Source organism: Qipengyuania algicola, from assembly GCF_042492175.1.
Classification (GTDB): domain Bacteria; phylum Pseudomonadota; class Alphaproteobacteria; order Sphingomonadales; family Sphingomonadaceae; genus CAJXSN01.
The window spans coordinates 2158267-2212359 of the sequence record NZ_CP170453.1 but is presented as its reverse complement, the minus strand read 5'-3'; the positions used below and the strand labels follow the sequence as shown (position 1 = coordinate 2212359).

Genomic DNA, 54093 nt, shown 5'->3' with positions numbered 1-54093 from the left:
AGGCCCGGAATCAGGCCCTTGTTACCGAGGTTCCGCAGTTCGATACGGTTGACGCCGAACTTGCGATAATAGCCGCGCGGGCGGCCGGTGGTGGAGCAGCGGTTGCGCACGCGCGTGGGATTCGCATTGCGCGGCAATTCCGCCATTTTGAGACGTGCGATCAAACGCTCGCCCTCGTCGAGGGATTTGTCGTTCGCGATCGCTTTCAGCTTCTCGTACTTCGCAGCGTACTGCTTGACGAGCTTCTTGCGCTTCTCGTTCTTGTTAATGGAACTCAGTTTCGCCATTGGACTTAAGCTCTCTTCCTTGAAGTCTGGGTCCGAAGACGGCTCACGCCGCCTCCTTCTCTTCCGACTGTTCAGCCGGGAACGGGAAACCGAAAAGACGCAGCAATTCGCGCGCTTCTTCGTCGGTCTTCGCCGTAGTGGTTACGATGATGTCCATCCCGCGGACGACGTCGATCTGGTCGTACGAAATCTCGGGAAAGACGATCTGCTCCTTCAGGCCCATGGCGTAGTTGCCACGGCCATCGAAACTGGCGGGGTTCAGGCCACGAAAGTCACGGATACGCGGCATCGCGATCGTGATCAGGCGGTCCAGAAATTCATACATACGTTCACGGCGCAGGGTGACCTTGCAACCGATCGGCATGCCTTCGCGCAGCTTGAACTGGGCGATGGATTTCTTGGCCTTGGTGATAACCGGCTTCTGACCAGCAATCAGGGCCATTTCTTCTGCAGCCGTCTGGACTTTCTTCTTGTCCTGGCTCGCCTCGCCCACACCCATGTTGAGCGTGATCTTGGCAATCCGGGGAACTTCCAGAGCGTTCTTGTAGCCGAACTTCTCGGTCATCGCTTTCGTGATGTCACCTTCGAAGCGCTGCTTCATGCGGGGCGTATAATCAGCCATCGATCGTTTCTCCCGATTTCACGGCGATACGGACCTTCTTGCCGTCCTTTTCCTCGAAACGGACGCGGGTCGGCTTGCCATCCTTGGGATCGGCCACGGCCACCTTGGCCATGTGCAGCGGAGCTTCGACACGGTCGATGCCGCCCTGCGGATTGGCCTGGGTCGGCTTGCGGTGACGGGTCATCATATTGACGCCCTCGACCACAACCTTGCCTTCCTTCGGCATGACTTTCGATACGGTGCCGGTCTGGCCCTTGTCCTTGCCGGACAGGATCACGACGCTGTCACCCTTCTTGATACGAGCGGAGCCCATTACAGCACCTCCGGAGCAAGCGAGATAATCTTCATGAACCCGCGACCGCGCAGCTCGCGAACCACGGGGCCAAAGATACGGGTTCCGATCGGCTCCTCGGTCTTGTTGACCAGCACGGCAGCGTTGCTGTCGAAACGGATGACGCTGCCGTCTGCGCGGCGAACATCTTTGCGGGTGCGAACGATCACAGCGCGATGGACATCGCCCTTCTTCACTTTCGCACGCGGCTGGGCTTCCTTCACGGAAACCACGATCACGTCGCCAACGGACGCAAACCGGCGCTTCGACCCGCCCAGCACTTTAATGCACTGGACGCGCTTCGCGCCGCTATTGTCCGCGACTTCGAGATTGGATTGCATCTGGATCATCGATCCGGTTCCTTCTCATCGGCTTGCCGGGACGACCCTGCGGTAAAGCAGCGCCCGGCAGTTCCACTTAAATCAGCTTGCAGCGTCGGCCTTTTCGTCGGCTTTCTCTGCCTTGGGTGCGGCATCGGCAGGCTTTTCAGCCTTGGTCGGTGTCGCTTCGGCAACATCCAGATCGGCCGCAACCGCCTGAGTACCGCCTGCCGTAACCCGGTCCTTCACGGCCCAGGTCTTGGTCTTGGAGATCGGCTTGGTCTCCTCGATCCGGACGACGTCGCCCAGAGTGAATTCGTTCTTCTCATCGTGCGCGTGATACTTCTTCGAACGACGGATGATCTTCCCGTAGAGCGGGTGCTTCACCTTGCGTTCGACCAGTACGGTCACGGTCTTGTCGGTCTTGTCGGATGTGACAGTCCCGATCAGGATACGTTTCGGCATTGTCTACTCCTCAAGCCTTCTCTGCAGTGGCGGCCTTGGCGCGCTCGTTCTGCAGAGTCTTGATCTTGGCGATGGTGCGACGCACTTCCCGAACCCGGGCCGGAGCCTCGAGCTGGTTGGTGGCCGACTGGAAGCGCAGGTTGAAAGCTTCACGCTTCAGCTCGACGAGCTCGTCGCTGAGCTGATCGTCGCTCTTCTGGCGCAGGTCTTCGACTTTAGCCATTATTCGCCTCCCAGATGCGAGGTGTCGCCCAGACGGGCCACAACCTTCGTTTTGATCGGCAGCTTCATGGCTGCGCGGCTGAATGCTTCTGCGGCCAGCGGACCCGAAACACCGTCGAGTTCGAACAGGATGCGGCCCGGCTTTACGCGAGCAGCCCAGTATTCGACCGAGCCCTTACCTTTACCCTGACGGACTTCGGCAGGCTTCTTGGACACTGGCACGTCCGGAAAGACGCGGATCCAGAGGCGGCCCTGACGGCGCATGTGGCGCGTGATCGCACGGCGAGCCGCTTCGATCTGGCGCGCCGTGATACGCTCGGGCTCGAGAGCCTTCAGACCATAGGAGCCGAAGTTCAGCGTGGTGCCGCCCTTCGCGTCGCCCTTGATCCGGCCCTTGAAGGCCTTGCGATATTTATGTTTTTTCGGTTGCAGCATAGCTTGTCTCTATCTTGCCGAGCCTTAGCGGGCCGGACGCACCCCGGAGGTCTGCGATTCCATCATCAGGCGGTCCTGCGCGGTCGGATCGTGACCGAGGATCTCGCCTTTGAAGACCCAGACCTTGATGCCGATGATGCCATAGGCAGTCAGCGCTTCGGTTTCGGCGTAATCGATGTTGGCGCGCAGCGTGTGCAAAGGCACGCGGCCTTCACGGTACTGCTCGACGCGGGCGATTTCAGCACCGCCAAGACGGCCGCCGCAAACGATCTTGATGCCTTCGGCACCCAGACGCATGGCGGACTGCATGGCGCGCTTCATCGCGCGGCGGAACGCGATTCGGCGGATCAGCTGATCGGCAATGCCCTGCGCGACGAGCTTCGCATCGACTTCCGGCTTGCGGATTTCGACGATGTTCAGCTTCACTTCGCTTTCGGTCATCGTGGCGAGCTTGGAACGCAGCTTTTCGATGTCTGCGCCCTTCTTGCCGATGATGACACCGGGACGCGCAGCATAGATCGACACGCGGCACAGCTTGGCCGGACGCTCGATCACCACCTTGGATATCGCGGCCTGGGGCAGCGACGTCATGATGTGCTTGCGGATTTCGATGTCTTCCTTGAGCAGCTGCGCATAGTCACGCCCTTCGGCGTACCAGCGGCTGTCCCAGGTGCGGTTGATCTGCAGGCGCAGACCGATCGGATTGCTCTTCTGGCCCATCTTACGCCTCTTCCATCTCGCGCACGACAATCCGCAGCCGGCTGAACGGCTTCAGAATGCGTGTGCTCTTGCCACGACCGCGAGTGTGAAACCGCTTCATGGTGATCGATTTGCCCACACTCGCTTCGGCCACGACCAGCGCGTCCACATCGAGATCGTGGTTGTTTTCCGCATTGGCGACTGCCGATGCCAGAACCTTGGTTGCGTCGCGCGCCATCGCCTTCTTGGAGAAGGAGAGAATGTTGAGCGCTTCTTCGACCTTCTTGCCACGGATCAGTTCCGCAACAAGGTTCAGCTTCTGGGCCGAACCACGGATCTGCGTGCCAACGGCCAGCGCTTCGTTCTCGCCAACGCGGCGGGGGGATTTTGCCTTGCCCATTATCGCTTGCCCTTCTTGTCGGCAGCATGACCGGGGAAGCTACGCGTGGGCGCAAATTCGCCGAGCTTGTGGCCGACCATGTCTTCCGAAACGGAGACAGGAATGAACTTCATGCCATTGTAGACATTGAATGTCAGACCGACGAACTGCGGCAGGATAGTGCTCCGGCGCGACCAGGTCTTGATCGGTTTGTTGCTGTTTGCGTCCTGCGCGTCTTCCGCCTTCTTCAGAAGGCTGAGCTCGACGAACGGACCTTTCCAGATGGAACGAGCCATGTCCGGTTACCTCTTCTTCTTGGCGTGGCGCGAACGGATAATGTACTTATCCGTCTGCTTGTTCTTGCGGGTGCGCGCACCCTTGGTGGGCTTACCCCACGGCGTAACGGGGTGGCGACCACCCGATGTCCGGCCTTCACCACCACCATGCGGGTGATCGACCGGGTTCTTTGCCACACCGCGCGTGAGGGGCTTGCGGCCCTTCCAGCGGGTACGACCGGCCTTGCCGAAGTTCTGGTTCTGGTTGTCGGGGTTCGAAACCGCGCCAACCGTGCCCATGCAATCGGCCCGCAGGTAACGCTGCTCACCGCTGTTCAGACGAACAATGACCATACCGCGGTCACGGCCGACGAGCTGCACATAGGTGCCAGCAGAGCGGGCAATCTGACCGCCCTTGCCCGGCTTCATTTCCACATTGTGGCAAATGGTGCCGACCGGCATCTGGCCCAGAAGCATGGCATTGCCCGGCTTCGTATCGACCTTCTCGCCAGCGATAACCTTGTCACCGACAGCGAGACGCTGCGGGGCAACAATGTAGTTCACTTCGCCGTCGTCATACTTGATCAGCGCGATGAAGGCGGTGCGGTTGGGATCGTATTCGATCCGCTCGACCGTGCCTTCGACATCCCACTTGCGGCGCTTGAAATCGATGAAGCGGTACTTCTGCTTGTGACCGCCACCGATGCCGCGCGACGTGACGTGGCCTTTGTTGTTCCGGCCACCCGTCTTGCGCTTGCCTTCCGTGAGCGACTTGACCGGCTTGCCTTTGAACAGACCGGACTTGTCGACAAGGATAAGGCCGCGCCGGGCGGGACTTGTCGGTTTATAATTTTTGAGTGCCATGTTTCGTTCCTGTCCCTTGGCCTCAGACGCCGCTGGTGACGTCGATGGAATCGCCGTCTGCCAGAGTGACGATCGCTTTTTTCATGTCGGTCCGCTTGTAAGGGCGGCCCTTCCAACGCTTCGTCTTGCCCTTCTGGACCAGCGTGTTCACGTTGGTCACTTTCACACCAAAGAGAGCTTCGACAGCCTCCTTGATCTGCGGCTTGGTTGCATCGCCAGACACCTTGAAGATCACCCCATTGTGCTCGGACAGCAGCGTGGATTTCTCGGTGATGTGCGGAGCAACCACGACGTCGTAGTGATTTGCTTTTGCTTGCGGGGCCTTAGCCATTGAACCGTGCCTCCAGCTTTGCGACCGCGTCCTTGGTCAGGACCAGCGTGTCGTGCTTCAGGATGTCATAGACATTGGCGCCCATGGCCGGCAGCACATTGATGCCCGGCAGGTTGCCAGCGGCCTTGGAAAAACCGTCATTGACGCTTTCGCCATCGATGAAGAGGACTTTGCCGTTCAGGCCTGCCTTCTCGAAGTGGCCCTTGAGCGCCTTCGTCTTGGCGTCCTTCAGTTCCAGCGTGTCGACGACCACGAGGCCCTCTTTCGCCTTGCTCGACAGCGCCATTTTCAGACCCAGCGCGCGAACTTTCTTGTTCAGCTGCTGGTTGAAATCACGCTTTCGGGCACCGTGCGCCTTACCACCACCGATAAAGATCGGGGCACCGCGGTCACCGTGACGAGCCCGGCCGCCACCCTTTTGGGCACCGAACTTGGCACCGGTACGGGCGACATCCGAACGCTCACGCGTCGGGCGTGCCGTTCCACGGCGGTTTTCCAGCTGCCACGTTACCACGCGGTGCAGGATGTCTGCGCGCGGCTCGACGCCAAAGACAGCATCGTTCAATTCGATGTCGCCGGACGCCTTACCGTCTAGTTTCTGGACCTTGACCTTCACGATCAGGACTCCTTGCTATCGGCTTCGGGAACGTCGGTATCCGGCGTTTCTTCAGCGTTCTGTTTGGTCACTGCGCTTTCCGCACCGGCATCCTGCTCTTCCAGCAGCTTCGCCTGCGTTTCCGCATCGACCGCGGTGCCGACTTCCTGCTCGGCTGCGCTTTCGATCAGGCCGGGCTCGGCTTCTTCCGAAGCGAACTCTTCCTGATTGCGATACATCACGCCGGGGAACGGTAGATCGTCATGCTTCACCTTCACGGCGTCGCGAACCATCATCCAGCCATTCTTAGCGCCCGGAACTGAGCCGCGCACGAACAGCAGACCACGCTCGGCATCCGTACGGACAATCTCGAGGTTCTGCTGGGTGCGCTGACGGTCGCCCATGTGGCCGGCCATCTTCTTGCCCTTGAACACGCGGCCCGGATCCTGGCGGTTACCGGTCGAACCGTGCGAGCGGTGGGAGATCGACACACCGTGCGTCGCGCGAAGACCACCGAAGCCCCAACGCTTCATGGCACCGGCAAAGCCCTTACCCTGCGTGTGGCCCGTCACGTCGACCTTCTGGCCGGCAACGAAGTGATCCGCGCTGATCCGCGCACCGACGGGCAGCAACCCCTCGTCGCTCTCGAGGCGGAATTCGGCGACCTTCATCTTCAGGCCGACCTCGGCCTTGCCGAACGCTTCGCGCTGCGGCTTGGCAACATTTTTCGATTTCGCTTCACCCGCACCAACCTGCAGTGCGGAATAGCCGTCGCGTTCGGCTGTGCGATGTGCGGTGACCTGGCAATCTTCCAGAGCAAGAACGGTCACAGGTACGTGCCGTCCGTCCTCCTGGAAGAGGCGGGTCATCCCGACTTTCTTAGCGAGTACGCCTGTGCGCATCGGTACTAAACTCCTCAACAGAGGCACCCCGACCATTCGAGGTGCTTGCCAACCCTGATTTTCATGCATTGCCCCGTCCGGGCTGAATGCTCGCGCGGCAGGAAGCCGGTTGAGCGAGACGGGGAACGCAGCCCGGAGCAATGCTCCGGCGGTATTCCTATGTCTGCGGCCCTTTCGGACCAGTCAGATCAAGCCAGCTTGATCTCAACATTCACACCAGCGGCCAGATCGAGCTTCATCAGCGCATCGACCGTCTGGGCGTTGGGCTGCACGATGTCGAGCAACCGCTTGTAGGTGCGCACCTCGAACTGCTCGCGCGACTTTTTGTCGATATGCGGGCCGCGGTTCACGGTGAACTTCTCGATACGCGTCGGCATGGGAATGGGGCCGCGAATAAGCGCACCGGTCCGGCGGGCCGTTTCTGCAATCTCGCCAGTAGCCTGGTCGAGAACGCGATGGTCAAACGCCTTGAGGCGAATACGAATATTCTGAGCTTCCATTACCTACACCGATGCGAAAGAGCCAAGCGAGCAATCTCTTACCCGCAAAAAAAGAAAGGCCCGCCCCGCTGTTTCCCGGTTCCCCGGAACGGGCGGCCTTGCAAGAATTTCATTTAAGCAGGACGAATCCCGCTCTGTGTGGGGCGCGTATACGGCGCGGTTGGGAATCTGGCAACCCCCGATCTCCGCCGATTTTACACTTACTGCGGGGCCACCCTGCGGGGCGTGCGCACAGGGCGTCGGCCCGCAAAAAAAGGGGCCCGGCCTTCCCGAGGGAGGACCGAGCCCGCTTTTGTCGCCTGCGCCCTAAGGCGCGCTGGCGTTTAGGCCTTGATCTTGCCGACCACGCCCGAGCCGACCGTACGGCCGCCTTCGCGGATTGCGAAGCGCAGACCCTGGTCCATGGCGATCGGAGCGATCAGCTTGACGTCGATCGTCACGTTGTCGCCCGGCATCACCATCTCGGTGCCTTCCGGCAGGATCACTTCGCCCGTCACGTCGGTCGTGCGGAAGTAGAACTGCGGACGGTAGTTGGCGAAGAACGGCGTGTGACGGCCGCCCTCGTCCTTCGACAGAACGTAGACTTCTGCGCTGAATTCCGTGTGCGGGTTAACCGAACCGGGCTTCGCGAGAACCTGACCACGCTCGACGTCTTCACGGCCAACGCCGCGAACCAGTGCACCGATGTTGTCACCAGCTTCACCGCGGTCGAGCAGCTTGCGGAACATTTCCACGCCGGTCACCGTCGTCTTGCCGGTTTCCTTGATGCCAACGATTTCGACTTCGTCGCCAACGTTCACAACGCCGGTTTCGACGCGGCCGGTCACAACCGTACCACGACCCGAGATCGAGAACACGTCTTCGATCGGCATCAGGAAGTCCTGATCGACCGGACGCTCGGGCTGAGGGATGTAGCTGTCGACAGCGTCCATCAGTTCCTTGATCGACTTTTCGCCGATTTCTTCGTCACGGCCTTCAAGTGCGGCCAGAGCCGAACCCTTGATGATCGGAATGTTGTCGCCGTCGAAATCGTAGTCGCTCAACAGTTCACGAACTTCCAGCTCAACCAGCTCGAGCAGTTCTTCGTCGTCGACCTGGTCGACCTTGTTCAGGTAAACGACCAGAGCCGGCACGCCGACCTGACGGGCAAGCAGGATGTGCTCGCGGGTCTGCGGCATCGGGCCGTCAGCAGCGTTCACAACCAGAATAGCGCCGTCCATCTGGGCAGCACCGGTGATCATGTTCTTCACGTAGTCAGCGTGGCCCGGGCAATCGACGTGCGCGTAGTGACGTGCATCGGTCTCATACTCGACGTGTGCGGTCGAGATCGTGATCCCGCGCTCACGCTCTTCGGGAGCCTTGTCGATGTTTGCGAAATCGACAGCCGAACCCATAACCTTGGTGATCGCCGCGGTCAGCGTGGTCTTACCATGGTCAACGTGACCGATGGTGCCAACGTTGCAGTGCGGCTTGTTCCGCTCGAATTTTTCCTTCGCCATTTTCTCAATACCTTTGTCTTGAAAGAGTGTTCTGTGGGAGAATGGGCGGCTCCCGAAATTCAGGCGCCGCCCCTAGCTGTGTTGCCCGCCTTAGGCAAGCTTCTCCTTGACTTCCTGTGCGACGCTGGCCGGAACCTCGTCGTAGTGGCTGAACTGCATCGTGTACTGCGCGCGGCCTTGCGAGAAGGACCGCAGCTCGTTCACGTAGCCGAACATGTTGGCCAGCGGGACAAATGCCTCGACAGCCGTAGCGATACCGCGCGCATCGGTGCCCTGAATCTGGCCACGACGCGAGTTGAGATCGCCGATAACGTCACCCAGATAATCTTCCGGGGTCACGACTTCCACCTTCATCACCGGTTCCAGCAGCTTGATGCCGGATTTCGATGCCGCTTCGCGCATGGCGCCGCGGCCGGTGATTTCAAACGCGACCGTGCTCGAGTCGACGTCATGATATTTGCCGTCGATCAGGCGGATGGTGAAATCGATGATCGGGAAGCCAACCAGATAGCCGCTTTCGGCCTGCTCGCGCATGCCCTTTTCAACCGACGGGATGTATTCGCGCGGGATGTTACCGCCCTTGATCTCGTCTTCGAAAATGACGCCCTGGCCACGCTCGCCGGGGACAACCACGACTTTCGCTTCACCGAACTGACCCGAACCACCCGACTGTTTCTTGTGGGTGTAGGTCACTTCGACTTCGCGGCTCAGCGATTCGCGATAAGCCACCTGCGGCGCACCGACATTCGCCTCTACCTTGAACTCGCGCTTCATACGATCGACGAGAATGTCGAGGTGAAGCTCGCCCATGCCCTTGATGATCGTCTGACCGCTTTCGTGGTCGGTGCTGACACGGAAGGACGGATCCTCGGCAGCCAGACGATTGAGCGCGACGCCCATCTTTTCCTGGTCGGCCTTGGTCTTCGGTTCCACCGACAGCTCGATAACCGGATCGGGGAATTCCATCCGCTCCAGAATGATCGGCTTGGCCGGATCACACAGCGTGTCACCGGTCGTGGTTGCCTTCATGCCGGCCAGTGCGACGATGTCGCCTGCGAACGCTTCCTCGATGTCCTTACGGTCATTCGAGTGCATTTCCAGAATACGGCCGATCTTCTCCTTCTTCTCCTTGACGGAGTTGAGGACCGTGCCCTTCTCCAGCTTGCCGGAGTAGATGCGCGTGAAGGTCAGCGAGCCGACGAACGGATCGTTCATCACCTTGAAGGCCAGCGCAGCGAACGGAGCTTCGTCGCTCGATTCGCGGCTGTCTTCGGTTTCCGAATTGGGCAGAACGCCCTTAATTGCGGGAACGTCGAGCGGGCTCGGCATGTAATCGACAACCGCGTCGAGCAGGGGCTGGACGCCCTTGTTCTTGAACGCGGAGCCGCACAGCACCGGCACGAAGCTCTGGTTCAGCGTACCCTTGCGGATCAGCGACTTGAGCGTTTTCGCATCGGGCAGCTCGCCCTCGAGATACGCTTCCATCACATCGTCGTCCTGCTCGACAGCAAGCTCGATCAGCTTCTCGCGGTACTCGGCAGCTTCGTCGGCCATGTCTTCCGGAATCTCGCCGTAGACATATTCCGCACCCAGATCTTCGTTCTTCCAGGTGATCGAACGCTCGTTCACCAGATCGACGAGACCCGTGAGGTTCGCTTCGATACCGATGGGCAGATACAGCACAGCCGGTGTCGCGCCCAGGCGATCGATGATCGACTGCACGCAATATTTGAAGTCTGCACCCGTGCGGTCCAGCTTGTTGATGAAGCACATGCGCGGGACTTTGTACTTGTCAGCCTGACGCCACACGGTTTCGGACTGGGGCTCCACCCCGGCAACGCCGTCAAAGCATGCCACCGCGCCATCCAGCACACGAAGCGAACGCTCGACTTCGATGGTGAAGTCCACGTGTCCGGGTGTGTCGATGATGTTGATCCGGTGCTGCGGCGAGTTCTCGCGCAGCGCCTTGGGATCGCCTTTCGGGTCCATCGACTGGTCTTCGGGGTTCCAGAAGCATGTCGTCGCAGCGGACGTGATCGTGATGCCGCGCTCCTGCTCCTGCTCCATCCAGTCCATCGTTGCAGCGCCATCATGCACTTCGCCGATTTTGTAGGATTTGCCTGTGTAATACAGAATACGTTCGGTGGTCGTCGTCTTACCGGCATCGATGTGCGCCATGATGCCGATATTACGATAACGCTCCAGCGGATGTTCGCGGGCCATAATCTTTATCCTCGGGTCGATTGGGGAGCGACGCCCTCGCGGCGCCCGGCTCCCCATATAGTTAGTTTTGTGACAGCTTGAAGTGCACCGGCTTTCGCCCCGCCCCGCAAGCAGCGCGCCCTACCAGCGATAGTGGCTGAAAGCGCGGTTGGCGTCGGCCATGCGGTGCGCGTCTTCACGCTTCTTCACTGCATTGCCGCGATTGTTGGCCGCATCCATCAGCTCTGCCGAAAGACGCGCCGCCATGGTGGTTTCCGGGCGACCGCGTGCGGACGAGATCAGCCAGCGAATGGCCAGCGCCTGGGCACGCTCGGGGCGAACCTCGACCGGCACCTGATAGGTTGCACCACCCACACGGCGGCTGCGGACCTCGACCTGCGGCTTGATGTTGTTCAGCGCGTCATGGAACATCTGCACCGGATCGGTCTTGGCCTTGGTCTCGACCGTTTCCAGCGCGGAATAGACGATGCCCTCTGCGGTGGCTTTTTTGCCATCCAGCATCAGGTTGTTCATGAACTTCGACAGCACCAGATCCTTGAACTTCGGATCGGGCAGGATTTCCCGTTTCTCGGGACGACGACGACGTGACATTCTTTCTCACTCCTTCGGAGTTCGGGGCGGTGCCTGCCCGTCTCCCCCTCCCAACCACCCGATCCAGTATCTGGACCCTATCGGGTGGTTGGGAGGGGGAGACGGGCTGGCACCGAGGTCAGCACGGATGTGCTGACCGCACCCCACAAAAACTCAAAACCTCACCACCCGCTGCATCGCGCGTGGCAAGCACCTATTACTTCGGACGCTTGGCGCCGTACTTCGAACGCGACTGCTTGCGGTCCTTGACCCCTTGCGTATCGAGCACGCCGCGCAGGACGTGGTAGCGAACGCCGGGAAGGTCGCGCACACGCCCGCCGCGGATCAGCACAACGGAGTGCTCCTGCAGGTTGTGGCCCTCACCGGGGATGTAGGTGATGACTTCGCGCTGGTTCGTCAGGCGCACCTTGGCAACCTTACGCAGAGCGGAGTTCGGCTTCTTCGGGGTCGTCGTATAGACGCGCGTGCAAACGCCGCGCTTCTGCGGGTTCGCTTCCATGGCAGGGACCTTGGACTTGGTCTTCTGCGGAACGCGGCCCTTGCGGACCAGCTGGTTAATCGTCGGCATAGTTTCTCGCTTCACCGTTGTGATGATGGCGACTAGCGGGATGCCTGATGATGTGTCTGAGGTCTGCGCGAAAAAGCCGTTCGTCCTGAGCCTGTCGAAGGATGAACCCCCGAAGGCGCGAACCGGCGCACTCGCACAAGCCTGAAACACTCCACCAAGCAGCCCACACGGCCACCGGGTTACTTTGACGGCTGCCCGGCGATTGTCCCGATCCCCCGTCATCCCGGCAAAAGCAAGGACCTCAGGCAGACCAGACCAACCCCAATAGAAAAGAGCCAAACCGCGCAAGGCAGCAGGCTCCCGGGACATAACCGGCAATGTTCAGCTCTATCTGTCCGAGCGCCTGCTTTTGTGGAGCGGGCATCGGATGGGGGGCCATTAGGGGGGATTGGTTTGGGGGTCAAGTGGGAGGGGCTAGATGATGTAATGACTTGCCAACGTCATCAGAAAATCTAGAGCTTCCCAATGCCAACTGCCGACGCAATCGCATTTATTGACTGGAACTCGCAGTCTCACGCCGCAGTCGATTCTGAATTGCGAGGCACTCAAGAGGGCGCGTCTCGCACGCTCGATTATGTAGGCCGAGTAGTAGGCACTGCCCTACATTCAGCATGCGACACCACGCGATTTAGGGTTCAACTTCGAATTTATTATGGGTTCCGTCGAGGATTTGAAGCGACTGCTGGAAGAAAGGCGGTCATAAACGCTCTTAGTAGCATTGATCTTTCCATTATATCTCGTCGAGCCAACGTACTCATTCGAGACGAGTACGCTTTAGGAGAGACTCTTCTTCTTGCTCGGCCAAATCGACTGCACCCGCATTATAATTGTCATCTCCCAAATACTTTTCGCAAGTCCTTAGTCGATAGCAAGAAATCTGAAGAGAAAATGGTCGATACAGCGCTTGCTACGGACCTCGTACATGCTGCACACTCCGACCGAAACACATGGTTATTAGTCCTTGGTGAAGACGACGATTTGACCCCTCCAATAATTACCGCAGACGCGATCCGCAACGGTTCAGCCTCAATGGTCTTACTAGCGCGTAGGCGCGCGCTAGCTCCCTTTTTAAAAATAGAGGATCTGCAATGCACACCGAAGACAGCATTCAAAGCCTAAGCGACGACCTCGCACCGTTCGCTGACATCGGCACCGGCCCACCCCAGATAGTCGAATTCGAATGCGGTAAAGCGATCAGGCTAGTTCGGAACGGCATTGCGCGAATCATTAGCCTGAATTCCAACACAATTGACGAGGATTGCGAAGGATCAATTCGTAAGTTCTCCAACGTTCGTTCCCTCCTAGCGAGCGAAGAATACGCGAATTTGAAAAAATGGGCGCTCAATCAGCAGACTGTATTGGCGAACGAGCTTCCGAAAGATCCGATCATAATAAATGCTGCGCTGGATGCATCGACGCCTGCGGCATCAATCGAGATTGTAGAGGGCTTTTTCTCGGACAACACAAACCCCCTATCGCTTGCTCTGCTCGATGGGCCAGCCGGGATTGGAAAAACTGTGGTGATCAAGTCTTTTGCGCAGAAGCGCGCAAGAGAATTTACGAAAAGTCAAAAGCGCTTAGTTCTTCACCTCGAAAGTCGGGGGAAGATCCTTCAGAATATCGACGATCTCATTGCCATAAACCTTCAATCCTTACGAACTGATGTAACCTTTGACCAAATACCTGCGTTGATCAAACACGGACTCATACTTCTGGCTGTCGATGGCTTCGATGAACTAGGAGATCCAAATGGCTACGAATTAGCATGGGCTCAGATTAATGAACTCATCTCACGAATTAAGGGTTCAGCACATGTTCTACTCGCGGGGCGAGAGACGTTTGTGAGTAAGGAGACGATCTTGCGAGCCTTGCCATCTGTTTCGCCGGATGATGTAGTCGGCTCGATCGAAGTCCAGCCAGTGCAATCGACCGCAGCGCGACAATGGCTGAAGAGTCGATCTTGGACCGACGAAACCCTGGGTAGAGACGAGGTCAAGACCCTCCTTTCTCCAGCCTCATATGCACTGCGGCCATTCTTCCTAGTCCAGCTCGGACAGCCTGAAATTCCCTCAAGTCTTGAGAAAGGCGAACTTGATGATCTTCTTACCTTCATAATGCGCTCACTTCTTGACCGCGAACTTGAGAAATTTGGAGATAATGTCGATCGGGTTGTCCCAACTACTCAACGAAAGTCATTCATTGAGACCCTAATGGTCGAAGTGGCGCGGGAGATGGCTGAAAACCAAACCGACAGCATCGCATCATCTAATCTCGCTTGGCTCTCCGACGTCGCTTCCGAAGGGTTCCCTGAAGAAGTCAGAGGCATTCTTCGCAATCGCGCATCAGTCATCGCCTTCCTAACACAAGACAAACAAAACGGGCGCCTACGATTTATCCACGAAAACACCTTCAATTATTGGCTGTCCCACGCGACGATAATTAGTCTGGGAGCACGTGAATTACCAAAATTTGTTCGCAGGAATATTCTCAATATTGATTTTTTAGAGACTCTAGGAACGCAATTTTCTTACTTAGATCAGGAATATACAGAGTCAGTAATAATATTTTGCGAAGCATCATCAAATTCGTTTTCGGATAACGATAGAACTCGCCGAAACTTACTTGCCATATCAATGACCATTTTGTCGAATTCGGAAACGGGTCGCGAACCACAATACTCCAACATATTTCTTGAAGAAGCTTTCATTTCGGAAACAATCGATTCTTTGTATTTGAGCGCAGTCATTTTTTCACAACTAAGTGCGAAGGGCTGTGATTTCCGGGCGATTAGTTTTGATAACACGTGTCAAATATTCACCCTCATTGCGGACAATGGCACTTTGCCGCCACGGAGCATGCCTCGGCCTACGCTTCTCGTACTCAATGGCGTTGAAATTTCGAACCCCGATGAAATTGATGCTTGGTATCTTGAAAGGTCGATGGATGAGGTAGAGCATCGCGAAAGTATCGAGAAGATGGGAGAAGCAATTTCGAATCTTCCCCACTTCAAACTGCTTCAAAGAATTGTCCGCTTTCGTCGCTATTGGCTGAAAGACGATGAGAATGATCCGCTTGCTCAGCGAATTCTTCATGACTCGAGCTGGCCGGAACTTCGCAAGACTCTTGAAAAGCACGAATTGCTTGTCAGCACCACGAATGCGGGCACGTCGGGCCGTCCGTCTGACTTTTATCATATCCGCAACAGAGATGCGTTTCTCGACCTGAAGCATCCTCCAGAAGAGGTTCACAGTTTCTTGTCAGACTTGCTCCAAATCTCAATTGCAGAATACGTCGACAAACAATCCAAATAAGTCCGCCGAAACTTTCCAGTGTAGAATTTTATGAGTCGCGATCGATTATGGTGTGCGCATGGCGACGGCCCACAGGTTCATTTTCTTCCACACATGCCAAGGCGCAGCTGCCCCCCGAGTTTGTGTTGTCCGCACGCCATCCGGCGCGCGAAATCCTCGCGCCTGCGGCGCTGCGGGCGGGCGGTCGCCCTTGCGACGCGCTGGTCGCGCGCCGTGCTCCGCCACCAAGCTTATTGGGCTGTCCTTGTCGCGGGCTCCCCCCGCAACATCCCATACCACAGCACATCACACATTCCCGCGTGGGTCACTTCGTGCTCGCGGAAGTGCGCCTCTTTCGTAAAGCCGAGGCTTTCCAGCAGGCGCACGGAGGGGGTGTTGCGGGCGTCCACTTCGGCGGTGATCTTGCGCACGCCGCTCGCAAACCGGTGGGCGATCAGCGCGCTCGCGCATTCCCTGGCGACGCCCTGTCCCTGCGCTTCCCCGCACACGATATAGCCGATTTCTTCCACACCTTCATGGGGAGCAGCCACGATGATGAAGCGGCCTGCGACAGTCCCCCGCGCATCCTCGGCAATCCATGTCAGGCCCGGCCAGTCGGGATCGGCCAGCCAGCCCCACAGCTCCTCCTCGCTCTCGAACGCAGGCCGCGTCAGATAGAGGCATTGCGCGGGGTCGGACAGGGTCGGGAACAGCGCGGCGGCATCCTCGCGCCGCAGGGGCCGCATGGTGAAGCGGTCCGTGGTCAGGGTCTGTACCAGCGGACCGGTCACGCCTGTGTGAGGTGCGCGACCAGCGCCTTCACCTTTTTCTGCCGCCATTGCGGTGTGGGGGCGACCAGCCAGTAGGCGCGGCGGCCCTCGTCCGGACCTTCCAGCGCCTCCAGCTTGCCCGCCTCCAGCGCTTCCTCGACCAGCAGATAGGGCAGCACTGCCTTGCCCAGCCCGGCCACCGCGCTGCTGAGCGCTTGCCCGGCATTGCCGACCTGCACCGTCGCCACCGCGCCATCGGGCAGCGGAGCACCGGGCCAGTCGATCCAGTCCTCGGCTTTCGTGTTGGGAGCAGCCACCACCACCCGGCGAGCAGGGGCCAGTTCCACGCCCTCCAGATCGCCCGGCCCGTCGACCAGGCGGATGGCGACGTCGAGATTCGCCTCGGTAAAGTCGGCGTCCTCGTTCTCGACCAGCTGGTAATGAATGCCGGGATTGGCGGCGCGGAAGGCGGCCAGACGCGGGGCGAGCCACTGGGCGTAAAACTCGCGGGGCGCGGCGATGGTATAGCGGTCGCTCGCCTGCCCCGCCTGCATCGCCTGCACGCTCTCCTCGAACCGCAGGAACCCCTCACGCAGGGCATCGAGACCAGCGCAGCCCTCCTCGGTCAGCTTCAGCCCCTTGGACGTGCGGCGAAACAGCACGGTGCCCAGATGATCCTCCAGCGCGCGGATCTGCTGGCCGACAGCAGCAGGCGTCACCGCCAGCTCGTCCGCCGCGCGGGTGAAGCTGAGATGCCGGGCCGCCGCGTCGAACACGCGCAGGGCGTTGAGGGGGAGATGGGTGCGCTTCATGTCGCTGGGCGCTCTATTATGGGCGGCGCATGGTGGCAAGTATGGGGGCAAGTATGACGCTTCATGCGCGCATTAACCCGGTGTTGAGCAAAATTTCCTAATCCGGGCAGTGTTTTCAGAACCTTGGAGGGGTTTGCGCCGTGTCGTTTTCGGTCATATTCAGTTTCGTAGTGCTCGGCCTGATCTGGTACGGCATCTACAAGGCGTACAAGATGCTTGTCCGCGGCACCGGCAAGGTGCTGGGCGTGGCTGGCAATGTGACCGGGAAAGCCGCGAGCAAATACTTCCCCGAACTGGCCGAAGAGGCAAGCAGGCTTGGCAAGACGTCCTCTGTTCCGAGCAGCACGGCACAGGCGCAGGAGCCCGCATCAGAGCCCATTCAAACAAACGACGAGCAGCCAGCCTTCGCCTTCCAGCAGCCGGAGAATTTCGGCCAGCGCACCCCTCCTCCGGGTGCCGCGCCCTCCTTCCTCCAGCGCACGCCGCAGGGCGCAAAGCGCTCGCCGCTGGTGCAGGCCGCCCCCACCCCGCTTACGCCAGAGGACACACCTGTCAGCGAACCCGTCACCGCCGTCCTGCGCCGCCAGGTCCCGCCCCGCGACGAGGCTCCGCGCTCGTGGATCGGCGGCAAACCCATGATGCCCGCCCATGTCGAATGGCCGCGCGGGATCAGCTCCGAAGACCCGGAACGCGGCCCCCAGCCGCTGCATTTCGTGGCCCAGATTTCTTGCGAGGACCTGCCCGCCGATCTGTGGGGCGGCGTCGGCCCGCGCACAGGCTGGCTGCTGTTCTTCCTCGCCGCCAATGCCTGCTGCCCCGATGCCGAGGGCGATCGCGCCGTGCTGCATATCGATGCTCTGGGCGAGCAGCGCATGCCGCCCGAAGACAGCGCGCCGGTTCATGACGGGGTCTATACAGGTGGCAGTTATAACTGGCTGCCCAAAGACGAGGTGCCCGCCCATTGGCGCGGCTGGCCGGTCGATCTGGTCGAAATGGCCAACCGGCTATACGAAAACGAGCATGGCTATCCGGCTGCTAGCCCGGAGAGCTTTGCCGAGAAGCTTTACGAAGGCCAGCAGGTTGCACCCGAGGAACGCCCGGGCGGCCTGCCCTCCCTACGCGCCATGACCTATGGTCAAGCGGTCTCCTCTGTCGAAGCATTGGCGACCAAGATGCGTAGTCGGATCGCCGATCCTTTCGATGACACGGCCCGCGAGATGCTGGTTGCCGACGGCGGGCAAGAGAGATTGATCGAGGGCCTGCGCGCCGATCTCGCCAAGATCGAGCAGCAGGACCGCGAAAAAATGTCCGCTGAACAGATTGGGTGGCAAGAGAACCGCAAAGCCTTCTTGGAAAACGTCATCGAAGCATTCGGACCGCTATCGGCGGCCGACAGCCTGTCACAGATTCTAACCGTGCATGCCGACCGCTTGAAATGGCGCGAATCCGTGGCTGAGGGATGCGACCGGATCGCCATCATGCTCGGCAAAAGCCCGCCCGATGCCCCCCTTGATGAACGCCATTGGGAAGAACTGGTCGCCACCTTCGAAGGCAAACGCGACAGCTCGCTGGAATTGTTTTATTGCGATTGGGGCGATGACAAGGTTGGCCGCTTGACGCTCGCCGAAAGTGGCGATCCGGCCGAGATCGAATCCCCGCCGGGCATCGATCAGTTCGCCATCGATGTCTATCTGGACCCGGAAACGCGCGGCATATTGCCAGCCGACTATGTTGCTTCGCGTGAGCCTGTCTGGCGCACACTGGTGGACAATATCCCGCACCGCATGGGCGGTTATCACGACGGGGTGCAGAGCGAGCCGGACGAGGACGGGACCGGTGATATGTTGCTTCTTCAACTCAACAGCGATGACGCGATGGATTGGTGCTGGGGCGATGTCGGCGCGTATTATTTCTGGATCAAACGCAGCGATCTGGCTGCGGGTGATTTCGGCAAGGTCGAGCTGATTCTGGAATGCCACTGACGGATGCGCCCGACGGGACTGGGCTTCACGCTGTCAGCATGCCCTCCGCCTCGGGATAGAGCCGCACCAGCAGACGCCGTCCGCACAGGTGGAGCAGTTCGCGCAGGTCTTTCTCCAGCCCTGCCGAATGCCCGTTCTTGCCGCGCGTATAGAGGTCGCTGATCTCGCTTTCATAGCGGGTCAGCACGCCCTCGACATGAGCGATCCAGTATTCGGGATGCTCGCCTTCTTCCCAGTCACCCCGCCCGCGCCCGAAATGCGCGACAGCCAGATAGCGCAGCAGCGAGGCACCGAAAATGCGGGCGAAGAATTCCTCGGACCAGCGGACATGCGCGCCGTCCTCGCCCCGCGCCATGTTGATGCCCATGGCAAGGCCGCCCGCGCCCAGCGCGCCCAGCACGCCGCCGACGATCATTCCGCCGCCCAGCGTCAGCCCGCCTGCCATCACATCCGCCGCAAGACCCGTCGCCGCGCCCGACAGTACACCGCCCAGCAGAGCGGAGGCTCCTTCGGATGTCTTGTCGGTGTGACGGAAATCCTCGCTCAGCCGCTCCAGCACCTTGCGGGTCGCGCTGCCAGAGAGATTGTGCAGCCGGATCAGTTCTTCGGTCGAATCGCGCGTGCCTGCCGCCAGCCGCTCGGACAGGGCCTCGCTTGCCTTTGTGGCGGCATTGGCCTCGGTCTTTCCGCCGGTCAGCGCTTTCGCCAGCCCGTCGCGCCAATTGCCGCCTTCCACCTTCTCGCGGTCGAGCAAGGCGGCGGCCAGCGGGGTCGCGAGCGCGGCCATGGATGCGGCAAACCGCTCGCGGTTCAGCTCGCCCCAGCGCCGGGTCAGCCGGGCCATCGCGGCGCGCTTTTCCTCCGCCACCAGCGGCGCGACTTTCTCCAGCAGCACGCCTTCCTGCACCCACACACGGGCAAAGGCATCGAGCGGCAGCGCCCCTGCCACTTCGGCATGCCCGCGCACATGGGCCAGCCACTTGTCCGCTTCGCCGCCCGTGTCTTCCTTGGGCGGGCCCATCTGGTTGAGCAGGATCAGCACCGGCTTGCCGATCCATGCCAGCACTTCCATTTCCAGCGCCACATAGGCCGCCGCCACCGGGTCCTCCGCCGCATTGACCAGATAGAGGATCACATCGGCCTGCTCGCGGGCATTCTTCACCGCCTGCTGGCTCGACCATAGCGGCCGCTCGCGCCACCGGTCCCATACCTGTGTCAGCAGCCAGCCGACCGGATTGCCGCTCATCCGCAGCCGGTCAAGCAGGCGCGCGGTATCGCCGAAACCGGGCGTGTCCCACAGCATCAACGTGTCACTGCCCGCCTGCACCAGCACGTGCCCGCTGGCGAGATCGGTGACATGCGCGGCATCGCGCACCTCGCCGATATCCTTGCCCAGAAGGGTGCGCGCCAGCGTGGTTTTACCCGCATTGGTGTGGCTGATCAGGCTGAGATTGACCGTGGTGCCTGAGGCGACATCGCCAATGGTCAGAGGGTCCCGCTCGTTCATTTCTGCGCTGCTCGTTTCAGGCTCAGGCTATCGCCCAGCAGGACGCTTTCGATCCGCTCGGCCAGTTCGGGTTCGGTCTCCGGCGTCAGTGACAGCGATAGGAAGGGCGCAGAGGCCCCGCGCATCATCTTGGCCCATGTCTCCACCCGGCCCTCGATCCGTGCATCCAGCCCGGCCTGCCCCGCGAAATGCGTGCGGAAGGGAGTCTCGTCCAGCAGCGCGGCGACGCGCACGCCCTGCCCCATCAGATCGTAATAATCACGCAGCAGCCGCACGAAGGTGGCGTGGTTCTCCTCCTCCGGCGTGGCCGAGAGGCTGAACAATACGCAGTGGATGTCCGCTTCGCCCGGCGGCTGGGTGCGGTTCATCCAGTCTTCCTCCCCGCCATAGGGCACGGGCGGGTCGATCTTTATCGGCGCGGTTTCGCCCATCGCATCGCGCAGCGTGGTGGTCAGCGCCAGCCGCGCCTCGTCGGTGGGAGTGTAGGCATAGGGGGTCACGCGCACGCCGCCCGCTTCGCCCGATGCACCGCCATATTCGCGCAAGAGACGGCGAATGTAGAAATCCTCGCGCCCCGGCACTTTCACGCGCGCGCTACCGGCAGCAGCGCGCGCGGCGTTCCATCCGGCGAGAAGCAGGCGCGGGACAGCGACAAGACCGGTGACCGTGGCGGTCCACAGGATGATCCATGGTCCGGCATTGGCGCCACCGGTGTCCGCGCCGGACCAGCGCAAAGAAGCGATGCCTTGTGTATCGGGTATGGCGATGCCGGTTAGCGCGGAGGCCGGGCCGAGCACGAGCGACAACAACGCCTCCACCTGCCCCGCGCCGAGAAACGTGCTTTCCCAGCCTGCGCGGTATTCTACCGTCAGCGCGCGCAGGAATATGCCCGCAACCAGTCCCAGCGCAAATAAAGCCGCCGAAAGGTGCAGCACTGTGCTGGCCCGCTGCGTCTGTAGCTTTCCAGACGCCTGCGCCCAGTCGCTGGCAAAGCCCGACAGCACCTCCTGCGTCAGCGGACCGCCCGATGCGCCGCCGGTTCCGAGCATCGACAGCGGATTGCCCAGCCGCCGCAGCCAGGTGCCGCCGGTTGTGTCTTTTCCGCGCCGGATCAGAGGAGCGACCAGAGTCCAGAGGTACACCGCCACATTCCAGACAATGATCCCCAGCAGCGGGAAAGCGAGCAGTTCCAGCCTGCTGCCCCCGTCCAGCTCGTTGCTCAGCGCCCCGGCGATGAAGGCCAATGCGGGCAAGCCAACAGACAGCCAGCGCGGCCAGCGCGAATGGCGGATGGCGCGGGCAAAGGCCGGATGGCGCGTCTCCAGCCGTGCACTGGCGAAGCGGGATCGCGCGGCGAGGAATTCTCTCTGCGCGCGTTTCTTGGTGCCGGTAACCGCTTGGCGCGCATGATGTTCGGCCTGCTCGCGGTCTTCCCGGGTCAGCAGCTGTTCGGTCTGGTCGCGGGTTTCCACCGCGCGCACCAGCCACAGGCGCCGCGCATCGTCTTCGCGCAGGGCAAAGCCCTTGGCCATAGCGTGCGGGCTTATCTTTCCGCCGTGGCGGGGGCGGCCAGCGGGAAGAAGGGAATGCGCACTTCCAGCGGGCCATTCTCGCTCTCGAAGGTATAGAACCCTTCCATCGCACCGCTAGGGGTGGAGAGCGGGCAGCCCGACACATAATCATGCGCCTGCCCCGGTTTCAGCAGCGGGTTCTCGCCCACCACGCCGTCCCCATCGATATGGTTGACCATCCCGCGCCCGTCGGTGATCCGCCAATGGCGCGTCATCAGGCGGATATCCTGATCCGACCCGTTCTCGATGCGGATATGATAGACCCAAAACCACTTGCCCGCGCTGGGCTGACTTTGCTCGGGCAGGAAGTTGACCGAGACGCGCACGGTTACATCATGCGTGGTCGCGGCGTGCTGGAAGAGTTCTTTCATCATCACGATTCGAGAGCCTAAGGCCTCCCCGCGCGGGGGCAAGGGGGACGTTGGGCTATTTTTCCACCGGGAGGGCCGGCGTGGCAGCCTCTGCGCTGTTGCCTCCGGTATCGGCTCCCGTGTCTGCACCGCCGTCATCGCTGCCCGCGTTTTCGCCTTTGAAGGCCGGATTATGCTTCTGCAGAAACGCCAGCATGGTGGTCAGGAATTTCTCCTCATTTTCCTGCTTCGCCAGATTGTGGCCGTCCTCCAGCGCCAGAAACTCCACAGGTTTGTCGGTCCGCACGACTGCCCGGTGCAGAGCGTTGTACTGCGAAAACGGCACGCGCCGATCCGATTTGCCGTGGACCACCAGAAGCGGGCGCTGGATCCGTGAGGCGTGGAACGCGGGCGACACATTGTCGAGATTGCGGCCGCCCTCGCCCTCGATCCGGTCTTCCCAGTACCGGCGATAGAAGGCCTTCCCCAGATAATACCGGTCATACTCCATCTGGCGGGTGTAATCGGTCACACCGGCAAAGCTGACGGCGCAGATATAGCGTTCCGGATTACGGATTGCGCCCCACAGAGCCGCATAACCGCCATAGCTTGCGCCCACGAGGCATACCCGGCGCGGATCGACCGCGCCCTGCGCCACCACATGATCCAGCGCATCATCCAGATCATCCTGCATGGCGAGCCCGATCTGGCCGTATCCCATCTCTTCGAATTCTTTGCCGTAGCCGCCGGAACCACGGTAATTGACCTGCATCACGGCGTATCCGCGCGCAGCGAGCAATTGCAGCCAGTCATCATAGACCATCGCATCCCGCACCCCGTACGGCCCGCCATGCGGATACACAATCAGCGGCAGTCCCCTCGCCTCGCGGCCGGCTGGCAGCGTCAGATAACCGTGCATCGTATGGCCATCGCGCGAGGTGAACGAGAACGGCTCGGGCTTCGACAAGGCGCGAAAATCCACTTCGGGCCGGTAATTGGCGAACAGGTCGAGCTTGCCCTCCCCCGGAGTGAAAACATAGAGCGCGCCCGGATCGGCCGGGCCCGTATACCGGACCAGCAACCTGCTGCGATCCCTGCTCATCGAACCGATCGATATCCTGCCGCCGGGCAGCGCTGCTTCCAGCATGGCATGATAGCTGGCCAATTGCGGATCGAACCAATGAGTTTCGGGCTCGTCTTCGATATAGCTGGCCGAGATCAGTTTTGTTTCATCGAACCGTAGCGATTCAACATCGCGCGTTTCATGGGCATAGACGACCTCGCCCAGCTCTCCGGTGGAATAGTCAAACTCGCGCAGTTCGGTGCGGCCATCTTCCTGTTCGAACAAGGTGTATCCTGTGTCCGATCCGGCGAAAAGCCTGATAACACCCCATGCTTCGCGGTCATCGTGAAAGCGTTCCAGCTTGGTGATCCGCTGCAGTTCTTCGCCGGCGTGGCGTCGATAATGGATCATCATCGCGCCGCGGCGGGTGAAGCCCATGCCCAGCCGGACGACGCCCGCATCATCGGCCCACCATTCATCGACATCCCCGTCGCCGTCCTGAATTTTCACGGCGGCCTTTTCGCCCCGCCCATCGAGGGGAAAGCGCCAGACTTCGGGATTGTTGGCATTCTTGGCGATTACCGACAGCAGGATCGATTGCCCGTCTGGATCGATCCACAGGACGTCGTCGCCTTCCAGCCTCTGTTTCTGGAACCCAATATAATCCAGTTCCTGGGTTCTGAGGTCAAACACCAGCAAGCGGCTGGTGCGGGCCCAGTAACGGGCATTGTCGATCTCGACCAGGCGGGACAGCAGGATACGGTTGGGCCCCGCCCAGCGGAACCAGCGGAAATATTCCGCTTCGCCCACATCGACGCGGCGTATCTCGGTCCGGGTGGCCGCATCCACGATAATCACAATGCTCTTGCCGTCGACCATTTCGGTATAGGCAAACCGGCTGCCGTCGGGCGCCATTGACGCGCTGGTCAATCGCCCGCCCGAGACAAAGGCCTCCACCGGAATGTCGCGCGGATCGGGCGGCGGCGGCTCTTGCTGCGCGAGCGACGGCGATGCGCAAAGCGCAAGAATTGCGCCCGCAATAAAGAGACGAATGGACATGTGGGTGTTCAGCTTCTTACCTCGCTTTGGCCGTTTACTTTACGCGGCCATCATCAGGACACAAGGGTTTGCTCCGCAATTCAATGATGGACTGGATTGTGCTGCAGATCACCGCCCCGATTGACTTCACCCCGCAAAATCATCCGCCGTGCCGGTTGCGCTGATGGCGGCACAGAGGCGTTTCAGCGCCACGCCATAGGCTGCGGTGCGCATGTCGAGGCCTTGCTCGTCCATAAGATCGCGCACCTCGCCAGCGGCGGATTCCATCTTTTCCTCCAGATAGTCATCCACCTCTTCGGCGTCCCAATCCAGCCCCGTGCGACCCTGCACCCATTCGGCGTGGCTGATGGTCACTCCGCCGCCATTGGCGAGAATGTCGGGCACCACATCGATTCCGGCTTCGCGCAGGGGCTCGTCGGCGGCGGGCAGGACCGGGCGGTTGGCAATCTCGACAATGGCCTTGCAGGACAGCTTCTTCACATCATCCGCATCGGCGATCACTCCGCCGAGCGCGGCGAGCACCAGCACATCGCACTCCGCTTCGATGATAGCGATGCCATCGTCAGAAGTGTCGCCATCGCCGTAATCGGTAACGGAACCACCGTCTTTCTTGGCCTTCACGAGGGCCTCGACATCGAGACCGTCGTCATTGCTGACCATGCCGCTGCTGTCCGACACGGCAACGATTGTGTGCCCTGCTTCGCTGGCCGCGCGGGCGAACCAGCTTCCCGCATTGCCGAAGCCTTGCAGCGCGATGGTCAGGCTGTCCTTGCCCTCCAGACCCAATTGCTCGCGCACCGCTTCCAGCGCGATCAGACCGCCGCGCCCGGTGGCCGGCGTGCGTCCCTCGATCCCGCCCAGCGCGACCGGCTTGCCGGTGAAGGCATGCGGCGCGATCCCTCCGGCGATCTGCCCATATTCGTCCACCATCCACGCCATTTCCTGCGTGCCGGTGGCGACATCGGGCGCGGGCACATCGCGGTCGGGCGAGAGGATGCGGGCCGCTGCGCGCACATAGCCGCGCGCCACGCGCTCTTTCTCCATCAACGACAGATCGCCCGCATCCACGCTGACACCGCCTTTGCCGCCGCCAAAGGGCAGGCCCATCAGCGCGCATTTCATGGTCATCAGGAAGGCGAGCGTCTGGACCTCGTCCTCGGACACGCTGGGGTGAAAACGGATGCCGCCCTTGGTCGGGCCGAGCGTGGAATTGTACCGGCAACGCCAGCCCTTGAGCTGTTTCAGGCTGCCATCATCGCGGCGCAGCGGGATGGAAAAGGCGAGCGTTTCGGCGGGGTAATCCAGCCGGTCGACCGTCTCGGCAGCCAGTTCCAGTTTCTCGGCGGCGCGCGCCATGCGCTCGCGCGCTGCGCTCAGCAATTGTCCCATGTTCAAAGTCTCCTTGCCCGCTTAAGCGGCGGAGACGCGGCAATGTTCCGACCAATAGGTGGGTTCCGGTAAAGAGCCCCGACCGGGCAAAGAACGACGGAAGCTTAGGCTTCTGCGAGCATTTCCTCGATCTGGCCGAGCCGTTCCTTGCCGAAGAACATTTCCTTGCCGACGAAGAATGTCGGGATGCCGAAGGCCCCGCGCTCGACCGCATCCGATGTGTTGTCGATCAGCTGCTGCTTCACCTCTGCCTGCTGCGTGGCCTCCAGCAGGCTTTGCGCATCGAGGCCGGCCTCCGCCAGTTTCGCGCCCACCACTGCCGGATCCCCGACCGCGATGTTCTCCTCCCAGATAGCGGGAAGCAGACAATCGAGCATCGCGCCGCGTTTGTCCGCCGGGCACGCGACCAGCGCGCGCTGCACGAGGATGGAATTGAACGGCAGATCGGGATGCATGCGGAATTTGCTCATGCCGTGTTTGGTCAGGAAGCGCTGAAATTCCAGCGCCGCATATTCGACCTTACCCTTCACCCCGGCATCGCGCATCATCGGCGGGCTGTTGCCGGTCAGCTTGTGCATGCCGCCCAGATAGACTGGTGTGATCGCGATATCTGCCCCGGTGCGGGCTGCGATGTTCTTCAGCGGATACCAGGCGAGGTAGCCGTTGGGCGCGCTGAAATCGAAGATGAATTCTACTGTTTTGGTCATTGATGCCCTCTCCCGGCGCGCCTCTTTTTCAATCCTGACCGTTCCACACACATCCTGCGTGGACAAGTCCGCTTATGTGTTAAATCCCTACTTGCAAATCATTCGCATTAGCATATCAAAGGGTGGCGAAAGGAATTGCTGATGGCTTCGAAACACACGACCTCCCCGCTCGATCTGCCCCTGCCCGCGCTGCGTCATCAGGCGCTCGGCCTGCTGCTGATCCGGCGGATGACCAGCCACGGGCAGCACGATACGCGCGCGGCCATGCTGGCGATGGACGTGGCCGGTGCGCGGTTTCGCAAATTGCTGGTGTTGGCCCGCGCCTTCATGGTCGATCTGGGCACGACATCGCGGCGCAAGATCCGCCTTGCCCCGTTTTGCGCAGGCGGGATGACCCGCGACGAAGGCCTGATCGTGGACCTGTTCGAGAGCGGCAGGCTGGATGTGCTGGCCGCTCTGACCGACGATGCGCGCTCTATCACTGCACGCGAAAGCGGCCTGGCCTTCGGGGCGGAATTGCGCGATCTGGCCTGCCGTAAGGGCTGGAAGTTTTAGATTCCGGCCACAGCCAGCGCCCGGTCCATGTCCTCGGTCACGTCGGCGATATCCTCCAGCCCGACATTGATCCGCAGCAGGCCCTCGGTCACGCCCATCGCGGTGCGGGCGTCCTCCTCCATACCGGCATGAGTGGTGCTGGCCGGGTGGCACATCAGGCTGCGGGCATCGCCGATATTGTTGCTGATATCGACCAGCTCCAGCGCATCGAGGATGGCAAAGGCGCGTTCGCGGGTGTCGACATCGAAGGCGAAGATCGGGCCGGTGGCGTCCATCTGCTTTGTCGCGAGATCGTGGCGCGGATGGCTGGGCAGACCGGGATGGAGCATGTGTCCGCCGGCCTTCTGCACCCGCGGCTCCAGAAATTCGCCCAGCTTCACCGCATTTTCGCTCTGCTTGTGGGCGCGCAGTTCCAGCGTCTCTAGCCCCTTCAGCACGACCCACGCATTGAACGGGGCGATGTTGGGGCCGGTGTTGCGCTGGAACGGCAGCAGCGTCTCGTTGATCCATTCCTCGCTGCCGCAAATCGCGCCTGCCAGCACGCGCCCCTGCCCGTCCATCAGCTTGGTCGCGCTATAGGCAACAACGTCGGCGCCGAATTCCATGGGGCGCTGGAGCGCTGGCGAAGCGAAGGCATTGTCGACCACGGTGGTGATGCCATGCGCCTTCGCCACGCCGCAGACATGCGCCAGATCGACGATATCGAGCGTCGGGTTGGCAGGGGTTTCGAAGAAGAACACCTTCGTATTGGGGCGGATGGCCGCTTCCCAGGCCGCATCATCGGCGCTGTCAATCACGGTGGTTTCGATGCCGAAACGCGGGAGAAGGTGATCGACCAGCCAGCGGCACGAGCCAAACGCAGCGCGCGCCGCGACGCAGTGGTCACCGGCCGAGAGCTGGCACAGCAGCGCCGCCGTCATCGCCGCCATTCCGCTGGCCTGTGCACGGCAGCCTTGCGCCCCCTCCATCAGCGCGATGCGTTCTTCCAGCATCGCCACGGTGGGATTTTGCAGGCGGGAATAGGTCATCCCTTGCGCATCGCCCGCAAACCTGTCGGCCACGGTCTGCGCGTCGTCATAGGTGTAGCCGGAGGTGAGAAAGAGCGCCTCGCTCGTCTCGCCATGCTCGCTGCGCCATGTGCCGCCGCGCACCGCGCGGGTTGCGGGCCGCCAGTTGCGGGTGACGGAGCGGTCGGTTCCGGTGGTCTTTTTCATTGCCCGGCGGGCTTAGGCAGACACGCCCCGCGCGGCAACCGGGAATGGCGCTCGCACGCGATGAGCGCACATACGAAAACGGGGCCTGCGAAGGCCCCGTTCGTTAATTCAGGATGTGCGCCGCCTCAAAGGCTGAGCGGTTCGTCATCACCGCCGCCAGCAGCAATGAGGATACCCGCGATAATGGCCGCAGCGGCGAGGATGGCGATGATGATACCGCCGGAATCGCCCTCCAGTTCACTCGCTTCGGCGACCGGCGCCGCTGCCCGGTCTGCAAAGCCGCTTTGCGCAGCGACAGGTGCCGTGGCGAGGCCGATTGCGGCAACGCCCGTCAGGATGGCTTTCGATTTCATAGACTTGTCCCCATATCTGGACGGGCACCTGCAAGAAGCACCCATCTCTGTTTGACGACCGTCCGGAGGGTTAACATAATCTGGCCCGCAAGCACAAGCGATACCGCCCGTGCTTTCAGGCGCTTTATCGCAGGCACAGGCCCGAAACGGCGGGTTGACCAATTGCAGCGCCAAACAAAAACGGGGCCCTTTCGGACCCCGTTTCGTATTCGTTAGCGATCAACCAGATCAGGGGCCAACCTAATCAGGGGCCAATCTAATCAGGGACTCGTCGGATCGTCATCGTCGGCGATGATGATGATGCCCGCGATCACTGCAGCTGCGGCGAGCAGGGCAATCAGGATGCCGTTTTCGCCTTCAAGTTCGCTCTCGCCGGCAACAGGTGCCGAACGATCCGTCATTACTGCCTGTGCTCCGACTGGCGCGGTAGCCAACCCGAGAGCTGCGATGGCGAGTCCAATGGACTTCAGTTTCATTGCTCTACTCCAAATAGTGGTTTTGCGACCGCCAGCCCCGGTACGGGACTTGCCTTAGACAGGTTGTAGTTAAGTTCGGATTGTGACGATTGTATGTATGCGACAAACGCCTTCGCACCCGCACAAATCGCGCATGTCACTGGGGCAGTTGCGAAATTCCTGCAAGCCCGACCCCGCGCCGGCCGATTGCAGCCAGCATTTGCGCCCCTTCGATGGCGGTGATGACCAGCTTGGCGCCCGAATCGGGATCGGGGTCGTCCTCAGGCAGATGATTCGCCACCCAGCGCGTCAGCTGATCCATGATGTCGCCCGCTGCCGCGAGATAGGCAGGGTCTCCGCGCTGACATCCGGCGACGATATCCCACCAGATCCGGAAGAACGGCTGGAAGTCTTCGCGCCCGGTGATGTCCATCACTGTCAGGGCGCAATCGCGCCGCGAAGCCGCCCGTCCCTGCGGAAAGGCCGCATCGAGCGACGCAGTGAAATTCTGCGCCAGGAAGGCCAGCAAATCCGCAACCAGCGCGTCCTTCGATCCGAAATGATAGATCAGCATCCGGTCGCTGGTCCCGGCCGCTTTCGCCAGAGGGCGCAGGCTCATCCCGGCTAGCCCGTGCTGCATCACATAGGCTGCGACCAGCGGCAGCAGGGACTCGCGCGACAGGGAAGCTTTGGCCATGGCCTCTTGTAGCAAGCGCTACATATAGCTACAAGTGTAGCACTTGCTACATCCGAGTCGGAGAACCTCCATGACCGCCATCCAGAGTATTGTCGTCCTGTGTTACGCCGCCGCCATTGCCGCGCTCGTTTACGCCGTGGTCCGGCGCACGCGGATCGGGTCTCCCGTGATCGCTTGGGCGCTGTTTGCAGCATTCACGGCCTTCTCTCTGCTCTCCGTGGCGCGCGACGGCATCATGATGTTCTGGACCAACCACACCGCCAATCTGGTGGGGGTGCAGGTCTGGTGGGATCTGCTGCTGGCGGTCGTCATTGCCTTCATCTTTATCGCCCCGCGAGCCCGCGCGGTGGGGATGAACATCCCGCTCTGGGCCGTGTTGGTTGCGACCACGGCCTCAATCGGCCTGCTTCCCATGGTGGCGCGCCTCTTCACGCTAGAACGCGCGCGTGAGGGGCAAGAGGCCGGGTAATTCGGGCAGATTTTGAGCGCAGTATTGCCGCGATAGGCGGTTGCGGGGAAAGGCGGTGCTGGTAAGCCTGCGCCCATGACGGCCCCGGCATATCACCCCCAGCCCAAACCACGGGACCCACTGGGCCCCACCCTCGCCCTTTGCGCCGCATTCTTCGCCCTGACCCTGTGGCGGCTGACGACACCGCCGGGGCTGTATTTCGACGAAATCCATTATGTGCCCGCCGCGCGGATCCTGCTCGATCTGGAGGGGTGGCCCAATGCCGAGCATCCGCCGCTCGGCAAGCTGATCCTGGCCGCGAGCATCGCGCTGCTGGGGGACGGGCCGCTGGGCTGGCGGCTGCCCAGCGCGTTTGCAGGCACTTTGGCCCTGTTCGCCTTCACCCGCGCGCTGTGGTTTGCGAGCGAGCGGCGGGCCGCCACCCTCGCCTACGCCCTGCTGCTCGCCACCGGCTTCCATCTGTTCGTCCATGCCCGCATCGCGATCCTCGACGGGCTGTTCATCGCTTTTCTCAGCGTCGCCCTGTGGCAGGCGGCGGGCGCTGTGCGCGAGCCGGAGACAGGCCGCTGGCGGCTGGCAATATGCGGGGTGGCGATCGGCGCTGCGCTCGCCACCAAATGGACGATGATCCCTTTTGCTCCGCTGTTCGGGCTGGTCTTCCTCGCCGCGCGTCTGACAGCCGGGCGCAGGCGCTTGCTGCTCAGCCGCCGCGGCGCGCCGGTGCCGGGGATGACCCTTCTGGAGGCGTTTGTCTGGCTCGGCGTGGTTCCGCTGGCGGTCTACGCCCTTACCTTCCTGCCTGCGCTGTGGGCTGTGCCCTCCCCCTTCGATAGCGGCGGCCTGTGGGATCTGCAGCACCGCATGCTAGCGATGCAGCAGAGCGTGAAGGAAGCGCACACCTATCAGAGCGTGTGGCATGAATGGCTGCTCAACATCCGGCCCATCTGGTATTTCTACGAGCCGGTGGACGGCGTGCAGCGCGGGGTGATGCTGGTCGGCAATCCGGTGACGATGCTGGCGGGATTGCCCGCTCTCGTCTGGTGCGGCTGGGCGGCCTTTTCGCATCGGCGGAGGGACGCGCTGGCGGTGCTGGTGCTGTTCGCAGCGGCCATGGCCTTCTGGGTGATCGCGCCCAAGCCGGTGCAGTTCTACTACCACTATTTCGCCGCCAGCTGCTTCCTGCTTGGCGCTCTGGCGCTGGCGCTGGATGCTCTGTGGCAGCGCGGCCTGCGCTGGCCGATGGTGGCCTTGGTCGCCGCCAGCCTCGCTGTGTTTGCGTGGTTCTACCCGATCCTCAGCGCCGCGCCGTTGGACGGGCCAAGCGGTTTCGCGCCCTATGCGTGGCTGCCGTCATGGGTGTGATGGCAAGTTAATACCGCCCCCAGACAAAACGGCTGGACAGAGCATAATTCCACACCGCGCCGATCACGATCCCCGCGCCTGCCGCCAGCGCCCAATACACCCCGCGCCCCTCCAGCCATCCGGCCAACGCGACATTGGCCAGCGCGCCCACCGCGCAGGTCGCGCAAAAGCCCAGCCAGCCGCGCAGCATCCGGCCCGCTCCGTGCAGTCGCTGGTCGGCATAGGTCAACTGGTTGTTGAGCCAGAAATTGAAGCTCATCGCCGCGAAAGTCGCCGCCGCCTGCGCTGGCACAAATCCGCTCCCGAGCGTCAGATAAAGCAGCGCCAGCACCGCCATATGCACGCCCACACCCAGCGCGCCCACGGTGGCGAACAGGGCAAAGCGGGTGGGCACGATGCGGCCCAGCAGCCGGTCATACAGGCCGACCAGAAATTCAAACGCGATTGCCGTGTCGAGCTTGCTGTGCCCGCTCTGGCGCGGAGCAAATTGCAGTGGAAATTCGCGCACCACCAGCTGTCCCTTTGCGGCGCCGAGAATATCGAGCAGGATTTTGAACCCGATGCCCGACAGGCGCGGGGCGAGATCGCGCAAGGTCGAAGTCTGCATAAGGAAATAGCCGCTCATCGGGTCGGTCAGCTTTGCGCCTGTGAGCCCGCGCGCCAGCCGGTTGGCGAAGCGCGAGGCTGTTTCGCGGCGCGCACCGTCCAGCCCCTCCGCACTCGCCCCATCAACAAAGCGGGAAGCCAGCGCGACGTCTGCTTCGCCGCCTTGCACCGCGCCGAGCATGGCAGGCAGCAGCGCTGGATCATGCTGGAGATCGGCATCCATCACCGCCACGAACTCCGCCGCCGTGGCGCAGGCGCCCTCCACCACTGCCGAGGCCAATCCGCGACGCCCGATCCGCTGGATAACGCGAATGCGCGGATCGTCCCGGGCGAGCAGCCGCGCGGCATCGGCGGTGCCATCCGCGCTGTCATCGTCGACCACGATGGCTTCCCAATCGACCGCCCCCAGCGCCGCGTCGAGCCGCGCCACCAGAGGCGCGATATTCTCAGCCTCGTTCAAAGTGGGAAGGATTATGGCGAGTGTCGGCATCAATCCTCCCCCATCGGGGGAGGGGGACCATTCAAGGCCTTGGCCGCAGGATGGTGGAGGGGCACGCGCGTCGTCATTCGGGCGGTAGTAACATATTGCGGGTGCCCCTCCACCGTCTCTAGACAGTCCCCCTCCCCGTTCCGGGGAGGATTTACATTTCGGCAAGCACCGCGTCAGCCAATTCCCGCGTGCCCATGCTGCCGCCCAGATCGAAGCCCCGTGTGCCGCCTGCCAGCGCCGCCTTGACCGCATCCTCGATCCGCCGCGCATCGTCCTCGCGACCGAAGGAATGGCGTAGCATCATCGCGGCAGAGAAAATGGCGGCCAGCGGATTGGCCCGCCCCTGCCCGGCGATATCGGGCGCGCTGCCATGGATCGGTTCGTACAGGCCAAACGTGCCATGCGCGCTCTGCCGCTCGCCCAGCGAGGCACTGGGCAGCAGACCGATAGAGCCGACGCACATGCTCGCCTGATCGGACAGAATATCGCCGAACAAATTGCCCGTCACAATCGTGTCGAACTGGCCCGGCGCGCGGACCATCTGCATCGCGGCATTGTCGACATAGAGATGATCGAGCGCGACATCGGGATACTCGGCCGCGACCTCCACCACCACATCGCGCCACAGCTGGCTGGTCTCCAGCACATTGGCCTTGTCCACGCTGGTCAGCCGCCCACTGCGACCCTGCGCGGCGCGGAAGGCGACATGCGCGATGCGGCGGACTTCATTCTCGGAGTAAGCCATCCGGTCCCAGCCCTCGCGCTCGCCGCTTCCCAGCGTGCGCGTGCCCTTCTCGCCGAAATAGACATCGCCGTTCAGCTCGCGAATGATCAGCATGTCGATTTCCCGCGCGATTTCCGGACGCAAAGCGCTGGCATCTTCCAGACCGGGCAGCATGGAGGCGGGGCGCAGATTGGCAAACAGCCCCAGCTCAGCCCGCAAACCCAACACAGCTTGTTCCGGCCGCAAGTGGCGCGGCAGGTCATCGCAAGACGGATCGCCCACCGCTCCGAACAAAACAGCATCGGCTTCGCGCGCCATAGTCAGCGTTTCGGGCGGCAGCGGATGGCCATGTGCGCGGTAAGCTGCCGCGCCGACATCGCCAGTGAACAACGTCAGACCCGGCAGGTCCATCGAGTCCAGCACGCGCACAGCCTCGCTGGTCACTTCGGGGCCGATACCGTCGCCGGCGAGGACTGCAATTTTCATCGAAGGTTATGCCTGTGTAGTTATAGTATTTTGCGCAGCCGCTCGATCAATTGCGCGCGGGCGGCCATGGTCTGGCCGCGAATCTGGCCGGGCCGGTCGGGTAGCAAATACTGCGCGATCGGCGCCTCCAGTTTTTCCATCGCGGCGACAATATCGGCTAGGCTCTCCGCCTCCGGTCGCATGCCGCCATAGCCCAGTTCGCGCAATAGCAGCGCCTCATACACCAGCAGCCCCCGCGCCCAGCCCCGCGCACTCGGTGCCTGGCAAATGGCGGAAAGAACGCCCTGCAAAGCGTTGAAAAGCGATGGATATTGGGTGCGTTCTGACAAGGCACTGGCAGTCAGTGCGGTGACCCACTGAATTGCGGCGGCAGGCAGCGGCTCGCTGAGCCAGGGCCCGCGGCTCTCAAGGAGTTCCAGCTTTGCAAAGGGCAATTGGCTGTCCGACTTCGCGCGCAATTGCGCTTCCACCAGATTGCCGGGAATGACCACTGGCCGCAGCACGCGCCCCCGCCCGCCCGCGACATAGGCGGCGATCATTCCAAAATGCTCGGTAAACAGCCGCGCGATCACAGCTGTCTCGCCATGCGCACGGGTAGACAAAAGTAGGGCTGGCGCGCGCAAATCCATCGGCGCGTGCCTCTCGAACTACTTGATCTTGGCTTCCAGCGCTTCGATCCGCTTGGCCAGCGCCTCATTTTCTTCGCGGGCCTTGGCAGCCATCGCCTTGACCGCGTCGAATTCTTCGCGCGCGACAAAATCCAGTCCGCCAACGGTTTCCTTCACCCGCTCACGGGCGCTCTCGCGCGCCTCGCGGGTCATGCCTGCAAACGTGCCGGCGGCACCGTTCATCAGCTTCACGAAATCGGCGATCATGGGGTTCTGGCTTTGCATGGAAAGTTATGTGGCGGCGGTTTGCCTAATTCACAACCCCTACAACTCGATCCGCTCGACTGCCGAGCTGGGGATCGCGGCGTCGTAATTCGGGTTCGCGGCCAGAAATTCATAATTGAGCAGCGTCGCGAACAGGACCCACGCCAGATAAGGCAGCAGCAGAATGCCTGCCAGAGTGCGCACCCGCCAGAAGGCCACGATCGTCGCGATCAGCGCAATATTCAGCGCGCCGATCACCACCAGCGCAAGGGTAATCTCCTGCGCGCCGAAGAAGGTCGGCGTCCATGCCAGATTGATCACAAATTGCACCGCGAACAGCACAATCGCGAGTGTCCGCCCGCGCGCGCCCCACGCAGCGCAGACCAGCGCGAGGGCAAAGCCCATCATGATGTAGAGGATTGTCCAGACGATGCCGAACAGTGCAGGCGGTGGATATATCGCCGGTTTTTCCAGCATGGCAAACCACGGATTGTCGGGGCCGGACGAGAACAGCGAGCCCGCGACAAAGCCGAGCAGAACGCAGGCGGGGATGGTGAACAGCGACCAGCGAATGATACTGGCGCGCAACTGCCCACGTGAAGCCAAACCTGTCATGCGTTCTCCCAATATTTTGGCCCAGCATCAGGGTATGCGATTCGCGACCGGAGCGGTGTGCCCATTGGCGGGGCAACACGCAAGACGCGCACAGCCGCTGTCCTGTAAATGGATGCAAATCAGGCGCTGGCAGGTGCTCCGCTGTCCATTCGCGGATGAGCCAATCCCCGATAGGCGGAAACTAGAAACTCCACATTCCCCTCCGGCCCCTTGATCGGGCTTTCTAAAATGCCCTGAATGGCCCAGCCGCCGCTCTCCAGCCAGATGCGCACTTCCTCGCAAACGCGGGCATGCAGGGCGGGATCGCGCACCACACCGCCTTTGCCGACTTCCTCGCGGCCCACCTCGAATTGCGGCTTGATCAGCGCGACCACACGGGCCTCGGATGCGGCGAGTTCGAACGGACGCTCCAGCACCTTGGCGAGACTGATAAAGCTGGCATCGCATACCACCCAGCTGCACGGGCGATCGATCTGGTCGGCCGTCAGGATGCGCGCGCTGGTCTGCTCCAGCACTGTCACGCGCTCGTCCTGCCGCAATTTCCAGGCGAGCTGGTTGGTGCCCGAATCCACCGCAAAGACATGCGCCGCGCCCTTGCTTAGCAGCACATCGGTAAACCCGCCGGTGGAGCTGCCGATATCCATCGCTGTGACGCCGGAGGGATCGAGCCCGAAATGCTCGATCGCATGGGCGAGCTTGATCCCGCCGCGCCCGACCCACGGGTGATCGCGCCCGCGCACCTCCAGCGGCGCGTCCTCTGCCAGAGCCTGACCCGGCTTCAGCACTTTGGTTTCGCCGGAAAAAACCGTGCCTGCCATCACCAACGCCTGCGCCCGAGTGCGGCTGGGGGCGAGGCCGCGTGCGACCAGCAACTGGTCAACGCGCTGTTTCGCTCGCTTGGGCTTTTTCTCCATGGACACGGGGGTCCGTTAGCGCGCATGAGTGCGCCATGTCGACTATTCCCAAGTTCCAGAACCGACCGCACCACCACAATCGCGCTGCGCGCGGAGCGATCCTGCTCGCCAGTCTGGCCGTGGCCTGCTGCACGCCGCCCGCGCCCGAGCCTACGCCGCCCCCGCCACCTGCACCGCCTCCGGTGACGGTTGCTCCGGCGCCCCCGCCTCCCGCGCCGGAATACGACAATTGGCTGGATGCCCCGGCCAGCGCAGGCAACTGGACCTACCGCGACGGCGCGGCCAGCAGCTATGCTCTGTTCGGCCAGCCCGGTCAGGGCGCGCGCTTCGGCATGGAGTGCAACAAGAATTCCCGCACCGTACGGCTGGTGCGCGCGGGCTCTGCCAGCAATGCCGTCCCCATGCGCATCCGCACGGAAACCGCCCAGCGCATGCTCACCGCCACCCCCGCCACAAACGGGCAAGCGACCCTGACCGTCGATCTCAACGCCAGCGACCGCCTGCTGGACGCGATGGCGTTTAGCCGGGGCCGGTTCGCGGTGGAGACATCGGGACTGGAGACACTGTACATCCCGGCATGGGCCGAAGTGACGCGCGTAATCGAGGATTGCCGCTGAGCTATTTGGGGAAAGCTGAAATTGGCTCTTGTCTTCCCGCCCGTTTGGAATCACATTCCTTATTGAGTTCGGCGAAGAACGCCCTGCTCGGCCCCCGGTGAAACGGTTGGGGTCTTGCTTAAATAGCTGAAAGGAGGTGATCCGATGTCTCATGGTTCAATAGCGAGGTCGGTGAAATCCCGTACGGAGCATATTCGGTAACATCTCTTTGCCGAGTAAGGCTTTGTGAGCGGCGTTTCATCGTCGCTGACCATGTTTTGGGGCGGTGTCCTGCTTAGGCAGGCGCCGCCCTATTCATTTTGTTTTCCGCACCCCATCCGGGGCGCGATCTCCTCGCTCATGCGACCTGAAGGTCGCGTCGCTGCGGGCGGCCGGTCGGCCTTTGTCGGTCACTGGTCGCGACCGAAATTAGTCACAATTGGAGCGTTTGGGCGATGGTATCGGCGCCGATAGGCGACGACAGCGCGCGACCGCGCGCCGCCGCTTATGCGGCGAAGCAAAGAGTGCGGATGCACTCCGCCCGCAGGGTCCCAACAAAAACGCCTCGCCCGCAGGGTCTCAACAAACAACACCTAAAAAACCCGCCCTTGGTTACCTTGCCTCAAACCTTCCCTGCCAGTAACCGCGCACTATGGAATTCAAGCACACTTCCCACCCCTCGCCGCTGGGCACCGATGCGCGCGCGCAGATCCTTACCGATCCCGGTTTCGGCAAGCATTTCACCGACCATATGGTGGTAATCGATTACGACGCGGCCAAAGGCGGCTGGCATCAGGCCAGCATTGGCCCGCGTGAGCCGATCAGCCTCGATCCCGCCGCCTCGGTGCTGCACTATGCACAGGAAGTGTTCGAGGGGATGAAAGCCTACAAGCAGGAGGACGACACCCTCTCGCTGTTCCGTCCCGAGGCGAATGCGGCCCGCTTCAACGCCAGCGCCCGGCGCATGGCAATGCCCGAATTGCCTGAAGAATTGTTCATGGAATCGATCCGCCAGCTGGTTGCGGCGGACAAGGATTGGGTGCCCACCATCGAAGGCGGCGCGCTTTATCTGCGGCCCTTCATGTTCGCTTCCGAAGCGTTTCTGGGTGTGCGCCCGGCGACGCAGTACAAATATATCCTGATCGCCTGCCCCGTTGGCGGCTATTTCAAATCCGGCGCTCCGGCAGTGAAAATCTGGGTTAGCCGCGACTATGTCCGCGCTGCCCCCGGCGGCACGGGCGCGGCTAAGACCGGTGGCAATTACGCCGCGTCGCTGGTCCCGCAGGCAGAGGCCACCGCAAATGGTTGCGATCAGGTCGTGTTTCTCGATGCGGTCGAGCGCAAGTGGATCGAGGAACTGGGCGGAATGAATCTGTTCTTCGTGTTCGACGACGGCAGCGTGGTCACCCCGCCGCTGACCGGCACGATCCTGCCCGGCATCACCCGCGACAGCCTGATCCAGCTGATCCGCGAAGAAGGCCTGCAAGTGCGCGAAGAACCCTACTCCATCGACCAATGGCGCGCCGATGCGACCATGGGCCGCCTGACCGAAACGATGGCCTGCGGCACTGCCGCCGTCGTCACCTCCGTGGGCACGGTCACTGGCCCCGATGGAGACTTCACCATCGGCACCGGCGGCCCCGGCCAGCTGACCACCAAATTGCGCGAGCGGCTGGTGGCGATCCAGAAGGGCGAAGCGAAGGACAGCTACGGCTGGGTGACGAAGTTATGATCTCGGCTTTACTCTTCTTCCTGATGGCTGCGCCCGGTGCTTTCGAGCCCGTCGAATGGCTGGATTCCAACAGAGTAAAAGTGAGCACCGAAATCATCCGCAAAAACAGCGGGCGAGCCCACGCGTCGGCGCAAATCAAACTGATGCGCATGGCGAAAAAGGCCTGCAAACCAATTGGAGGCGCGGTATCGGATGGGACCTTGCGTGTTGACCAACTTGAGAAACCAGACTCGAAGCGCACGACGCTTCTGCTGAGTGAGGTCTATGTCTGCCTCCCCGACTGATCTCCCCATCCAAGTAGCGGCGCTCTACCGCTTCACGCCCTTCCCCGATCCCGCTGCCCTGCGCGAGCCATTGCTGGCGGCGTGCAATGAGGCGGGCGTTAAAGGCACCATCCTGCTCGCGCCCGAGGGCATCAACGGGACGATTGCCGGGCCGGACAGCGCGGTCGAGGCAGTACTCGCCCACATCCGCGCCCTGCCCGGTTGCGCCGAACTCGAGCTGAAAACCTCCCGCGCCGCCGAGATGCCGTTTTACCGGATGAAGGTGCGGCTGAAGAAAGAGATCGTCACCATGGGCCAGCCCTCGGTCGATCCCACCGCCAGCGTCGGACGCTATGTCTCTCCGCATGAGTGGAACGAGGTGGTCGCCGATCCCGACACCATCCTGATCGACACCCGCAATGATTACGAGGTTGCAGCGGGCCAGTTCAAAGGGGCGATCGACCCAAAGACCGAGACGTTCCGCGACTTCCCGGCGTGGTTCCGCGATCGCCGCGACGAATTGCTCGGCCAGGGCAAGACCCCGCGCGTCGCCATGTATTGCACCGGCGGCATACGGTGCGAAAAATCGACCAGTTTCCTGCGCGGCGAAGGGGTGGAGGATGTCGTCCATCTGAAGGGCGGGATCCTCAAATATCTCGAAACCGTGCCCGAAGATGAAAGCCTGTGGGAAGGCGAATGCTTCGTCTTCGACGAGCGGGTGACGGTGAAACACGGCCTTGAGACCGGCACCCACGCCCTGTGCCGCGCCTGCCGCCGCCCGCTCGACGAGAAGGCGCGCCAGCATCCCGACTATGTCGAAGGCGTAGGCTGCGCAGAGTGTATCACCGAGCGGACGGACGAACAGCGCGCCCGCTATGCCGAACGCCAGCGGCAGGAAGAGCTCGCCGCCAAGCGCGGGGTCGCTCATGTCGGTGCGACGCTGCCGGAGAAGGAATTGAAAGACGGCGGGGACTGGGAAGCCGAGTGGGGGCCGAAATTCTGATGAGCGACCTCGCACCCACCCTCCCCGTCCTCTACAGCTTCCGCCGCTGCCCCTACGCGATGCGCGCGCGCATGGCGCTGTGGATCAGCGGGAACGCGGTGAACCTGCGCGAGGTGAAGCTGGCCAACAAACCCGATGCGCTGCGCGAGGCCAGCCCCAAAGCGACCGTCCCGGTGCTGCAAAGGCCCGATGGCACAGTGCTGGAAGAAAGCCTCGACATCATGCGCTGGGCGCTGGGGCGCAATGACCCGGAAGGCTGGCTGGCACGCGAGAATGCAGGCCTTATCAAGCTGTTCGACGGCGCGTTCAAACACCACCTCGACCGCTACAAATACCCCAATCGCTACGCAGACGAGCCGGATTACAGCAAGGTTGATCATCGCGGCGAAGGGCTTGCCATATTGAGCGATCTCGACGGGCTCCTGTCCCGACAACCGCATATTGGCGGCGAGCAACGCGGCTTCACCGACATCGCCCTGTTCCCCTTCATCCGCCAGTTCGCCAATACGGATCGCGACTGGTTCGATGCCCAGCCGATCCCGCATGTGCAGCAATGGCTGGAGGATCATCTGGCCTCCGATCTGTTCCAGAGCGTAATGGCGAAATATGCCGTCTGGCAGCCGGGCGACGAGCCGGTGGTGTTCGGCCCCTAGTCCGGACACTCCGTCAACCGCTCCCGCAGCGCGTCGATCAGCCAGCTTGTCGCCGGACCGGGCTTCGTGTCACGCCGCCACAGGGCGCTGAAGCGGTAGGTGGTGCCGGGCTTTTCCGGCAGGTCGAGTGGGACCAGCGCGCCGCTTGCAAGATCGCCCGCCACCATCGGGCGGGGCATATTGCCCCAGCCGAGGCCCTCTTTCAGCAGCGCATGCTTCGCGCCCAGATCGCCCAGCCGCCAGGTCAGCGGGCTGAGTACCGAGAATTCGCGGCCCTGTGTCAGGTCCGATCGGTCGGCGAGGACGAGCTGCAAGTGCTTGCGGCTCTCGCCGGGCTCCACACCCTCCTGTGCAAGCGGATGGTCCGGCGCAGCAAGGGGGACAAGCTCGGTTGAGCCAATGTCCTGCCGCTCCAGTTCCGGATGGTCGCCCACCACCGGCCCGCCGACACCCAGCACGGAGGACCGCTCGAGCAGGCAGGCGGCCACCGCACCCAGCCCCTCGACCTGCAAGCGGAGCGCGACGGTGGGAAACTTCGCACGGAAATCGCGCAGCACGGCCGCCGTTGCCTCGCCCGGCACCATTACGTCGAGGACCAGAGACACATCGCTCTCCAGCCCGGCGTGCAAGCTGCGGGTCTTGGCCAGCAGCGCATCGGCACGGTCGGCCACCGCGCGCGCTTCGGCCAGCAGGCCCTTCCCCTCCTCGGTCAGCACCGGCTTGCGCGAGCCTTCGCGTGCGAACAGCGTGACGCCCAGTTGCGCCTCCATCTGCGCGATTCCGTAGCTGATGGCGGATACCGCCCGCCCCATACGCCGCGCCGCGCCGCCAAAGCTGCCTTCCTCCTCGACCGCCAGAAAGATGCGCAGTTGATCGAGTGTGGGGTCGGCAAGCTGCATAGGGCTTTTCCATATATTCCGATTATCCGAACATTTTAATAGTTTTTATCTCACTTATCCTTTCAATCTGCAATGCCTATTTCCGTCTCACACCCACTCCCGACAGGAGAACAGACATGATCGAATTGCGCCCTTTCAACACGCTCGGCTCTGCCAATCACGGCTGGCTGGATGCGCGTCACCACTTTTCCTTCGCCGGATATCACGATCCGGCACGGGTCAATTGGGGCTCCCTGCGCGTCTGGAACGACGATACGATTGCACCGGGCACCGGCTTCCCCACCCATCCGCATCAGGACATGGAAATCATCACCTATGTCCGCAAAGGCGCCATCACCCACCGCGACAGCATGGGCAATGAAGGCCGCACCGAAGCGGGCGACGTACAGGTAATGAGCGCTGGCGACGGTGTGCAGCACTCGGAATACAATCATGAGGGCGAGGACACGCAGATCTTCCAGATCTGGATCATTCCGTCGCAGCGCGGCGGCACACCTGGCTGGGGCGCACGGCCCTTCCCCAAAGGCGACCGCGCCGGGCAATGGGTCGCCCTCGCCAGCGGTGCGGCCAATGATGACGACGGCGCTCTGCCGATCCGCACCGATGCCGAAGTCCTCGGCGCAACTGTGAAGGCGGGCGAGAGCGTGACCTACACTCCGCGCGACGCCTCTCGGCATCTCTATCTGGTGCCCGCCACCGGAAAGGTGCGGGTCGAAGATGTGGAAGCCGAAGCGCGCGACGGCGTGGCCATCACCGACATGGCCAAAATCACTGTGACCGCGTTGGAGGACAGTGAACTCGTCCTCGTTGATGCAGCCTAATAATCTCCCCTCCCCCTGGGGAGGGGTCGGGGGTGGGGGTTCCACGTTGAATTGCCGCCGAACACCCCCACCCTGCCTCCCCCCTCAAGGGGGAGGAGAAAATAGAAGGAGAATTCCTATGACCAATATTCTGCACATCACTTCCAGCATTCGCGGCAGCGAGTCCGTCAGCAACGATCTGGGCCAGCGCATCGTGGACAGCCTGACGGCAAAGCAAGACGCACAAGTCGTCACCCGCGACCTGTCGGCCAATGATATCCCGTTTGTGGATGCGGACCGCTTCGCCGCCAATCTCGCGCCCCACGCGGAGCGCTCCCCCGAACAGACCGAACTGGCCGCTATTGCCGACACGCTGATCGGAGAATTGCAAGCCGCCGACACCATCGTGTTCAGTGTGCCGATCTACAATTTCGGCCCGCCCGCAGTAGTCAAAGCATGGGCCGATCTGGTTGCGCGCGCCGGGACGACGTTCGAGTACACGCCCACCGGACCGAAGGGTAAGCTGGAAGGCAAAACCGCCTATCTCGCCATCGCCAGTGGCGGCACGGCCGTGGGCAGCGACATGGATTTCATGAGCAGCTGGCTGAAATTCTTCCTCGGCTTTCTCGGCATCACCGACGTGAGCCACATCGCCGCCGACGGCATCATGGGCGAAGGCGGCGAGGAGAAAATCGCCGAGGCGAAAGAAAAGGCGGTGGCGTTGGCGGGTTGATCCGACTGTCCCTTGAATCAAAAAGCATCGCCGGGGGCTTGGCTTTCCAACAAGGCTAGCCCCTACGCGGCGCAGACGCCCTGTCCATATCTACGATCGTCCGAGATGGACGTTGCGACCCAGTTCGTATTGGGTCAAAGTTCTGAAATGGAATGGAATGAGATATCAGGCGATTTTGAACCTGACGGAAGTTACCGCGATATCCTTATAAACGAGGTTACACTGGTTGAATGGCAAGCAGTGATTGACGCCGTCAGAAAAAACATGCCTTCCTTCGAATATTATGCCGGAAGCAAATTAGCCGAGATGCCACAGGATATTTCGAGGTTATTTAACCTTGGACCTGATGAAGATCGTTCGGATTTGTATCTCGATTTCGGAAACGGCCGGATCAAGTGTCATTTTTTCTCAGAAGACCAGATCGAGTTCGACATTGACCCTCGGGATATGAACGCGGGATCGCTCCCATCACTTATCAATTTTATGACTCTGCTGGGAACAGTGGTTGAAAAGCCGGTATCGCTGACACACGAAGCAATGCCTGACGCTGAAATTTTGCGCTATATGCCGGCCACAGGACGAGTTGATTACGTCGGCCCAGCCTTCGGATAATTGTTATGCGCTATTGGGTCGCTAGCTGACAGTCCGATCCTAAGTGTTACTCCGGCACCTTCGCTTTCAGCTCATCCAGCCACACGCCTGCCACTGCATCACTCGGTGCCCGCCAGTCGCCGCGTGGTGACAGCGCGCCGCCGCTGGTGACTTTGGGGCCGTTGGGCATCGCGCTGCGTTTGAACTGGCTGAACTGGAAGAAGCGCCAGAGGAATTTCTCCAGCCACGCGCGAATAGTTGCCAGATCATATTCGTTGCGGCGGTCTTCCGGAAACTCCATCGGCCACACGCCCGCGCTCGCATCTTTCCACGCATGCAGCGCCAGAAACGCCACGTGGCTGGGCCGCTGGCCGTAGCGCAAAATGTGGTGGAGGAAGAAGTCGTTGAGCTCGTACGGGCCTATCAGGCTTTCGGTGCTCTGGATTTCGCCGTCTTCGTTTTCCGGCACCAGTTCCGGGCTGATTTCCGTATCGAGCACCGCATCCAGCGCTTCGTTGCATCCGGCGTCGAATTGCCCGGTTCGTTCGGCCCAGCGGATCAGATACTGGATCAGTGTCTTGGGCACGCCGGAATTGACGCCGTAATGACTCATCTGGTCACCCACACCATAGGTGCACCAGCCCAGCGCCAGTTCCGACAGATCGCCGGTCCCGACCACAAAGCCGCTGTGCTGCCCGGCCAGACGGAACAGGTAATCTGTGCGCAGGCCAGCCTGCACGTTCTCGAAAGTGGTGTCGTAAACCGGCTCTCCATTCGCAAAAGCATGGCCGATATTCTCAAGCATGAGCTTGGCGGTCGGGCGGATGTCGATTTCTTCGGCCGTGATGCCGGTCGCCTCCATCAGATTCCACGCATTGGACTTGGTGCCGTCCGACGTCCCGAAGCCGGGCATGGTGTAGCCGCGAATGGTGGTGCGCGGCAGGCCCAGCTTGTCGCACGCTTTGGCCGCCACCAGCAGCGCCTGCGTGCTGTCGAGCCCGCCGGAAATGCCGATCACCAGCGATTTGGGATTGGTTGCCTGCATCCGCCGCATCAGGCCATCGACCTGAATGTTGAACGCCTCGTAGCAATCCTCGTCCAACTTCTCCGGCCGGTTGGGCACAAACGGGAAGCGCCGCACGGCGCGGCGCAGGCCGATATCGCCGCCCTGATAGCGGTGGGTAAATTCGATGCGGCGGAAATATTCGTCCGGCCGCCCGGCATATTCCGCGCCGTCGTTAAAGGTGCCGTTGCGCATGCGTTCGGACAGGATGCGCTGGGTGTCGATGTCGGTTACGCACAGTTCGGCATCGAGATCGAAGCGGGTGCTTTCGATCATCAGCTCGCCCATTTCATAGACCATGCCCTGCCCGTCCCACGCCAGATCGGTGGTGCTTTCGCCGTGGCCGCTGGCCGAATAGGCGTAGGCGCAAATCGAGCGGTTGGAGCTGGCGCGGCACAGCAAATGCCGGTCATCGCTGCGCCCGATGGTGATCGGGCTGGCCGAGAGGTTGCACAGGATCGTGGCCCCGGCGAGCGCAGCCAGAGTGCCCGGCGGCTGCGGCGCCCAGAAATCCTCGCAAATCTCCAGCCCGAAGGTGAAGCCGGGGAGGTTCTCCGCTGCAAACACCAGATCGGTGCCGAAGGGCACGTCCTGCCCGTTGAGGGTAATCTCCAGCCCCTGAATATTGTGCCCGCGTGCGAAGTAGCGCTTCTCGTAAAACTCGCGGTAATTGGGCAGGAAGCTTTTGGGCACCACGCCCAGCAGGCGGCCATGCGCAATGGCCAGCGCGCAATTGTATATCCGCCCCTTGCGCCGCAAAGCCGCGCCGATGATCAGAACGGGATGCAGTTTCTCCGACGCCGCGACGATTTCCGCCACCGCAGCCTCTGCCGCATCCAGCAATGTCTGCTGCAGATGCAGATCGTCCACCGCATAGGATGTGACGCACAGTTCGGGATAGACCAGCAGATCGACATGCTGCTCATGCGCAGCCTCGGCCTGCTCGATAATTGCCGCCATATTAAAGGCGACATCCGCCGTCCGCACGCACGGCGTGCTGGTCGCAACGCGCACAAAACCGTGATTGTGCATGTCGAAGAAGGCGTGCGATTGTGTCTCGGTCACCAAGCTGGGCGCTCCTGAAATCCTGTGTGCTTCGGCCCTAGCCGTTTGTCAGGCTGCCAGCAATTCGGACGCGTTGGGCGCCTGCTCCAGCAGAGCCAGCAGTCCCCGCTCCTCGCGGGTAAGCCACCGGGTCGCGCGCGGCAGACGCAGGCTCTCGCGCCAAACCTCCTGGTCTTCCAGCGTTTCGAACAACGCAGGGTGAATGTAGCTTTTGCGCGCAATTGCGGGCGTATTGCCCAACATCTGCGCCACGCCTTCGGTCAGCGCCTTGATGGTCACCCGTTCATCCGCATGGGCCAGCGTCTCGTAAGCAAACGCGCTGGCGTGCCATGTGCGAAAATGTTTCGCGCTGAAATCCTCACCCATCGTCTCGCGCAGGTAAGTGTTTACGTCGGACGAAGTGACCGCATGATGCTGGTCATCGTCATCGACATACTGGAACAGGTGCTGGCCCGGCAGGTCCTGCATCCGCTGCACCATGGTGGAAAGCCGCGCATCGCTGACCGTGACTTCCCGATCCTTGCCGCCCTTTCCGCGATAGCGCAGGCGTAGGGTCTTGCCGGTAATCTCGGCGTGGCGCTGCCGCAGGGTGGTCGCGCCGAAACTGTTATTGCGCTGGGCATAGCCTTCATTGCCGATCCGCACCGCACCCAGATCGAGCAGACGGACAACACTAGCGACGGCGCGCTCGCGGTTCAGTATGCGCCCACGCAGATCGTCCTCCACCCGGCGGCGAACCAGCGGCAACAGATTGCCAAAGGCGATGCAGCCATCGAATTTCTCGCTTTCCTGTCGGGTGCGAAATTCGGGGTGGTAACGATATTGCTTGCGGCCCTTCGCATCATAACCGGTCGCCAGAATGTGGCCATTAGGCGCAGGGCAAAACCACGCATCGACATAGGCTGGCGGCAGGGCAATTTCATTCAAACGGCGCTTCTCAGCCCGGTCGCGGATCAGCTGCCCCTTTGCATCGTAATAGGCCCAGCCGCGCCCTGCCCCCTTGCGAGTGATGCCCGGCAGACTGTCATCGACATAGATCAGTTTGGTCGGCGGCCCTTGCATGACACCATAAACTGCGCACAGCATGATCCGGTTCCGTAACCACGGACCCAATTGCGCCGAAAAGCGTTGGGTAGGAAGCAACAGGAAGGCCCCTCTGACATGACCGAATATACACCGCCCGCCGTCTGGAAGCATGACACCGAAAACGGGGGCCGGTTCGCCGCGATCAATCGCCCGACAGCCGGTGCGCGCGAGGAGAAGGAGCTGCCGCGCGGGGACCATCCCTATCAGCTCTATTCACTCGCCACGCCCAACGGGGTGAAGGCGAACATCATCTTCGAAGAGCTGATCGAGGAAGGCCACGACCTCGATTATGATGCGTGGGTCATCAATATCGGCGAGCAGGAGCAGTTCACCAGCGGCTTCGTCGGCGTGAACCCCAATTCGAAAATCCCCGCTCTGCTCGACCTGTCCGGGCCCGAGCCTGTGCGGGTTTTCGAAAGCGGCGCGATCCTGATGCATATGGCGGAGAAATTCGATCGCTTTCAGGCCAAGGGCCCCGCGCGTGCGGAAATGCTCAGCTGGCTGTTTTGGCAGATCGGCAGCGCACCCTTCATCGGCGGCGGCTTCGGCCATTTCTACGCTTACGCGCCGGAGAAATTCGAATACCCGATCAATCGCTATGCGATGGAAACCAAGCGCCTGTTCGATGTCGCCGACCAGCGGCTTGCCCAGACGCAGTTCCTGAGCGGCGAGGAATATACCATCGCCGATATGGCTGCGTGGCCGTGGATGGCCCCCTTTACCAAGGGCGTGATTTACAACGATGCGAAAACCTTCCTGAGCATCGACGAATATGAGCATGTCGGTCGCTGGGCGAAGGAAATCGGCGAGCGCGTGGCCGTGCGCCGCGCGATGATGGTCAACAAGACCTGGGGCGATGAAGATACGCAGGTGCCCAACCGGCATTCGGCGGCCGATTTCGAGGGCAAGAAGGTTTAGGTCAGCTCTTCCGCAAGCCGCTCCATAAAGCGCGCGCCAGCCTCTAACTGGTCGAGTGCAATCCATTCGTCCGGCTGGTGCGCCTGCTCGATGCTGCCGGGGCCGCAGATCACGGTCGGGAAACCGGCCTGCTGGAATTGCCCTCCTTCGGCCGCATAGGCGACTTGCAGCGGAGCGGTGTTCTCGCCGGTCAGGCGGCGTACGAAGGCGACTGCATCCTCGCTGCCCTGCGGCGTCATCGGCGCGGTTCCGGCGTGACGTTCAATCGTCACGCCGCAATGCGGGAAGCGCGCCTTCAGCTGGGAATCCACTTCTCCGCATCGGGCAATAAACGGGGCCAGAATAGCATCCGGATCCTCATTCGGCGGGCAGCGCAGATCGAACACGAAGCGGGCATGGCCAGCCAGAATATTGGCTGCCTCACCGCCCTCCATCACACCGACCGTCAGCGTCGCCTCGGGCGGGTCGAAGCCATTGTCCGGGTCGGCCCGTGCGCGCAATTCTTCCGCCAGAACGGCGAGTTCATGCATCAGCTCGATCGCGACCATATTGGCCGAGACGCCGTGGCCGGTAAGCGAACTATGCGCCTCGTGCCCGCGCACGGTGACCTCATGAACCGCAATGCCCTTGTGCCCCGTCACCACCCGCATCAGGCTAGGTTCCCCGACAATAGCGAGGCGCGGCGGAGGGATGGTCTGGGCCATCCGTGCGATCATGGCAGGCGCGCCCTGACAGCCCACCTCCTCGTCATAGCTGATTGCCAGATGCACTGGCAGTTTCCCGGCGGCGAAGCGCGGCACAAAGGCTAGCGCCAGCGCGATGAAGCCCTTCATATCGGTGACACCGCGCCCGATCAGGCGCTTGCCACCCTTGGCAACCACTTCGCGCGCAGTCCACGGGTCTGCGCTCCAGTCCTGCCCTTCCACTGGCACCACATCGCTGTGACCGGAAAGGATCACGCCGCCTTCCACAGCTGGCCCGCAAGTTGCGAACAAATTGGCTTTCGTCCCCTCCGCATTCGCTACCCGCTCGGACGCAATGCCATGCTGCGCGAGATAATCCTCCACCCATTCAATCATCGCCAGATTGCTACGGTGGCTGGTTGTGTCGAAAGCGACCAGCGTGTCCAGAATGGTGCGGGCAGTTGCGAGATTGGTCATGGACGCGACACTACTGCGCACTTGCTTGAAAACCACCCTTCCCTTCCGCGTCAGGCCCGCTATAGAGCGCGCCAGTGCTGGGGTGTGGCCAAGTGGTAAGGCACCGGTTTTTGGTATCGGCATTCGCAGGTTCGATCCCTGCCACCCCAGCCATTTTTTCCCCTCGATATCAGCGCCGCAACGATAGTGCCCGCCGTTCATTGGCGCGAAGGCCAGCTTGCGCTAGTGTTGCTTGCATGAAACGCATTCTGACCCTGATCGCTGCCATTCCCCTCGTCGCCTGCTCGACCTATGCGGATGAGGAGGCCGAGCCAGCGGACGCAGGACAGGAGACCGTCGTGGAAGACACCGCATCATCGGACGCCCCCTCTGGCCAGCGCGAATATACCGACGAAGAACGCAAGTTTCTCGATAGCGTGAACTTCTGTCAGGAAGAGGCTGTCGGCGGCTATGTGGGCAAAGAGGCGAGCGATGCCATGGTCAAGGAGATCGTGGAGAAGAGCGGGAGCAAATCCTTCCGCGTGCTGGCTCCACAAGATGCCGCCACGATGGATTACCGCACCGACCGGGTGAACATCATGACCGACGAGAACGGTTTGATTATCCGCGTGCGCTGCGGCTGATTTTACGCACACCGCGCACAGCAAAAAGGGGCCGCAGATTTCTCTGCGGCCCCTTTTTTTGGCTCCGATAAAGAAGCGCGGTTGCGTGTCGCTTAGAACCGGACGGTGAAGTCCGCCATGGCGCGGTCGTCGCGGTAGGCTTCGCGGCCGATGGCCGTCTCGAAGCTCGCACCGAACTGGACTGTGCCGTTGGTCAGCTGAACGCCGCCGCGCACTTCGCCCCAGCTGGTGTCACCGCCAGCGAACGGAAGAGCGATCGGAACATCGCTCGCACCGGCGAACCGGACCGTCAGACCATCGTCGCTGCCGTCAACCACGCGGACATAATCCGCCTGGACCTGCGGGATGATGCTCCACTTGCCCGTCACGCCCTGGTGACCCGCCAGTTTCGCACCAAAGCGTGCTTCCAGCTGCTCGGACTGAAGATCATCGATCTGCAGCGCCGTCTCGCCGCCCAGCTCGTTAAAGCCGCTCAGACGCGTGTTGGAATACGCCATCTGCACGCGCGGGGTCAGCGTCAGGCCCTTGCTGAGGCCGACATTCACGCCTGCCTCGGCCATCGCCGTCAGCTTGGTCATCTCGGACGCACCCAGCAGCTGATAGCTGTTGGACCCGTCAAAGCCGGAACGCGTGGTTTCCAGCTCGGCCATTTCCAGCGTGCCGACTGCGCCGACATAGGCGCCGCCGCCCAGCTGATAGGAAGCATAACCTGCCACCTGGTTCAGCTCGCTATCGGCAAAGTCACCGCCGATATTGCTGCGGCCCGATGCCCGGCCAAAGGCCACACCGACATGCAGATCATCGGCCATCTCATGCTCGATACCCATGCCGAAATAGCTGGAACGCTGACCGTCAGCTGCGCTCTCGTTCACTCCGAAGCTGTTCGCCGAGGAAATCACGCCGCCGGTGACAAAGCCGGTCACGCCTTCAGGCAGAGCCAGCTGCGCCTGGTTCGACGGAGCGAGCCCCGCAACACCCAGGCGGGTGCCCACCGACGCGCTCTCATACGAACCGTTGATCGCAGCACGCGGCGTACCGGTGATCGAAAGCGATCCGCCAGCAGCATTGCCCATCAGCGACAGACGATCCGTCACGCCCAGCGTCAATGCACGGCTCTGACGCTCCTGCATCGTCGATCCCTCGCTGTTAAAGCTCGGGGCAAGGCTCGAAAGCGTGCCTGCCAAAGTGTAGGGATCCATCACGTCGATCGAACCAAACAGATTGTACAACGTCTCGTAATGCCCCGCCTCGCGCAGGTCATCGAGCCCTTCTGCAAAGGCGTTGGCAACAGCGAAATCTTGCGGCGCAATATAATCTGCCGCCAGATCGAGATGCCCAGACAGGCTGCCCCCCCGCAGCCTGACGAAGACTCTGCTGGTGCCATAAATCACCTGTGCTTGAAGGCTTCCGAGCCGATTGTCGATCGACTGGAATTGCCCTTCGATTCCGCCGGTTGCACGAATGATCGTAAACTCTTGGCCAGCGCGCGGCGCGGCAGCAGCTGAAGGGTTGCGTAGGGTCAGCACACCGCCAGCCGATGTGGCACTGGACAGGGACGCTTGGCCAAAAACACGCAGCGAATCGTTCAGCGTATCGTTCACATCTACCAGAAACGTGCTCCCGGACGTCATGATCAAATTCCCGTCGAACAGGAATTCAGCATACAGAGTATTGGAGGCTGTGTTGCTGTCCGGCGATATTCCGCCAGGTGCCAGTACCGCCGTGGCGACGGTCGAAAAATCAGCAGTAAAGCGCCCGCGCCCTGTCACCAGTCCGGCACCGAACAGGATATCGTTCGCCGTGATCCCGCCCGTATTGATGACATTGCCGCCCATCTGCACGAAATCGCCCAGCACGCTTAGCGACCCGCTGGGCCGCACGAACAGTTCGGCATTCCCCCGGATGTCGAAGGTATCGATTTCCACGTCGATCAGCAGATTGGTCCGCCCGTCCTTGTCGAGGATGACCGAGTAATATTTCGGCGCGATTCCGTTAGCGGGATCGGCGGTGATGTTGTTCGGTACGAAACCGCTGCTGCGCGGGCCTCCCGGTATCCGAAGATAGGGGAAATTGGTTTCGACAACCGCCGCGGAATCGAAGGTCGAACATGTGCCGCCGGTGTCACAGATATCGCCCCACGCGGCACCCGCACCGGTGATGCCAGCCCCGCGCGTGGACGGAACACCGTTCACCAGATTGCCGTTGCGCTCCACCATATAGGCGGGATCAAGTTGCTGGACCCAGTGGCTGCCCTGCGCCCAGCGCCCTTCGCCCGCTTTTGCGGAAGCGTAGACCAGCGGGTTGTTCGGCACGATCACGTCCCAAAACACGTGCAGCGGCTGGTAAAAGCTGATGTCGCCGAAGTCGCTGCGCCGGCTGTCACCGTCGATATTGGTGCCGCCGGACAGAACACCGGCAATCACCGGCGTGGCCCATTTCTGGTCGACGATCAGCGGCCCTCCGGAATCGCCACCAGCGGTTACCGACTCAAAGGGCTGCGCGACATCGTCACTACCGAATATGCCGTAATCGTCGGCGCATTGCGGATCGGTGTTGCCTGCTTCGCAGGTCTGGCTGACCCAGTAGAGGTTCTGCGGGAGCGTTCCGGCAGAAAAGAAGCCTAGACCCGTGTTGCGGTTGTCGAGCGAGCCGAGCCACGAAACCAGATTCTCGCCCGCGCGGCGTCGCCAGTCGATGCCCTGACTGTCGCCCGTCGCGCCGGTGCCCGAACGGCCGTAACCCGTAACAGTGACGTGCTCTTGCCCATCCAGCGGGCTGAACAGCAGCGCCCATTTGGGAATGTCGAACGCCGGAGTATCGAGAGTCGCGATCGCAACATCGGCCTGCAGGAAGCCGCGACTGTCGCCATCGAGCGAGCGTGTATCGTACCAGACATGCTCGACATTATACACCGAGCGGGCTTCGTTGGTCTGGAAGTTGTTGCCCGACCACGTACCGACTGCGGTCGAGTTGTCGTCCTCGAACCCGAAAGCAATCGGTGTTCCTCCGGTGGCTGCGCCATATTCGTCCGCCGCACGGCTATTGACGCAGTGTGCTGCGAAAATGACCATCCGGTGGTTGACGAGACTGCCGGTGCACAGACCGAACCCACCGCTGCCACTGGACACGAACATCTGGCCGATGCCGTTGACACCCGACTGGTCGAGTACGCCGTCGGGCCCGGGTAAATTGGGGTCCTTCACACCCGGCACGACCACGGGTGCTTCGATTGGCGGCGTCTCGATGCGCAGGGTCTGCGGCGTGTTGACCACCGAGGCGCGCTCGGGAGCAACGCGCAGCATGAAGTCGTCATCTTCAAGTTCCTGCGCGTGGGCGGGAGCGGCTGCGACCATGGCGGCCATCGAGCTGGCAACAAGCAAATTGCGACGTGTGATGATGTGCTGGATCATGAGGGTCCCCTCTCAACTGTTCGGATGGACGCTATTACGTCCGTCATGACGACCCTTGTTAGTGCGCAGATTACACCTTTCCGAGCAGATTGAAAGGTCCATCCTCCGCAGTCTCTTGCCTATTCCGCACAGCAAAAAGGGGCCGCAGATTTCTCTGCGGCCCCTTTTTTTGGCTCCGATAAAGAAGCGCGGTTGCGTGTCGCTTAGAACCGGACGGTGAAGTCCGCCATGGCGCGGTCGTCGCGGTAGGCTTCGCGGCCGATGGCCGTCTCGAAGCTCGCACCGAACTGGACTGTGCCGTTGGTCAGCTGAACGCCGCCGCGCACTTCGCCCCAGCTGGTGTCACCGCCAGCGAACGGAAGAGCGATCGGAACATCGCTCGCACCGGCGAACCGGACCGTCAGACCATCGTCGCTGCCGTCAACCACGCGGACATAATCCGCCTGGACCTGCGGGATGATGCTCCACTTGCCCGTCACGCCCTGGTGACCCGCCAGTTTCGCACCAAAGCGTGCTTCCAGCTGCTCGGACTGAAGATCATCGATCTGCAGCGCCGTCTCGCCGCCCAGCTCGTTAAAGCCGCTCAGACGCGTGTTGGAATACGCCATCTGCACGCGCGGGGTCAGCGTCAGGCCCTTGCTGAGGCCGACATTCACGCCTGCCTCGGCCATCGCCGTCAGCTTGGTCATCTCGGACGCACCCAGCAGCTGATAGCTGTTGGACCCGTCAAAGCCGGAACGCGTGGTTTCCAGCTCGGCCATTTCCAGCGTGCCGACTGCGCCGACATAGGCGCCGCCGCCCAGCTGATAGGAAGCATAACCTGCCACCTGGTTCAGCTCGCTATCGGCAAAGTCACCGCCGATATTGCTGCGGCCCGATGCCCGGCCAAAGGCCACACCGACATGCAGATCATCGGCCATCTCATGCTCGATACCCATGCCGAAATAGCTGGAACGCTGACCGTCAGCTGCGCTCTCGTTCACTCCGAAGCTGTTCGCCGAGGAAATCACGCCGCCGGTGACAAAGCCGGTCACGCCTTCAGGCAGAGCCAGCTGCGCCTGGTTCGACGGAGCGAGCC

The 54093-nt window shown here is 61.7% G+C and carries 57 protein-coding genes, 1 tRNA gene and 1 pseudogene (2 of these 59 cut by a window edge); 16 read left to right on the top strand and 43 right to left on the bottom strand.

The genetic code is table 11. The features are described 5' to 3' along the window. The 19 genes and pseudogenes from rpsN to rpsL all read right to left on the bottom strand — a co-directional run. Window positions 1-287, bottom strand: partial view of a 30S ribosomal protein S14 gene (gene rpsN / locus ACFCW2_RS10515; protein WP_379546233.1) — the 5' portion only. 19 nt of this gene lie to the left of the window's left edge; 287 of the gene's 306 nt are visible here — the first part of the coding sequence; it begins with the start codon at window positions 285-287; its stop codon lies off the left edge, out of view. Window positions 288-330: 43 nt separating this feature from the next. Next, window positions 331-909 carry a 50S ribosomal protein L5 gene (gene rplE, locus ACFCW2_RS10510; protein WP_379546231.1) on the bottom strand — a complete coding sequence of 193 codons (579 nt, stop codon included), beginning with the start codon at window positions 907-909 and terminating at the stop codon, window positions 331-333. Next, window positions 902-1222, bottom strand: a complete 321-nt coding sequence (gene rplX, locus ACFCW2_RS10505; protein WP_379546229.1) for a 50S ribosomal protein L24 — start codon at window positions 1220-1222, stop codon at window positions 902-904. Before rplX ends, rplE begins: the two co-directional genes overlap by 8 nt. Continuing rightward, the gene (gene rplN / locus ACFCW2_RS10500; RefSeq protein WP_379546228.1) at window positions 1222-1590 is read right to left on the bottom strand and encodes a 50S ribosomal protein L14; all 369 of its coding nucleotides are present in this window, start codon (window positions 1588-1590) and stop codon (window positions 1222-1224) included. Before rplN ends, rplX begins: the two co-directional genes overlap by 1 nt. A 153-nt stretch (window positions 1591-1743) precedes the next feature. Then, window positions 1744-2025, bottom strand: a pseudogene (gene rpsQ, locus ACFCW2_RS10495) (30S ribosomal protein S17); the annotation flags it as partial. 10 nt (window positions 2026-2035) lie between these two features. Beyond that, window positions 2036-2248, bottom strand: a complete 213-nt coding sequence (rpmC, locus tag ACFCW2_RS10490) for a 50S ribosomal protein L29 (protein WP_379546226.1) — start codon at window positions 2246-2248, stop codon at window positions 2036-2038. Next, window positions 2248-2682 (bottom strand): 50S ribosomal protein L16, encoded by a 435-nt coding sequence (rplP, locus tag ACFCW2_RS10485; protein WP_379546224.1) that lies wholly within the window; start codon window positions 2680-2682, stop codon window positions 2248-2250. Before rplP ends, rpmC begins: the two co-directional genes overlap by 1 nt. A gap of 24 nt (window positions 2683-2706) precedes the next feature. Beyond that, window positions 2707-3402, bottom strand: a complete 696-nt coding sequence (gene rpsC, locus ACFCW2_RS10480; RefSeq protein WP_379546222.1) for a 30S ribosomal protein S3 — start codon at window positions 3400-3402, stop codon at window positions 2707-2709. 1 nt (window position 3403) lies between these two features. Continuing rightward, window positions 3404-3781: a 50S ribosomal protein L22 gene (gene rplV, locus ACFCW2_RS10475; RefSeq protein WP_379546220.1), complete on the bottom strand. Its 378-nt coding sequence runs from the start codon at window positions 3779-3781 to the stop codon at window positions 3404-3406. Further along, window positions 3781-4056 (bottom strand): 30S ribosomal protein S19, encoded by a 276-nt coding sequence (gene rpsS, locus ACFCW2_RS10470; protein WP_379546219.1) that lies wholly within the window; start codon window positions 4054-4056, stop codon window positions 3781-3783. Before rpsS ends, rplV begins: the two co-directional genes overlap by 1 nt. A 6-nt stretch (window positions 4057-4062) precedes the next feature. Then, entirely contained in the window at window positions 4063-4899 is an 837-nt protein-coding gene (gene rplB / locus ACFCW2_RS10465) for a 50S ribosomal protein L2 (RefSeq protein WP_379546218.1), read from the bottom strand. A 22-nt stretch (window positions 4900-4921) separates the two neighbouring features. Continuing rightward, window positions 4922-5230: a 50S ribosomal protein L23 gene (locus ACFCW2_RS10460; RefSeq protein ID WP_379546217.1), complete on the bottom strand. Its 309-nt coding sequence runs from the start codon at window positions 5228-5230 to the stop codon at window positions 4922-4924. Beyond that, window positions 5223-5846 (bottom strand): 50S ribosomal protein L4, encoded by a 624-nt coding sequence (gene rplD / locus ACFCW2_RS10455; protein ID WP_379546216.1) that lies wholly within the window; start codon window positions 5844-5846, stop codon window positions 5223-5225. The genes ACFCW2_RS10460 and rplD overlap by 8 nt, the downstream gene beginning before the upstream one ends. Before the next feature lie 2 nt (window positions 5847-5848). Beyond that, window positions 5849-6727 carry a 50S ribosomal protein L3 gene (gene rplC, locus ACFCW2_RS10450; RefSeq protein ID WP_379546215.1) on the bottom strand — a complete coding sequence of 293 codons (879 nt, stop codon included), beginning with the start codon at window positions 6725-6727 and terminating at the stop codon, window positions 5849-5851. A gap of 188 nt (window positions 6728-6915) precedes the next feature. Beyond that, a complete protein-coding gene (gene rpsJ / locus ACFCW2_RS10445) occupies window positions 6916-7227 on the bottom strand; it encodes a 30S ribosomal protein S10 (RefSeq protein ID WP_061924928.1) in 312 nt (103 codons plus the stop codon). A 323-nt stretch (window positions 7228-7550) separates the two neighbouring features. Continuing rightward, window positions 7551-8726, bottom strand: a complete 1176-nt coding sequence (tuf, locus tag ACFCW2_RS10440; protein ID WP_379546214.1) for an elongation factor Tu — start codon at window positions 8724-8726, stop codon at window positions 7551-7553. 90 nt (window positions 8727-8816) lie between these two features. Next, the gene (gene fusA, locus ACFCW2_RS10435) at window positions 8817-10949 is read right to left on the bottom strand and encodes an elongation factor G (RefSeq protein ID WP_379546213.1); all 2133 of its coding nucleotides are present in this window, start codon (window positions 10947-10949) and stop codon (window positions 8817-8819) included. Between the two features lie 120 nt (window positions 10950-11069). Further along, the gene (gene rpsG, locus ACFCW2_RS10430; RefSeq protein WP_379546212.1) at window positions 11070-11540 is read right to left on the bottom strand and encodes a 30S ribosomal protein S7; all 471 of its coding nucleotides are present in this window, start codon (window positions 11538-11540) and stop codon (window positions 11070-11072) included. A 196-nt stretch (window positions 11541-11736) separates the two neighbouring features. Beyond that, window positions 11737-12108 carry a 30S ribosomal protein S12 gene (gene rpsL, locus ACFCW2_RS10425; RefSeq protein ID WP_379546210.1) on the bottom strand — a complete coding sequence of 124 codons (372 nt, stop codon included), beginning with the start codon at window positions 12106-12108 and terminating at the stop codon, window positions 11737-11739. A 1088-nt stretch (window positions 12109-13196) separates the two neighbouring features. Here rpsL and ACFCW2_RS10420 point away from each other — a divergent pair. After that, window positions 13197-15419, top strand: coding sequence for an NACHT domain-containing protein (locus ACFCW2_RS10420; RefSeq protein ID WP_379546209.1), 2223 nt, complete (start codon window positions 13197-13199; stop codon window positions 15417-15419). 230 nt (window positions 15420-15649) lie between these two features. Here the strand turns inward: ACFCW2_RS10420 and ACFCW2_RS10415 are convergent, their stop codons facing one another. Then, window positions 15650-16189 (bottom strand): GNAT family N-acetyltransferase, encoded by a 540-nt coding sequence (locus ACFCW2_RS10415; RefSeq protein ID WP_379546208.1) that lies wholly within the window; start codon window positions 16187-16189, stop codon window positions 15650-15652. Then, on the bottom strand, window positions 16186-16980 hold the full coding sequence (locus tag ACFCW2_RS10410; RefSeq protein ID WP_379546207.1) for a LysR family transcriptional regulator: 795 nt from the start codon (window positions 16978-16980) through the stop codon (window positions 16186-16188). Before ACFCW2_RS10410 ends, ACFCW2_RS10415 begins: the two co-directional genes overlap by 4 nt. A gap of 140 nt (window positions 16981-17120) precedes the next feature. Between ACFCW2_RS10410 and ACFCW2_RS10405 the strand changes: the two genes are divergently transcribed. Next, window positions 17121-18962 carry a DUF1963 domain-containing protein gene (locus ACFCW2_RS10405; RefSeq protein WP_379546206.1) on the top strand — a complete coding sequence of 614 codons (1842 nt, stop codon included), beginning with the start codon at window positions 17121-17123 and terminating at the stop codon, window positions 18960-18962. Window positions 18963-18987: 25 nt separating this feature from the next. Here ACFCW2_RS10405 and ACFCW2_RS10400 read toward each other — a convergent pair whose 3' ends face one another. The 6 genes from ACFCW2_RS10400 to ACFCW2_RS10375 all read right to left on the bottom strand — a co-directional run bounded on the left by ACFCW2_RS10400 (window position 18988) and on the right by ACFCW2_RS10375 (window position 26608). After that, window positions 18988-20469, bottom strand: coding sequence for a DUF3482 domain-containing protein (locus ACFCW2_RS10400; RefSeq protein ID WP_379546204.1), 1482 nt, complete (start codon window positions 20467-20469; stop codon window positions 18988-18990). Continuing rightward, on the bottom strand, window positions 20466-22001 hold the full coding sequence (locus ACFCW2_RS10395; RefSeq protein WP_379546203.1) for a DUF2868 domain-containing protein: 1536 nt from the start codon (window positions 21999-22001) through the stop codon (window positions 20466-20468). Before ACFCW2_RS10395 ends, ACFCW2_RS10400 begins: the two co-directional genes overlap by 4 nt. An 11-nt stretch (window positions 22002-22012) precedes the next feature. After that, window positions 22013-22411, bottom strand: a complete 399-nt coding sequence (apaG, locus tag ACFCW2_RS10390; protein ID WP_379548971.1) for a Co2+/Mg2+ efflux protein ApaG — start codon at window positions 22409-22411, stop codon at window positions 22013-22015. A gap of 55 nt (window positions 22412-22466) precedes the next feature. Then, entirely contained in the window at window positions 22467-24512 is a 2046-nt protein-coding gene (locus ACFCW2_RS10385; protein WP_379546202.1) for an alpha/beta hydrolase family protein, read from the bottom strand. A 126-nt stretch (window positions 24513-24638) separates the two neighbouring features. Next, on the bottom strand, window positions 24639-25901 hold the full coding sequence (locus tag ACFCW2_RS10380; RefSeq protein ID WP_379546201.1) for a Glu/Leu/Phe/Val family dehydrogenase: 1263 nt from the start codon (window positions 25899-25901) through the stop codon (window positions 24639-24641). A gap of 104 nt (window positions 25902-26005) precedes the next feature. After that, window positions 26006-26608 (bottom strand): 2-hydroxychromene-2-carboxylate isomerase, encoded by a 603-nt coding sequence (locus ACFCW2_RS10375; RefSeq protein ID WP_379546200.1) that lies wholly within the window; start codon window positions 26606-26608, stop codon window positions 26006-26008. 141 nt (window positions 26609-26749) lie between these two features. On the opposite strand from ACFCW2_RS10375, the gene ACFCW2_RS10370 reads away from it, so the two are divergent. Then, a complete protein-coding gene (locus ACFCW2_RS10370; RefSeq protein ID WP_379546199.1) occupies window positions 26750-27163 on the top strand; it encodes a DUF6628 family protein in 414 nt (137 codons plus the stop codon). On the opposite strand, the gene ACFCW2_RS10365 is transcribed toward ACFCW2_RS10370, so the two are convergent. The 4 genes from ACFCW2_RS10365 to ACFCW2_RS10350 all read right to left on the bottom strand — a co-directional run bounded on the left by ACFCW2_RS10365 (window position 27160) and on the right by ACFCW2_RS10350 (window position 29882). Beyond that, entirely contained in the window at window positions 27160-28377 is a 1218-nt protein-coding gene (locus tag ACFCW2_RS10365; RefSeq protein WP_379546198.1) for a trans-sulfuration enzyme family protein, read from the bottom strand. The two genes, ACFCW2_RS10370 and ACFCW2_RS10365, sit on opposite strands and share 4 nt — an antisense overlap. Window positions 28378-28502: 125 nt before the next feature. After that, a complete protein-coding gene (locus tag ACFCW2_RS10360; RefSeq protein WP_379546197.1) occupies window positions 28503-28730 on the bottom strand; it encodes a hypothetical protein in 228 nt (75 codons plus the stop codon). Between the two features lie 260 nt (window positions 28731-28990). After that, window positions 28991-29131, bottom strand: a complete 141-nt coding sequence (locus tag ACFCW2_RS10355) for a hypothetical protein (RefSeq protein WP_379546196.1) — start codon at window positions 29129-29131, stop codon at window positions 28991-28993. A 211-nt stretch (window positions 29132-29342) separates the two neighbouring features. Then, window positions 29343-29882, bottom strand: a complete 540-nt coding sequence (locus ACFCW2_RS10350) for a TetR/AcrR family transcriptional regulator (protein ID WP_379546194.1) — start codon at window positions 29880-29882, stop codon at window positions 29343-29345. Window positions 29883-29952: 70 nt separating this feature from the next. Here ACFCW2_RS10350 and ACFCW2_RS10345 point away from each other — a divergent pair, with 70 nt between their 5' ends. Both ACFCW2_RS10345 and ACFCW2_RS10340 read left to right on the top strand, forming a co-directional pair. After that, window positions 29953-30351, top strand: a complete 399-nt coding sequence (locus tag ACFCW2_RS10345) for a hypothetical protein (RefSeq protein WP_379546193.1) — start codon at window positions 29953-29955, stop codon at window positions 30349-30351. A gap of 75 nt (window positions 30352-30426) precedes the next feature. Further along, entirely contained in the window at window positions 30427-31713 is a 1287-nt protein-coding gene (locus ACFCW2_RS10340) for a glycosyltransferase family 39 protein (protein WP_379546192.1), read from the top strand. A gap of 7 nt (window positions 31714-31720) precedes the next feature. Here ACFCW2_RS10340 and ACFCW2_RS10335 read toward each other — a convergent pair whose 3' ends face one another. The 6 genes from ACFCW2_RS10335 to ACFCW2_RS10310 all read right to left on the bottom strand — a co-directional run bounded on the left by ACFCW2_RS10335 (window position 31721) and on the right by ACFCW2_RS10310 (window position 36420). Further along, window positions 31721-32809: a glycosyltransferase gene (locus tag ACFCW2_RS10335; RefSeq protein WP_379546191.1), complete on the bottom strand. Its 1089-nt coding sequence runs from the start codon at window positions 32807-32809 to the stop codon at window positions 31721-31723. Between the two features lie 151 nt (window positions 32810-32960). Then, entirely contained in the window at window positions 32961-34019 is a 1059-nt protein-coding gene (gene leuB, locus ACFCW2_RS10330; protein ID WP_379546190.1) for a 3-isopropylmalate dehydrogenase, read from the bottom strand. Between the two features lie 20 nt (window positions 34020-34039). Further along, window positions 34040-34648 carry a DNA repair protein RecO gene (gene recO / locus ACFCW2_RS10325; RefSeq protein ID WP_379546189.1) on the bottom strand — a complete coding sequence of 203 codons (609 nt, stop codon included), beginning with the start codon at window positions 34646-34648 and terminating at the stop codon, window positions 34040-34042. A gap of 18 nt (window positions 34649-34666) precedes the next feature. Continuing rightward, a complete protein-coding gene (locus ACFCW2_RS10320; RefSeq protein ID WP_379546187.1) occupies window positions 34667-34912 on the bottom strand; it encodes an accessory factor UbiK family protein in 246 nt (81 codons plus the stop codon). 39 nt (window positions 34913-34951) lie between these two features. Further along, on the bottom strand, window positions 34952-35506 hold the full coding sequence (locus ACFCW2_RS10315) for a TspO/MBR family protein (RefSeq protein WP_379546186.1): 555 nt from the start codon (window positions 35504-35506) through the stop codon (window positions 34952-34954). Between the two features lie 119 nt (window positions 35507-35625). Then, complete coding sequence (locus ACFCW2_RS10310) at window positions 35626-36420, bottom strand: TlyA family RNA methyltransferase (RefSeq protein WP_379546185.1); 795 nt, start codon at window positions 36418-36420, stop codon at window positions 35626-35628. A gap of 35 nt (window positions 36421-36455) precedes the next feature. On the opposite strand from ACFCW2_RS10310, the gene ACFCW2_RS10305 reads away from it, so the two are divergent. From ACFCW2_RS10305 to ACFCW2_RS10285, 5 genes are all read left to right on the top strand, one after another. Further along, window positions 36456-37037: a hypothetical protein gene (locus ACFCW2_RS10305; RefSeq protein WP_379546184.1), complete on the top strand. Its 582-nt coding sequence runs from the start codon at window positions 36456-36458 to the stop codon at window positions 37035-37037. A 631-nt stretch (window positions 37038-37668) separates the two neighbouring features. Continuing rightward, a complete protein-coding gene (locus tag ACFCW2_RS10300) occupies window positions 37669-38748 on the top strand; it encodes a branched-chain amino acid aminotransferase (protein ID WP_379546183.1) in 1080 nt (359 codons plus the stop codon). Then, entirely contained in the window at window positions 38745-39032 is a 288-nt protein-coding gene (locus tag ACFCW2_RS10295; RefSeq protein WP_379546181.1) for a hypothetical protein, read from the top strand. The genes ACFCW2_RS10300 and ACFCW2_RS10295 overlap by 4 nt, the downstream gene beginning before the upstream one ends. Then, window positions 39013-40014 (top strand): rhodanese-related sulfurtransferase, encoded by a 1002-nt coding sequence (locus ACFCW2_RS10290; RefSeq protein WP_379546180.1) that lies wholly within the window; start codon window positions 39013-39015, stop codon window positions 40012-40014. Before ACFCW2_RS10295 ends, ACFCW2_RS10290 begins: the two co-directional genes overlap by 20 nt. Beyond that, complete coding sequence (locus ACFCW2_RS10285) at window positions 40014-40667, top strand: glutathione S-transferase (protein ID WP_379546178.1); 654 nt, start codon at window positions 40014-40016, stop codon at window positions 40665-40667. The genes ACFCW2_RS10290 and ACFCW2_RS10285 overlap by 1 nt, the downstream gene beginning before the upstream one ends. Here ACFCW2_RS10285 and ACFCW2_RS10280 read toward each other — a convergent pair. Further along, on the bottom strand, window positions 40664-41566 hold the full coding sequence (locus ACFCW2_RS10280; protein WP_379546176.1) for a LysR family transcriptional regulator: 903 nt from the start codon (window positions 41564-41566) through the stop codon (window positions 40664-40666). The two genes, ACFCW2_RS10285 and ACFCW2_RS10280, sit on opposite strands and share 4 nt — an antisense overlap. A gap of 116 nt (window positions 41567-41682) precedes the next feature. Between ACFCW2_RS10280 and ACFCW2_RS10275 the strand changes: the two genes are divergently transcribed. From ACFCW2_RS10275 to ACFCW2_RS10265, 3 genes are all read left to right on the top strand, one after another. After that, window positions 41683-42387 carry a pirin family protein gene (locus tag ACFCW2_RS10275; protein ID WP_379546174.1) on the top strand — a complete coding sequence of 235 codons (705 nt, stop codon included), beginning with the start codon at window positions 41683-41685 and terminating at the stop codon, window positions 42385-42387. A gap of 118 nt (window positions 42388-42505) precedes the next feature. Next, window positions 42506-43099, top strand: a complete 594-nt coding sequence (locus tag ACFCW2_RS10270; protein ID WP_379546172.1) for an FMN-dependent NADH-azoreductase — start codon at window positions 42506-42508, stop codon at window positions 43097-43099. Between the two features lie 105 nt (window positions 43100-43204). Next, window positions 43205-43711 carry a hypothetical protein gene (locus ACFCW2_RS10265; RefSeq protein ID WP_379546170.1) on the top strand — a complete coding sequence of 169 codons (507 nt, stop codon included), beginning with the start codon at window positions 43205-43207 and terminating at the stop codon, window positions 43709-43711. 46 nt (window positions 43712-43757) lie between these two features. Here ACFCW2_RS10265 and ACFCW2_RS10260 read toward each other — a convergent pair whose 3' ends face one another. Next, the gene (locus ACFCW2_RS10260; protein ID WP_379548970.1) at window positions 43758-45785 is read right to left on the bottom strand and encodes an NAD(+) synthase; all 2028 of its coding nucleotides are present in this window, start codon (window positions 45783-45785) and stop codon (window positions 43758-43760) included. An 81-nt stretch (window positions 45786-45866) separates the two neighbouring features. Continuing rightward, on the bottom strand, window positions 45867-46904 hold the full coding sequence (locus ACFCW2_RS10255) for a DNA topoisomerase IB (protein WP_379546168.1): 1038 nt from the start codon (window positions 46902-46904) through the stop codon (window positions 45867-45869). A 75-nt stretch (window positions 46905-46979) separates the two neighbouring features. Between ACFCW2_RS10255 and yghU the strand changes: the two genes are divergently transcribed. Beyond that, complete coding sequence (gene yghU, locus ACFCW2_RS10250; RefSeq protein ID WP_379546166.1) at window positions 46980-47822, top strand: glutathione-dependent disulfide-bond oxidoreductase; 843 nt, start codon at window positions 46980-46982, stop codon at window positions 47820-47822. Here the strand turns inward: yghU and argE are convergent. Beyond that, window positions 47819-48982 (bottom strand): acetylornithine deacetylase, encoded by a 1164-nt coding sequence (argE, locus tag ACFCW2_RS10245; RefSeq protein WP_379546164.1) that lies wholly within the window; start codon window positions 48980-48982, stop codon window positions 47819-47821. The genes yghU and argE overlap by 4 nt on opposite strands. Window positions 48983-49060: 78 nt before the next feature. Between argE and ACFCW2_RS10240 the strand changes: the two genes are divergently transcribed. Continuing rightward, window positions 49061-49135 (top strand) — tRNA-Gln (locus ACFCW2_RS10240). A gap of 83 nt (window positions 49136-49218) precedes the next feature. Beyond that, the gene (locus ACFCW2_RS10235) at window positions 49219-49605 is read left to right on the top strand and encodes an I78 family peptidase inhibitor (protein ID WP_379546162.1); all 387 of its coding nucleotides are present in this window, start codon (window positions 49219-49221) and stop codon (window positions 49603-49605) included. Between the two features lie 92 nt (window positions 49606-49697). Here the strand turns inward: ACFCW2_RS10235 and ACFCW2_RS10230 are convergent, their stop codons facing one another. Further along, complete coding sequence (locus tag ACFCW2_RS10230) at window positions 49698-53015, bottom strand: autotransporter domain-containing protein (protein WP_379546160.1); 3318 nt, start codon at window positions 53013-53015, stop codon at window positions 49698-49700. Window positions 53016-53218: 203 nt separating this feature from the next. Then, a protein-coding gene (locus ACFCW2_RS10225) for an autotransporter domain-containing protein (protein ID WP_379546158.1) crosses the window boundary here: on the bottom strand, window positions 53219-54093 show its 3' end. It continues 2455 nt past the right edge of the window; only the last 875 of its 3330 coding nucleotides appear in the window; the start codon falls outside the window, past its right edge; its stop codon occupies window positions 53219-53221.

Excerpts from the sequence above, each read along its gene's own strand:
- rplE (WP_379546231.1), bottom strand. The coding sequence starts at position 909 with ATGGCTGATTATACGCCCCGCATGAAGCAGCGCTTCGAAGGTGACATC.
- rplX (WP_379546229.1), bottom strand. The coding sequence starts at position 1,222 with ATGGGCTCCGCTCGTATCAAGAAGGGTGACAGCGTCGTGATCCTGTCC.
- rplN (WP_379546228.1), bottom strand. The coding sequence starts at position 1,590 with ATGATCCAGATGCAATCCAATCTCGAAGTCGCGGACAATAGCGGCGCG.
- rpmC (WP_379546226.1), bottom strand. The coding sequence starts at position 2,248 with ATGGCTAAAGTCGAAGACCTGCGCCAGAAGAGCGACGATCAGCTCAGC.
- rplP (WP_379546224.1), bottom strand. The coding sequence starts at position 2,682 with ATGCTGCAACCGAAAAAACATAAATATCGCAAGGCCTTCAAGGGCCGG.
- rpsC (WP_379546222.1), bottom strand. The coding sequence starts at position 3,402 with ATGGGCCAGAAGAGCAATCCGATCGGTCTGCGCCTGCAGATCAACCGC.
- rplV (WP_379546220.1), bottom strand. The coding sequence starts at position 3,781 with ATGGGCAAGGCAAAATCCCCCCGCCGCGTTGGCGAGAACGAAGCGCTG.
- rpsS (WP_379546219.1), bottom strand. The coding sequence starts at position 4,056 with ATGGCTCGTTCCATCTGGAAAGGTCCGTTCGTCGAGCTCAGCCTTCTG.
- rplB (WP_379546218.1), bottom strand. The coding sequence starts at position 4,899 with ATGGCACTCAAAAATTATAAACCGACAAGTCCCGCCCGGCGCGGCCTT.
- ACFCW2_RS10460 (WP_379546217.1), bottom strand. The coding sequence starts at position 5,230 with ATGGCTAAGGCCCCGCAAGCAAAAGCAAATCACTACGACGTCGTGGTT.
- rplC (WP_379546215.1), bottom strand. The coding sequence starts at position 6,727 with ATGCGCACAGGCGTACTCGCTAAGAAAGTCGGGATGACCCGCCTCTTC.
- rpsJ (WP_061924928.1), bottom strand. The coding sequence starts at position 7,227 with ATGGAAGCTCAGAATATTCGTATTCGCCTCAAGGCGTTTGACCATCGC.
- tuf (WP_379546214.1), bottom strand. The coding sequence starts at position 8,726 with ATGGCGAAGGAAAAATTCGAGCGGAACAAGCCGCACTGCAACGTTGGC.
- fusA (WP_379546213.1), bottom strand. The coding sequence starts at position 10,949 with ATGGCCCGCGAACATCCGCTGGAGCGTTATCGTAATATCGGCATCATG.
- rpsG (WP_379546212.1), bottom strand. The coding sequence starts at position 11,540 with ATGTCACGTCGTCGTCGTCCCGAGAAACGGGAAATCCTGCCCGATCCG.
- rpsL (WP_379546210.1), bottom strand. The coding sequence starts at position 12,108 with ATGCCGACGATTAACCAGCTGGTCCGCAAGGGCCGCGTTCCGCAGAAG.
- ACFCW2_RS10420 (WP_379546209.1), top strand. The coding sequence starts at position 13,197 with ATGCACACCGAAGACAGCATTCAAAGCCTAAGCGACGACCTCGCACCG.
- ACFCW2_RS10410 (WP_379546207.1), bottom strand. The coding sequence starts at position 16,980 with ATGAAGCGCACCCATCTCCCCCTCAACGCCCTGCGCGTGTTCGACGCG.
- ACFCW2_RS10400 (WP_379546204.1), bottom strand. The coding sequence starts at position 20,469 with ATGAACGAGCGGGACCCTCTGACCATTGGCGATGTCGCCTCAGGCACC.
- ACFCW2_RS10395 (WP_379546203.1), bottom strand. The coding sequence starts at position 22,001 with ATGGCCAAGGGCTTTGCCCTGCGCGAAGACGATGCGCGGCGCCTGTGG.
- apaG (WP_379548971.1), bottom strand. The coding sequence starts at position 22,411 with ATGAAAGAACTCTTCCAGCACGCCGCGACCACGCATGATGTAACCGTG.
- ACFCW2_RS10385 (WP_379546202.1), bottom strand. The coding sequence starts at position 24,512 with ATGTCCATTCGTCTCTTTATTGCGGGCGCAATTCTTGCGCTTTGCGCA.
- ACFCW2_RS10380 (WP_379546201.1), bottom strand. The coding sequence starts at position 25,901 with ATGGGACAATTGCTGAGCGCAGCGCGCGAGCGCATGGCGCGCGCCGCC.
- ACFCW2_RS10375 (WP_379546200.1), bottom strand. The coding sequence starts at position 26,608 with ATGACCAAAACAGTAGAATTCATCTTCGATTTCAGCGCGCCCAACGGC.
- ACFCW2_RS10370 (WP_379546199.1), top strand. The coding sequence starts at position 26,750 with ATGGCTTCGAAACACACGACCTCCCCGCTCGATCTGCCCCTGCCCGCG.
- ACFCW2_RS10365 (WP_379546198.1), bottom strand. The coding sequence starts at position 28,377 with ATGAAAAAGACCACCGGAACCGACCGCTCCGTCACCCGCAACTGGCGG.
- ACFCW2_RS10360 (WP_379546197.1), bottom strand. The coding sequence starts at position 28,730 with ATGAAATCGAAAGCCATCCTGACGGGCGTTGCCGCAATCGGCCTCGCC.
- ACFCW2_RS10355 (WP_379546196.1), bottom strand. The coding sequence starts at position 29,131 with ATGACGGATCGTTCGGCACCTGTTGCCGGCGAGAGCGAACTTGAAGGC.
- ACFCW2_RS10350 (WP_379546194.1), bottom strand. The coding sequence starts at position 29,882 with ATGGCCAAAGCTTCCCTGTCGCGCGAGTCCCTGCTGCCGCTGGTCGCA.
- ACFCW2_RS10345 (WP_379546193.1), top strand. The coding sequence starts at position 29,953 with ATGACCGCCATCCAGAGTATTGTCGTCCTGTGTTACGCCGCCGCCATT.
- ACFCW2_RS10340 (WP_379546192.1), top strand. The coding sequence starts at position 30,427 with ATGACGGCCCCGGCATATCACCCCCAGCCCAAACCACGGGACCCACTG.
- ACFCW2_RS10335 (WP_379546191.1), bottom strand. The coding sequence starts at position 32,809 with ATGCCGACACTCGCCATAATCCTTCCCACTTTGAACGAGGCTGAGAAT.
- leuB (WP_379546190.1), bottom strand. The coding sequence starts at position 34,019 with ATGAAAATTGCAGTCCTCGCCGGCGACGGTATCGGCCCCGAAGTGACC.
- recO (WP_379546189.1), bottom strand. The coding sequence starts at position 34,648 with ATGGATTTGCGCGCGCCAGCCCTACTTTTGTCTACCCGTGCGCATGGC.
- ACFCW2_RS10320 (WP_379546187.1), bottom strand. The coding sequence starts at position 34,912 with ATGCAAAGCCAGAACCCCATGATCGCCGATTTCGTGAAGCTGATGAAC.
- ACFCW2_RS10315 (WP_379546186.1), bottom strand. The coding sequence starts at position 35,506 with ATGACAGGTTTGGCTTCACGTGGGCAGTTGCGCGCCAGTATCATTCGC.
- ACFCW2_RS10310 (WP_379546185.1), bottom strand. The coding sequence starts at position 36,420 with ATGGAGAAAAAGCCCAAGCGAGCGAAACAGCGCGTTGACCAGTTGCTG.
- ACFCW2_RS10305 (WP_379546184.1), top strand. The coding sequence starts at position 36,456 with ATGTCGACTATTCCCAAGTTCCAGAACCGACCGCACCACCACAATCGC.
- ACFCW2_RS10300 (WP_379546183.1), top strand. The coding sequence starts at position 37,669 with ATGGAATTCAAGCACACTTCCCACCCCTCGCCGCTGGGCACCGATGCG.
- ACFCW2_RS10295 (WP_379546181.1), top strand. The coding sequence starts at position 38,745 with ATGATCTCGGCTTTACTCTTCTTCCTGATGGCTGCGCCCGGTGCTTTC.
- ACFCW2_RS10290 (WP_379546180.1), top strand. The coding sequence starts at position 39,013 with ATGTCTGCCTCCCCGACTGATCTCCCCATCCAAGTAGCGGCGCTCTAC.
- ACFCW2_RS10285 (WP_379546178.1), top strand. The coding sequence starts at position 40,014 with ATGAGCGACCTCGCACCCACCCTCCCCGTCCTCTACAGCTTCCGCCGC.
- ACFCW2_RS10280 (WP_379546176.1), bottom strand. The coding sequence starts at position 41,566 with ATGCAGCTTGCCGACCCCACACTCGATCAACTGCGCATCTTTCTGGCG.
- ACFCW2_RS10275 (WP_379546174.1), top strand. The coding sequence starts at position 41,683 with ATGATCGAATTGCGCCCTTTCAACACGCTCGGCTCTGCCAATCACGGC.
- ACFCW2_RS10270 (WP_379546172.1), top strand. The coding sequence starts at position 42,506 with ATGACCAATATTCTGCACATCACTTCCAGCATTCGCGGCAGCGAGTCC.
- ACFCW2_RS10265 (WP_379546170.1), top strand. The coding sequence starts at position 43,205 with ATGGACGTTGCGACCCAGTTCGTATTGGGTCAAAGTTCTGAAATGGAA.
- ACFCW2_RS10260 (WP_379548970.1), bottom strand. The coding sequence starts at position 45,785 with ATGCACAATCACGGTTTTGTGCGCGTTGCGACCAGCACGCCGTGCGTG.
- ACFCW2_RS10255 (WP_379546168.1), bottom strand. The coding sequence starts at position 46,904 with ATGCTGTGCGCAGTTTATGGTGTCATGCAAGGGCCGCCGACCAAACTG.
- yghU (WP_379546166.1), top strand. The coding sequence starts at position 46,980 with ATGACCGAATATACACCGCCCGCCGTCTGGAAGCATGACACCGAAAAC.
- argE (WP_379546164.1), bottom strand. The coding sequence starts at position 48,982 with ATGACCAATCTCGCAACTGCCCGCACCATTCTGGACACGCTGGTCGCT.
- ACFCW2_RS10235 (WP_379546162.1), top strand. The coding sequence starts at position 49,219 with ATGAAACGCATTCTGACCCTGATCGCTGCCATTCCCCTCGTCGCCTGC.
- ACFCW2_RS10230 (WP_379546160.1), bottom strand. The coding sequence starts at position 53,015 with ATGATCCAGCACATCATCACACGTCGCAATTTGCTTGTTGCCAGCTCG.